The sequence below is a fragment of the Micromonospora sp. NPDC048040 genome (assembly GCF_055587185.1).
In genome coordinates this window covers 1-55,176 of record NZ_JBVJGT010000043.1, presented here as the reverse complement: position 1 = coordinate 55,176, position 55,176 = coordinate 1, and the positions used below count along the sequence as shown (strand labels likewise).

Here is a 55,176-nt window from a genome sequence, read left to right as displayed (position 1 = left end):
CCCTGGCTGTTGCCGCCGTTCCCCTGTATTTCGCCCCACCGCTGGCCGCTGCGGTCGTGGCCGCGCTCGTGCTGCTCGCCGTCGCCCTCACCGATGCCCGCCACGCCGCCGGCCGTCCCCCCGAGGCGCCCTCCCCGGCGCACTAGGTCGACCTACGTCATACGGCGGCCTCGCTCTGGCCGGATGCCGGCGTCCCGCCGACGGAGGTTGCCCGGCGTCCGGGCCACGGCGTCGCCGTGCTGCTTCGGGTCTACGTCAACCGCATCGACGGGGAGCCGACGCACATCCGGACGGCCGGCGAGGCCCGTGCGGCGCCGGACGGGAGGCGTCCGCTCCCGCAGCCCCGATCGTGACCGGATTATCCGGATCCGCCGCTCCGGCCGCATTGCCCTCCACCGATCGGACGCATGGTGTCTCGACACTGGTGCGATGGCGCAGACCGGGTATGGTGGTCGATGCCCGGGCGCGTGTCCGGATGGGTGGTGCGGCTTCCCGGGCGACTGATGGGTGGTAGCCGTACGATCGGCCGACCCCTGCCAGCCCGGTCGCCGAGCGGTATGCGTCGAAGGTCGTATTCGGCACTGTACGAAGTGGGTGGTGGCCGTCGCAGGCTCGTGATCTGGTCTGCTGCGACGAGGGTGGTGGTCCGAACGGCGGAACGTCACCGACGCTCGGGCCGCCAGCAGGCGCACGGCTTTTCTGGGTACCTGCCTTGTGGCACGATCGTGGAACCTCCACCATCCCCGTGACACTTCCCTGACAGGAGCAAACATGTCTGGTCGAAGGCTGGGCCGGCTGCTTGGCTCGTTTTTCGTACTCGCCGCCGTGGCTGGTGGCGTCTTCGTCGGTGACGCCTCGAACGTCGGCGACGCCCAGTTGTTGGATTTCGTCTGGAACATGCCCAAGCTCTGACGAAACACGACGTCGATGATGTGAGCCGGCGCGGCCGGTGAGGGGAGCGGCATGGCGGGTCGAGGCCGCACCGGTCCCCGCTCGACGGAGTACGCCTGGCTGATCACCGGGCCGCTGGCGATGCTCGCCGTCGTCTGCGCCACGGTCGTCGGCCTGGTCGCCCCGGAGCCGTTCGGCGAATGGCCACTGGCAGTGCTGCTGCTGGTGGCCATGGTGGCTGCCGGCATGCCGGTGCTGAACTTCACGGTCCGGCGGCAGTCCATCGGGATGACGCTCAACGAGATCCCGCTCGTCCTGGCGTTCTTCCTCGTCCGGCCGCTCACGGTCGTCGCCATCTACACACTCTCGGCGATCATCACCCACCTGCGGCACCCCTCCACCGCCACGAAGTTCTGGTTCAACGTGGCCCGGGCCGCCGCCGGCTCCTCGCTGGCGGTCCTGGTGCTCCAGGCGTTCCCACCGGTGCAGGGCGTGGGTCCGGCCACCTGGCTGACCCTGTTCGTCGCGGCGAGCATGGTGAACCTGGTGAGCCTCACCGCGATCGCCGGGGTGCACACGCTGCTCCAGGGCTGGCAGGCCGGGCGCGAGGTCTTCCGGAAGTCCCCGCCGGGACTGCTGGCCGCGGCGATCAACATCGCCTGCGGGATGATCGTCCTGATCCTCATCGCCGCCACCTGGTGGTCGTTGCTGCTGCTGGCGGTCCTGGTCGCCGCGCTGGCGCTCGTCTACCGGGCGTACGCCCAGTTCTTCCGGCAGCACCGCACGCTCGCCGACATGTACGAACTGAGCCGCGCGGTGAGCGAGAGCGGTCAGTACGGGACCCTGCCCGACGCCCTCCTCGGGCGGGTGCGGGCCCTGATGCAGGCCGAGTACGCCACCCTCTGGTTGCCCGCCCAGGGGCGGCACCCGGAGGTGCTGCTCACGGCGCGCAACGACGACCCGGGCCTGCTCGACTTCGCCAAGACGCCGGCCGCGCTGCGCGAACGCGCTCGCGACGAGGGCCGTACGGTGGCCGTCGGGCGGGGCCTGATGACCGACGCAGACCTGCGCGCGGCGCTGTCGGCGGAGCGCGTCAAGGACGTGATCGTCATCCCGTTGCGGTCCGGCCAGGCGGTCATCGGGACGCTGGAGGTCGCCAACCGCCTCGGTGACAGTAATCACTTCGTCCGCACCGACGTGCCCCTGTTCGAGACGGTGGCGGCGCACGCGGCGGTGGCGTTGGAGAATTCCCGGCTGGTCGACCGGCTACGGCACGACGCGTACCACGACGCGTTGACCAAGCTGCCCAACCGGCGGCGGATCACCGGCGCCCTGGACGAGGCGGTCAAGATCCGGGCACCCGGCGAGGTGGTGGCGCTGCTGCTGTTCGACGTTGACCGGCTGAGACAGGTCAACGAGTCCCTGGGGCACGCGGCCGGCGACAAGGTCCTCGCCGAGGTCGCCGACCGGCTGCGCGCCTGCGCCCCGTCGTCGGCCCTGGTCGGCCGGGCCGGCGGGGACGAGTTCCTGGTCACGCTGCGGCTGGAGAGCGCCGAGGCGGCGGTGGAGCTGGCCGCGCAGTTGCGCGAGCAGATCCGCGACGAGATGGTCTTCGACGCGCTCACCCTGGACGTGGACACGGCGGTCGGCGTCGCCGTACACCCGGATCACGGCAGCGACGCCGCCTCCCTGCTGCAACGGGTGGACCTGGCGGCGACGGCGGCCAAGTCCGTGCCGGGCAGCGTGCAGCTGTTCAGTCCGGCGCTGGAGTCCCGGTCGCTGCGGCGGCTGGGGCTCGCCGGCGACCTGCGGCGGGCGCTGGACGACGGCGAGCTGAAGGTCTACTTCCAGCCGAAGGTGACGCTGCGGGACCGCCGGCTGGTCGGCGTGGAGTGCCTGGCGCGGTGGGAGCACCCGGCCCACGGGTCGGTCGCCCCGGAGGACTTCGTCGCGGTGGCCGAGCACACCGGCCAGCTCGGCCGGTTCACCGAGTTCGTGCTCCGCGAGGGGCTGCGGCGCAGCCGGGACTGGTCGCACGCCGGCCAGCCGCTCTCCGTCGCGGTCAACCTCTCCGCCCGTACGCTCACCGACCAGCACTTCCCGGCCCGCGTGCAGGAGTTGCTCGACGAGTACGACGTACCGCCGCAACGGCTCACGCTGGAGATCAAGGAGGCCGGGGTGCTGGACGGCACCGACCGGCCCATCCCGACCCTGCGGCGGCTGCGGGACCTCGGCGTACGGCTGTCGGTGGACGACTTCGGCACGGGGGATTCGTCCCTGGCGCACCTGCGCCGGCTGCCCGTGCACGAGGTGAAGGTCGACCGCTCCTTCGTGCAGGGCATGGCGACGGATCCGGGCGACCTGGCGATCGTGAACGCCGTGGTCACCCTCTCCCAGCAGTTCGGCCTGGCCGTGGTCGCCGAGGGGGTGGAGAGCGAGCTGACCCTGGAGCTGCTCCAGGACATCGGCTGCGAGATCGGCCAGGGCTTCCTGTTCAGCCGGCCGCTGCCGTACGAGCGGCTGGAGGCCTGGTTCGGCGCCCAGGTGGATCCGGAGACGATCTCCGCCGGGGAGCTGCCCCGGCTGCGCGTCGTGCCCTGAGCTGTGGAAACGCGGCTCTGGGGGATCCGATTTCATCTCCGCCGCACGGCCGTGTAATGTATCCCCTGCGCGTCACCCCCGGGGAGATCGCGCAGGCCCCCTTAGCTCAGTCGGCAGAGCGTCTCCATGGTAAGGAGAAGGTCTACGGTTCGATTCCGTAAGGGGGCTCAGAGGGTCCGGCTGGACCCGCCACGGCGGTGTAGCTCAGATGGCAGAGCAAGCGGCTCATAATCGCTGTGTCGCCGGTTCAAGTCCGGCCACCGCTACTCTCGTTCACCGGGCTAGCTCCCGGTGGCCGGTGGGATGGGCGCCACAGGCGCCCACTTTGCATGTCCGCGTGGTCAGCGCGTAGGCTGATGCGCCGTAGTTGTTACCCGTAGCGAGGAAGGCACTCCGCCGTGGCGAAGGCGACCGATGTCCGGCCGAAGATCACTTTGGCGTGTGTGGAGTGCAAGGAGCGCAACTACATCACGCGCAAGAACCGTCGTAACGACCCGGACCGCATCGAGCTGAAGAAGTTCTGCCCGCGGGACGGCAAGCACACGGTCCACCGCGAGACCCGCTGACCCGCGGCCGGCTCCGCCGGCCCGGTCCCCGCACTTCCCGATCGCCGGTCCGTCAGGACGGCGCGGCTCCGGCCGCCGTCGCCCCGTACGGATCGGCGATCTTGTTTTGCGTGTAGGTTCGCGGCATGTCCCTGGACCCGTCCTTCGTCGGCCGGACGTACCCGCCGACCGCCCCCTACCAGGTGGGCCGAGAAAAGATCCGTGAGTTCGCGACGGCGATCGGCGCCGCCGACCCAGCCCACCACGACCCGGAGGCCGCCCGCGCGCTCGGCCACCCGGACGTGGTCGCCCCGCCGACCTTCCCCGTGGTGGTCAGCATGGCCGCCAGCCAGCAGATCATCGACGACCCGGCCCTCGGCGTGGACTACAGCCGGGTCGTCCACGGCGACCAGCGCTTCGCCTACACCCGTCCGGTGGTGGCGGGGGACGAGCTGGTCTGCGTCTGCGTCGTCGAGGACGTCAGCAGCCGCGGCGGGCACGACTTCCTGACCACCCGCACCGAGGTCGGCACGTCGACCGGGGAGCCGGTGGTGACCGTCTGGTCGAAGCTCGTCGTACGCGGGGAGGGCTGAGATGGAGCTGCCAGTTAAGACGTTCCGGGTGACGCGCGCGGACCTGGTCCGCTACGCCGGCGCCTCGGGGGACTTCAACCCGATCCACTGGAGCGACCGGTTCGCCACCAAGGTGGGTCTGCCCGGCGTGATCGCCCACGGCATGTTCACCATGGCGCTGGTCGGCCGCGCGCTGACGGAGTGGGCCGGCAGGCCGGACGCGGTGGTCGACTACAACGTCCGCTTCACCCGGCCGGTGGTCGTCCCCGACGACGACGAGGGCACCGAGATCGAGGTCACGGCGGTCGTCCGGGAGGTCACCGAGGAGGGCCTGACCAGGCTCGACGTGACCGCGACCTGCCGGGGGGAGAAGGTGCTCTCGCAGGCCCGGGCGACCGTCCGGACGGCCCGCTGACCAGGCGCGCGACGCGCGATGGGCAGACCGGTTGGGAAAGTCGTGCGACTACCCGTACACTGGTCCGCCGTGGGGCAAGTGACCCCTGCACGGTCCTTTGACCGGGCGGGGTGAGCGTTGCCGCACAGGGGTGTAGCTCAATTGGCAGAGCAGCGGTCTCCAAAACCGCAGGCTGCAGGTTCAAGTCCTGTCACCCCTGCGCCTCAGGCCTGACCGTTCCCGTGGGTCGCGCCGCCGCAGGGCGGCGTCCGGCCCGTGGTGGTGGCATCGGCGGGGTGGTTCCGAGGCATTCGGGTCCGTCCGGCCGGTCCACCGGCCGCGGCCCGTCGCGGGACGGTTGGTCCGGCCGGCGTGACCAAGCGCTGCGCACGCCCACCGCGTGCGACCCGACATCCCGCGACGGAGGGCGAAGTGGCCGACAAGAAGCGGCGCGGCGAGGACGCCGGCGACGACCGTCTGCACGACGAGGTCGTCGACGACGTGGCCGACGACGACGCCACCGACGCCGAGGAGCCGGTCTCCCGGGGCGGCACCGCGACGCGGTCGCGGGCGAAGGCCGAGTCGGCCGACAGCCGGCCCAAGACCAAGACGGACACCGATCGCGTCGGTCTGTTCGGTCGCATCGCCCGATTCATCCGCGAGGTCGTGGCCGAGCTGCGTAAGGTCATCTGGCCGACCCGCAAGGAGCTGCTGACCTACACGGCCGTGGTGGTCGCCTTCGTCACGGTGATGCTGACGATCGTGGCCGGCCTGGACTTCGCCTTCGCGAAGGGCGTGCTGTGGGTCTTCGGCAACCCCAGCTGACCGGCCGACTGAGCCGATAGTGACGGAAGTGAGCGAGCGTGCCTGAGTACGACGAGACCGCCGAGACCACGGACGAGCAGTCCACGGTGGCGACGGCGGCTGGTGACGAGTCGGTCGAGGCCGCCAGCGAGCCGGAGTTCCCCACCACCGAGCCCGCCCCGGACGAGAACTACGACCCGGTCGCCGAGCTGCGGCAGAAGCTGCGTTACGCGCCGGGCGACTGGTACGTGGTGCACTCGTACGCCGGCTACGAGAACAAGGTCAAGACCAACCTCGAGACCCGGATCACGAGCCTCGACATGGAGGACTACATCTACCAGGTCGAGGTGCCGACCCGGGAAGAGGTCGAGGTCAAGAACGGGAAGCGGTCGCAGGTGCAGGCCAAGGTCTTCCCGGGCTACATCCTGGTCCGGATGGAGCTGACCGCGGAGTCCTACTCCTGCGTGCGCAACACGCCGGGCGTGACCGGCTTCGTGGGCGCGACGGACCGGGCCGACCGCCCGGCCCCGCTCTCCCTCGACGAGGTGCTGAAGTGGCTGGCGCCGGCCGTCGAGACCGAGCAGAAGAAGGCCAAGCCCGAGATCAAGGTCCTCGACTTCGAGGTCGGCGACTCGGTCACCGTCACCGACGGTGCCTTCGCCTCGCTGCCGGCGACGATCAGCGAGATCAACGCCGACCAGCAGAAGCTCAAGGTGCTCGTGTCGATCTTCGGCCGCGAGACGCCGGTGGAGCTCAACTTCAACCAGGTCGCCAAGATCTGAGGTCCCGGTCGCCGGCGGTGGGCAGCAGCCCGCCGCCGGCGTACTCGTTCCACCCGCCCGTGCGACCTCGGCGGGAGGGGCGGCGGGACGCTGCGCTACCCTAGAACGTCGCCGCTGTCGCATCGCGCTGACCGTGCGCGCCCGCGGCCGGCACCTTTCCCAGTTTCAAGCCCCAGGAAGAGACATGCCTCCGAAGAAGAAGCTCGTCAAGACTTTCACGCTTCAGCTGCCGGCGGGCCAGGCCACCCCGGCGCCGCCGGTCGGCCCCGCGCTCGGCCAGCACGGCGTGAACATCATGGAGTTCTGCAAGTCCTACAACGCGCAGACCGAGTCCCAGCGGGGCGACATCGTCCCCGCCGAGATCAGCGTCTACGAGGACCGCAGCTTCACGTTCGTGCTGAAGACCCCGCCCGCCGCCCGGCTGCTGATCAAGGCCGCTGGCGTGCAGAAGGGCTCGGGCGTCCCGCACAAGGAGAAGGTCGGCTCGGTCACCCGCGCCCAGGTACGCGAGATCGCCGAGAAGAAGATGGCCGACCTCAACGCCAACGACGTCGACCAGGCTGAGAAGATCATCGCCGGCACCGCCCGGTCGATGGGCCTCAACGTCACCGACTGACCCCGGTCACCGCCAGATCCAGTTCGTGGGAGGGCGCGCGGACGCCGCGGCCCGCCATAGACCACAGGAGTTACCAGAACATGCAGCGCAGCAAGAGCTACCGCAAGGCCGCCGAGGTCGTCGACCGGTCCAAGCTCTACACCCCCGCCGAGGCCGTGAAGCTGGCCAAGGAGACCACCAACGTCAAGTTCGACGCCACGGTCGAGGTCGCGATGCGCCTCGGCGTCGACCCCCGCAAGGCGGACCAGATGGTCCGCGGCACGGTCAACCTGCCGCACGGCACCGGTAAGACCGCCCGCGTGATCGTCTTCGCCGCCGGCGCGAAGGCCGAGGAGGCCGCCGCCGCCGGTGCGGACGAGGTGGGCACCGACGAGCTGGTCGCCCGGATCCAGGGTGGTTGGCTCGACTTCGACGCGGCGATCGCCACGCCGGACCAGATGGCCAAGATCGGCCGGATCGCGCGGATCCTGGGCCCGCGCGGTCTCATGCCGAACCCGAAGACCGGCACGGTGACCATGGACGTCACCAAGGCCGTCGCGGACATCAAGGGCGGCAAGATCACCTTCCGGGTGGACAAGCACTCGAACCTGCACCTGATCATCGGCAAGGCCTCGTTCTCCGAGACCCAGCTGATCGACAACTACGCGGCGGTCCTCGACGAGGTCCTGCGGGCCAAGCCGTCCGCCGCGAAGGGCAAGTACCTCAAGAAGGTCACCCTCACCACCACCATGGGCCCGGGCGTCCCGGTCGACCCGAACCTGGTGAAGAACCTGCAGGAGGCCCCGGCCGAGGGCTGAGCACCCGCAGCACCCGTGACGGGGCGTCGCCACATCGTGGCGGCGCCCCGTTCCCTTTCCGCTGTGGCATGCTCGGCCGGGTGCGACTGGAGAACGTCTGGCTGCGGTACCGGCGGCGCGGGCCGTGGGTGCTGCGGGAGACGGATGTGCGGGTCGGTTCCGGTGAGGTCGTGGTCGTGCTCGGCCGCAACGGCGTGGGCAAGTCGACCCTGCTCCAGGTGGCGGCCGGGGTGCTGCGGCCGAGCCGGGGGCGCGTGGTCGACCGGCCCCGACACGTCGGGTGGGTCCCGGAGCGTTTCCCGGCCGACCAGCCCTTCACCGTCGAGCGCTACCTGACCGCCATGGGTCGGGTCGCCGGCCTCGATCCGGCGGCGACGGGCCGGGCGGTCGACCACTGGACCGACCGGCTGGGCCTGGCCCGGTTCCGCCGGGTCCGGCTGCCGGAGCTGTCCAAGGGCACCGCCCAGAAGGTCGGCCTGGCCCAGGCGATGCTGCGTACCCCCGACCTGCTGGTGCTCGACGAGCCGTGGGAGGGCCTGGACGCCGCCACCCGGGAACTGGTGCCCGCGGTGATCGCCGAGGTGTTGGCAACGGGCGGGTCGGTGCTGGTCAGCGACCACCGCGGCGAGATCGCCCGACTGCCTGGCGCCCGCCGCTGGACGGTGGCCGACGGCACGGTCACCGAGGGCGCGCCGCCGGCCGACGCGGCGATGGCGGTGGTCGAGGTCGCGGTGCCGGCCGCGCGGGTCGCCGGCACCGTCGCCCGGTTGCGCGCCGAGGGCCATCACGTCCTGCGCGTACGCCCCGGGGCGCCGACCCCCTCCGGCACGCCGGACGGGGTCGCGATCGCCGAGGGGGCGGCGGAGGCCGGCGTGGCGGAGCCGACCGGTCCGGCCACCGGGGGAGCGGGGTGACCGCCCTGCTCCGGCTGCGGCTGGCCGGCTTCCTGCGGACGGGGCGGGCGTTGGCGCCGCTGCTCGCGGGCCTGGTGGCCCTCGGCGTCCTCTACGGCGGCGGCCGGGCCCAGCCGGGGGAGGCGTACGGCGTCTCGGCGGTGGTGCTCTTCCCGGTGCTGGCCTGGCAGACCAAGGTGCTGCTGGACGTGGAGCCCGACGTGCAGCGCCGGTTGGCCCAGGCGCTGGTCGGGGTGCGCCGGGAGCGGCTGGCCGGCCTGCTCGCCGCCGGCGTGGCCGGGCTCGGCACGGTGGTCGTCGCGCTGGTCTTCCCCTGGCTGGTCGGCGGAGTCGCCGGCCCCGTGGGGCCGGACGACCGCTCGGTGCCCCTCGGCCTCGCCGTCGGCCTGTGGGCGCACCTGCTGGCCGTACCCGCCGCCGTGGCGCTCGGGGCGCTGGCCAGCCGCGCCTGCGCGGGCAGCGCCGGCTACGGCGTCGCCGTGCTCGCGCTCGGCGGGGTCGGCGCGGTGGCCCTCGGCCTGAGCGGCTCGGTGGCGCCGTGGCTGGCGCCGCCGGTGATGGCGACCGCGCGGGCCGCCGCCGGCGACCTGGCCGCGTCGACCGTGGCTCTGCTGACCGGCTGGGCCGTGGCGTGGAGCGCGGTCGCCGGGGCGGCCTACCTGTGGCGGCGTCGCACCCGGCCCTGACCGGCGGCCCGCTCCCAGGGCCCACCGGAGGGGTGACGTGGTGCACCCGGGGGCGATTTGGTGGTCAGGGCACTCTTCGCGTAACCTTGGCGCGAAGTTCCACCCAGAGACCGCTGGTCACCGTGCCCCGGCACGGTCGAAGGTCCCGCGACGACGGGCGACCCGCGCAGGGCGGTAAGCGAAAATCGGTGCTGAGCACGGTCCGCCGACTGTGCCCGTGGCCCGGCCCTCGCCCCGTGCGCCCTGCGCCGGGGCTTTCTCGTTCTCGTGATGCCTCCGCTCCCGTCGAACGCTCCGGCCGACGACGGTGACCAGCCTCGAGCAACGAGAGAGGAGGGACATGGCGGACAAGCCGATCCGGGCCGACAAGGCCACGGCCGTCGCTGAGCTGACCGAGAGCTTCCGTAACGCGGGTGCCACGGTGCTGACCGAGTACCGCGGTCTGACGGTTTCCCAGCTCACCCAGCTGCGGCGCTCGCTCGGCAAGGAGACCAGCTACACGGTCGCGAAGAACACGCTCGCGAAGCGTGCCGCGTCCGACGCTGGCATCTCCGGCCTCGACGAGCTGTTCACCGGTCCTACCGCGCTGACTTTCGTTTCGGGCGACGTCGTCGAGGCGGCGAAGGGCCTTCGCGACTTCGCGAAGGCCAACCCGAAGCTCGTCATCAAGGGCGGTGTCTTCGAGGGCAAGGCCATTTCCGCGGCCGAGGTCACGAAGCTCGCCGACCTGGAGTCCCGTGAGGTGCTGCTGGCCAAGCTGGCCGGCGCGATGAAGGGCAACCTGAGCAAGGCCGCGGCCCTGTTCCAGGCCCCGCTCTCCAAGGCCGCCCGTGCGGCGGCCGCCCTGGCGGACAAGCGCGAGAAGGAGGGCGCCGAGGCGGCCTGAGGCCCCGCGGCGCACCCAGTTCTTACCTAACAGATTCAGGAAAGGACGCCAGACATGGCGAAGCTCAGCACCGACGAGCTGCTCGACGCGTTCAAGGAGATGACGCTGATCGAGCTCTCCGAGTTCGTGAAGCAGTTCGAGGAGACCTTCGAGGTCACCGCCGCGGCTCCGGTCGCCATCGCCGGCCCGGCCGGCCCGGCTGGCCCGGCTGCCCCGGCCGAGGAGGAGAAGGACGAGTTCGACGTCATCCTCGAGGCTGACGGCGGCAAGAAGATCCAGGTCATCAAGGTCGTGCGCGAGCTGACCGGCCTGGGCCTCAAGGAGGCCAAGGACCTGGTCGAGGCCGCTCCGAAGGCCGTCCTGGAGAAGGCCAACAAGGAGACCGCCGACAAGGCCAAGGCCAAGCTCGAGGGCGAGGGCGCCAAGGTCACCCTCAAGTGACCTGAGGTCGACCAGGCGCGCGTCCGGCTCACGTGAGCCGGGGCACACCGCGTCACGGCGGGCGGTGATCCGACAGTGGATCGCCGCCCGCCGTCTTGGTGGCCGGGTCGCAGCGCGGTGAGCAGGGCGTCCACGCCTGGCGTCGCTGCGTACGCGGTGTGTGGCGGTAGCCCGTGGGTGGGAAAGACGGGGCGACCCGGATGCCGGCCCTTGACGCGGCCCCGGGCTGACAGGCACGCTGACACCAGCAAGACCTTCCGCGCTTGCAACGGCCACCACTTGGGTAATGGCAGCGGCAGCACCATCGGCCGCGACACCCGAGCGGCCCGGCAGGAACGTCGCGTTCCGAGCGGCCCGGTGAGACCCGGTTCCAGGGGTCCCGAGGCACGTTCCGCGACGACCTGCGGGGTGGGCTGGACAGCGGTTAGCCTCTCGGCTACACTGCTAGTTTGCGCTGCCTTCCGACTTGACCCCTGCTCGGAAATGTCCGTTTACGGATAATTCTGGCGGGGTCATTGGAGTGCACGCGTACCAGCCGTTCTGCAGCACCGGTCCTCGGAAGGACGCATCTTGGCAGCTTCCCGCCCTGCGAAGACCAGTCGTACGTCGAGCGCATTCGCTCCCCGCCGAGTCTCATTCGGCAGGATCACCGAACACCTCGAGGTCCCCAACCTCCTCGCCATCCAGAACGAGTCCTTCGACTGGCTCGTCGGCAACGAGGCTTGGCAGGGCCGGTCGGCGGACGACCCGCACGCACGCTCGGGTCTCGCGGAGATCCTCGACGAGATCAGTCCCATTGAGGACTTCTCCGGCACCATGTCGCTCTCCTTCTCGGCTCCGCGCTTCGACGAGGTCAAGGCCTCGATCGAGGAGTGCAAGGAGAAGGACTTGACCTACTGCGCCCCGCTGTTCGTGACCGCGGAGTTCACCAACAACACCACCGGCGAGATCAAGAGCCAGACGGTGTTCATGGGTGACTTCCCGATGATGACGCCGAAGGGCACCTTCATCATCAACGGCACCGAGCGCGTCGTGGTCAGCCAGCTCGTCCGGTCCCCGGGCGTCTACTTCGACAAGCAGCCGGACAAGACCTCCGACCGCGACCTCTCCAGCGTCAAGGTCATCCCCAGCCGGGGTGCCTGGCTGGAGTTCGACATCGACAAGCGCGAGACGGTCGGCGTTCGCATCGACCGCAAGCGCCGGCAGGCCGTCACGGTTCTGCTCAAGGCCATCGGTTGGTCGGCCGAGCGGATCCGCGAGCGGTTCGGCTGGTCCGAGCTGATGATGACCACGCTCGAGAAGGACCACATCGCCGGCCAGGACGAGGCGCTCCTCGACATCTACCGGAAGCTCCGCCCTGGCGAGCCGCCGACCCGCGAGAACGCCCAGACCCTGCTCGACAACCTCTTCTTCAACCCGAAGCGGTACGACGTCGCCAAGGTCGGTCGTTACAAGTTCAACAAGAAGCTCGAGCTGGACGTGCCGATCACCACCGGCACGCTGACCGAGGACGACATCGTCGCCACCGTGGAGTACCTCTGCCGGCTGCACGCCGGTGAGGAGGGCTACGAGGCCGACGACATCGACCACTTCGGCAACCGACGCCTGCGTACGGTGGGCGAGCTGATCCAGAACCAGGTCCGGGTCGGGCTGTCCCGGATGGAGCGGGTCGTCCGCGAGCGGATGACCACCCAGGACGTCGAGGCGATCACGCCGCAGACCCTGATCAACATCCGTCCGGTCGTGGCGGCGATCAAGGAGTTCTTCGGCACCTCGCAGCTGTCCCAGTTCATGGACCAGACGAACCCGCTGGCGGGCCTGACCCACCGGCGCCGGCTGAGCGCGCTCGGCCCGGGTGGTCTGTCCCGGGAGCGGGCCGGCTTCGAGGTCCGCGACGTGCACCCGTCCCACTACGGCCGGATGTGCCCGATCGAGACGCCGGAAGGCCCGAACATCGGCCTCATCGGCGCGCTGTCCACCTTCGCCCGGGTCAACCCGTTCGGCTTCATCGAGACGCCGTACCGGAAGGTCGTCGACGGTCGGGTCACCGACCAGATCGACTACCTGACCGCGGACGAGGAGGACCGGTTCGTCAAGGCGCAGGCCAACGCGCCGCTGACGGCCGACGGGGCGTTCGCCGAGGACCGCGTCCTGGTCCGCCGTAAGGGCGGCGAGACCGAGGACGTCCCGCCGGCGGCCGTGGACTACATGGACGTGTCGCCGCGGCAGATGACCTCGGTCGCGACCGCGATGATCCCGTTCCTCGAGCACGACGACGCCAACCGGGCGCTCATGGGCGCGAACATGCAGCGCCAAGCGGTGCCGCTGGTCAAGGCCGAGTCGCCGCTGGTCGGCACCGGCATGGAATACCGTGCCGCGGTCGACGCCGGTGACGTGGTGGTCGCCGAGGTCGGTGGCGTCATCGAGGACCTCTGCGCCGACTACATCACCATCCACCAGGACGACGGCCACCGCCGCACGTACCTGCTGCACAAGTTCCGCCGCTCCAACGCCGGCTCCTGCGTCAACCAGAAGCCGGTGGTCTTCGAGGGCGACCGCGTCGAGGCCGGCCAGGTCATCGCCGACGGTCCGTGCACCGACGAGGGCGAGATGGCGCTCGGGCGCAACCTGCTCGTGGCGTTCATGACCTGGGAGGGGCACAACTACGAGGACGCGATCATCCTGTCGCAGCGCCTCGTGCAGCAGGACGTGCTCACCTCGATCCACATCGAGGAGCACGAGGTCGACGCCCGGGACACCAAGCTGGGCCCGGAGGAGATCACCCGCGACATCCCGAACGTCAGCGAGGAGATGCTCGCCGACCTCGACGAGCGCGGCATCATCCGGATCGGCGCCGAGGTCGTCCCCGGCGACATCCTGGTCGGCAAGGTCACGCCCAAGGGTGAGACCGAGCTGACCCCGGAGGAGCGGCTGCTCCGCGCGATCTTCGGTGAGAAGGCGCGCGAGGTCCGCGACACCTCGCTGAAGGTGCCGCACGGCGAGACCGGCACGGTCATCGGCGTGCGGACCTTCTCCCGCGAGGACGGCGACGAGCTGCCGCCGGGCGTCAACGAGCTGGTCCGGGTCTACGTCGCCCAGAAGCGGAAGATCCAGGACGGTGACAAGCTCGCCGGCCGCCACGGCAACAAGGGCGTCATCTCCAAGATCCTGCCGATCGAGGACATGCCGTTCCTGGAGGACGGCACGCCGGTCGACATCGTGCTCAACCCGCTGGGTGTGCCGAGCCGGATGAACATCGGCCAGGTGCTGGAGACCCACCTCGGCTGGGTGGCCAAGACCGGTTGGAAGGTCGAGGGCGACGACGCCGAGTGGAAGCGCCAGCTCCGCTCGATCGAGGCCCACGAGTCCGAGGCGGACACGAACGTGGCCACCCCGGTCTTCGACGGCGCCCGCGAGGAGGAGATCTCCGGTCTGCTCGCGTCGACCCTGCCCAACCGGGACGGCAAGCAGCTGATCGGCTCCAGCGGCAAGGCACGGCTGTTCGACGGCCGCTCCGGCGAGCCGCTGCCGGACCCGATCGCGGTCGGCTACATCTACATCCTGAAGCTCAACCACCTGGTCGACGACAAGATCCACGCCCGGTCGACCGGCCCGTACTCGATGATCACGCAGCAGCCGCTGGGTGGTAAGGCGCAGTTCGGTGGCCAGCGCTTCGGTGAGATGGAGTGCTGGGCGATGCAGGCGTACGGCGCCGCGTACGCCCTGCAGGAGCTGCTGACGATCAAGTCCGACGACGTCCTCGGCCGGGTCAAGGTCTACGAGGCGATCGTCAAGGGCGAGAACATCCCCGAGCCGGGCATCCCCGAGTCGTTCAAGGTGCTGCTCAAGGAGCTGCAGTCGCTGTGCCTCAACGTCGAGGTGCTCTCCAGCGACGGTGTGGCCCTCGAGATGCGCGAGACCGACGACGAGGTGTTCCGGGCCGCGGAGGAGCTGGGCATCGACCTGTCCCGGCGCGAGCCGAGCTCGGTCGAAGAGGTCTGAGGTGAGCGGTCGGGGGCCGGCTCGCCGGCTCCCGACCCCACCCACTAGCTAGCAGTACAGACGACGACATAGGGGACATAGTGCTCGACGTCAACTTCTTCGACGAGCTGCGCATTGGCCTCGCCACCGCCGACGACATCCGTCAGTGGTCACACGGCGAGGTCAAGAAGCCTGAAACGATCAACTACCGCACCCTGAAGCCGGAAAAGGACGGGCTCTTCTGCGAGAAGATCTTCGGTCCGCAGCGGGACTGGGAGTGCTACTGCGGTAAGTACAAGCGGGTCCGCTTCAAGGGCATCATCTGCGAGCGCTGCGGCGTCGAGGTGACCCGGTCGAAGGTCCGCCGTGAGCGCATGGGCCACATCGAGCTCGCCGCTCCGGTGACCCACATCTGGTACTTCAAGGGCGTGCCGAGCCGGCTGGGCTACCTGCTGGACCTCGCCCCCAAGGACCTCGAGAAGATCATCTACTTCGCCTCGTACGTCGTGACGAGCGTGGACGCCGAGGCGCGTCACCGCGACCTCTCGACGATCGAGAACGAGATCCTGGCCGAGAAGCGGCAGGCCGAGAACAGCCGCGACTCGGAGATCGAGAAGCGGGCCGCCAAGCTCGAGGCCGACCTGGCCGAGCTGGAGGCCGAGGGTGCCAAGGCGGACGTCCGGCGCAAGGTCAAGGAGGGCGGAGAGCGCGAGATGCGCCAGATCCGCGACCGGGCCCAGCGCGAGATCGACCGACTGGACGAGGTGCTCGACACCTTCCGCAAGCTGGAGCCGAAGCAGCTGGTCACCGACGAGCTGCTCTACCGCGAGCTGCGGGACCGGTTCGGCGAGTACTTCACCGGCGGCATGGGCGCCGAGGCCATCAAGGCGCTGGTCCAGAACATGGACCTCGACGCCGAGGCCGAGAGCCTGCGCGAGACCATCCGCTCCGGCAAGGGCCAGCGGAAGATCCGGGCGCTCAAGCGGCTCAAGGTCGTCGCGGCGTTCCTGAACACCCGCAACTCGCCGCTCGGCATGGTGCTGGACTGCGTTCCGGTCATCCCGCCGGACCTGCGCCCGATGGTGCAGCTCGACGGTGGCCGCTTCGCGACCTCCGACCTGAACGACCTGTACCGCCGCGTGATCAACCGGAACAACCGCCTCAAGCGGCTGATCGACCTCGGCGCGCCCGAGATCATCGTCAACAACGAGAAGCGGATGCTCCAGGAGGCCGTCGACGCGCTGTTCGACAACGGCCGTCGCGGCCGGCCGGTCACCGGCCCGGGCAACCGCCCGCTCAAGTCGCTGTCCGACATGCTCAAGGGCAAGCAGGGCCGGTTCCGCCAGAACCTGCTGGGCAAGCGCGTCGACTACTCCGGCCGTTCGGTCATCGTGGTCGGCCCGAAGCTCAAGCTGCACCAGTGCGGCCTGCCCAAGCAGATGGCGCTGGAGCTGTTCAAGCCGTTCGTGATGAAGCGGCTGGTGGACCTCAACCACGCGCAGAACATCAAGTCCGCCAAGCGGATGGTCGAGCGGCAGCGGCCGGTCGTGTGGGACGTGCTGGAAGAGGTCATCGGCGAGCACCCCGTCCTGCTGAACCGGGCGCCGACCCTGCACCGGCTGGGCATCCAGGCCTTCGAGCCGCAGCTGGTCGAGGGCAAGGCCATCCAGATCCACCCGCTGGTCTGCACCGCGTTCAACGCCGACTTCGACGGTGACCAGATGGCGGTGCACGTGCCGCTGTCCGCCGAGGCCCAGGCCGAGGCGCGGATCCTGATGCTGTCGTCGAACAACATCCTCAAGCCGGCCGACGGCAAGCCGGTCACCATGCCCACCCAGGACATGGTCATCGGCCTCTACCACCTCACCCACCTCACCGCCGGTGAGCGGGGCGAGGGCCGGGCGTTCAGCTCGGACGCCGAGGCCCGGATGGCCTTCGACAACGGCGAGCTGCACCTGCAGGCTCCGGTGAAGATCCGGCTGCGCGGCGTGGTCGGGGTCGACAACGGCGCCGGCGCCGAGCCGTGGACCGCCCCGGAGGGCTGGGTCGAGGGCGACCCGCTGACCGTGGAGACCACCCTCGGCCGGGTGCTGTTCAACGAGACGCTGCCGCAGGGCTACCGCTTCGTGAACTACGAGATCCGCAAGGGTCAGCTCTCCGCGATCGTCAACGACCTCGCCGAGCGCTTTCCCAAGGTGGCGCTGGCCGCCACCCTGGACGGGCTCAAGGAGGCCGGTTTCCACTGGGCCACCTGGTCTGGCGTGACGATCGGCATGGAGGACGTCATCGCTCCGCCGCGCAAGCGGGAGATCCTGGAGCGGTACGAGAAGGAAGCCGACCGGATCGACAAGCAGTACCAGCGTGGTCTGATGACCGCCGAGGAGCGCCGCGGCGAGCTCATCGAGATCTGGACCAAGGCGACCAACGAAGTCGCCAAGGAGATGGACACCGCGCTGCCGCAGGAGAACCCGCTGTGGAAGATGATCAACTCGGGTGCCCGCGGTAACCTCCTCCAGCTCCGGCAGATCGCGGCGATCCGTGGTCTGGTGGCCAACCCGAAGGGTGAGATCATCCCGCGGCCCATCAAGGCCAGCTACCGGGAGGGTCTCTCCGTGCTGGAGTACTTCATCTCCACGCACGGTGCCCGGAAGGGTCTCGCGGACACCGCCCTGCGTACCGCCGACTCGGGTTACCTGACCCGTCGTCTGGTGGACGTCTCGCAGGACGTGATCATCCGCGAGGAGGACTGCGGCACCGACCGCGCCATCCCGATGCAGATCGGCGAGCGGATCGACGGCAAGCTGGTCGTGCACGAGCACGCCGAGACCAGCGTGCACGCCCGGACGCTGGCCGACGACATCAAGGGGCCGGACGGCACCGTCGTCGCCGAGCGGGGCCAGGACATCAACTCGATCCTGGTCGACAAGATCGTCGCCGCCGGGGTGGAGACGGTCCGGGTGCGCAGCGTGCTCACCTGCGAGTCGAAGCTGGGCGTCTGCGGTGCGTGCTACGGCCGCTCGCTGCCGACCGGCAAGACCGTGGACGTCGGCGAGGCGGTCGGCATCATCGCCGCCCAGTCGATCGGTGAGCCGGGTACGCAGCTGACGATGCGTACCTTCCACACCGGTGGTGTCGCGGGTGAGGACATCACCCAGGGTCTGCCCCGTGTCCAGGAGATCTTCGAGGCCCGGGTCCCGAAGGGCAAGGCGCCCATCGCCGACACCCCGGGTCGGATCCGGATCGAGGACGGCGAGCGGTCGCGGAAGATCATCGTGGTGCCGGACGACGGCAGCGACGAGATCGTCTACGACAAGATCTCCAAGCGGGTCCGGCTGCGGACCCACGACGGCGACCACGTCGAGGTCGGCGAGAAGCTCACCGAGGGCACCATCGACCCGCACGAGCTGCTGCGCATCCTCGGCCCGCGCGCGGTCCAGGTCCACCTGACCCAGGAGGTCCAGGAGGTCTACCGCTCGCAGGGTGTGCTCATCCACGACAAGCACATCGAGATCATCATCCGCCAGATGCTCAAGCGGGTGACGGTCATCGACTCCGGCTCGACCGAGTTCCTGCCGGGCGTGCTGGTCGACCGGGCGCTGTTCGAGTCGGAGAACCGCCGACTCGTCTCCGAGGGCGGCGAGCCCGCCGCCGGTCGCCCGGTGCTGATGGGTATCACCAAGGCCTCGCTGGCCACCGACTCCTGGCTCTCGGCGGCCTCCTTCCAGGAGACCACCCGGGTGCTGACCGACGCGGCGATCAACTCGCGCAGCGACTCGCTCGTCGGCCTCAAGGAGAACGTGATCATCGGTAAGCTCATCCCGGCCGGTACGGGCATCAGCAAGTACCGCAACGTCCGGGTCGAGCCGACCGAGGAGGCGAAGGCCAAGGTCTACTCGATGACCGGCTACCCCGAGACCGACTACGGCTTCGGGCCGGCCAGCGGCCAGGCGGTTCCGCTGGACGACTTCGACTTCGGGTCGTACCGCTAAACAGCACGGACGACGAGGCCCCCGGCAGCCGCCGGGGGCCTCGTCGCGTCCCGGGGATCGGCCGGCCCGATCCGGCGGGGCCGGGGCATGATGGAGGGCATGACGACCGCACCCGGGCAGGCGCCCGTCGCCCCGCCGGTGCCGCCGCGCCACCCGCTCGATCCGGACCCGGCCCGGGCCACCAAGGCGAAGGCGGTCTTCGCGCTGGGCCTGATCGGCGCGCTGACCGGCCTGTTCGTCGGCGGCGTGGTGCCCGCCACGGTGGCGCTCCAGCTCGCCCGGCAGGCGCGTCGCGAGGCGTACGCGTCGGGGGGCTTCCTGACCGGCGCGGCCTGGCTGCGCCAGGGGGAGCGGCTGGCCTGGACGGGCCTGATCCTGGTCGCGGTCACCGTGGTGGCCGCGGTGGTGGTCGGGGTGGTCCGTCTCGCCGACGCGCCCTACGGGCAGGATTTCGCGCCGAACGTGGACTGACCGCCCGGGGGAACGGGTCCCGCCGGGAGTGGGCGGTCCGCCCGTCGGCGGTAGCCTGGCCCGGTGTCCGTCGCGCGGGCGGTGGACGCCGAGACGTCGACAGGAGGACCCGTGACGGAACCGGCGCGCTTCCCGGGCAGCGACCCCGCGGCGCCCCCCGCCACGCACCCGGACGCCGCCCCGTCCGACGCGGGGCAGTGGGCGCGGCCCGACGCGGCTGCCCCGCCCGCCCCGACGGGATACACGCCACCGCCCGCGGCCGGCGGCTGGGGCACGCCTCCGGCCCCGGGTCCCGGCACGCCTCAGGGCTCGGGTCCCGGCACGGGCCCCGGCTGGGGTGGCGGCTCCGCCTTCCCGGCCCGGACGCCTCCGCCGCCGCGGGAGCCGGGCCGGCCGCCGAAGCGGGTCGAGGCGGTCGCCGGCACGCCGTTCGGCGTGGTGCACCTGGACGTGCCCCCGGTCACCTCCGGCCTCGCCGTCGGTTCGCTGGTGGCCGGGATCGTCTCGATCCTCGTCGCGCTGCTGGTGGTCTGCCTCGGCGCGGTCGCCGGCATGGGTGGCGCCTGGGCAGCCGGGGCCTTCACCGTGCTGGGCGTGCTGGCGGGGGCGGGCGCGGTCGTCGCCGGCCTGATCGGGCTGCGGCAGATCCGCCGTGCGGCGCCGCCGCCGGCCGTCCGGTTCACCGGGCGGGGGCTGGCGGTGGCCGGCGTGAGCTGCGGCGGGGCGGGCCTGCTGCTCAGCCTGCTCGGGCTGGGGCTGGCGTTGCTGGTGGCGCTGGCGTGACACGGAACCGCGACGGCCGGGCGTGAGCGGGGCCGCCCCGGGGTCGACGGGTCGGTTCCTGGGGAAGCCGGTACACTTGTGACCGTAGGTGCCCATCACGGGCGGGCAGGCGCGACGGGTTCGATCGGCGGGCGGGTGAGACGCTACGCCGGCCACTCCGTTTTGACCTGTGCGGTTGTGGTAGGTACTCTTTCCCCTTGTGCCCGGGCAAGCCCGGGCGACTCGTGCGTGCGCTGGATCCGGCGATCCGGAGATCGCGTGGGAGCACGACAAAGCCAAAGATCCGACGCGCGGCCTGCCGTGTGCCGGTGAAAGACCCCGGTCGACACGCGCGAGCGCCGACGCCGGGACCGTGAGCTGGGCGACACGCCCGACCGCGGGTGCCGGGACCTCCGCGAGGTGGCCCTGGTCGGAATGTAGGAGAGCCGGTCATCAGGTCGGCTACGGCAGAAGGCGCGGCCGCCACACAGCGGCCGAAGGGAGCGGAGAAGCCCGGTGCCCACCATTCAGCAGCTGGTCCGAAAGGGCCGTCAGGCCAAGACGACCAAGACCAAGACCCCGGCGCTCAAGGGGTCTCCCCAGCGTCGCGGTGTGTGCACCCGCGTGTACACCACCACCCCGAAGAAGCCGAACTCGGCGCTCCGCAAGGTCGCTCGTGTCAAGCTCAGCAGCCAGATCGAGGTGACCGCCTACATCCCGGGCGTCGGCCACAACCTGCAGGAGCACTCGATCGTGCTCGTCCGCGGCGGCCGTGTGAAGGACCTCCCGGGCGTGCGGTACAAGATCGTTCGCGGCTCGCTGGACACCCAGGGTGTCCGCAACCGCAAGCAGGCTCGCAGCCGTTACGGCGCGAAGAAGGAGAAGAGCTGAGATGCCGCGTAAGGGACCCGCTCCGCGGAAGCCGCTGGTCGCTGACCCGGTGTACAACTCGCCGCTGGTCACCCAGCTGGTGAACAAGATCCTGCTGCGCGGCAAGCGCCAGCTCGCCGAGCGCATCGTCTACGCGGCCCTCGAGGGCTGCCGCGAGAAGTCCGGCACCGACCCGGTCGTCACCCTCAAGCGGGCGATGGACAACGTCAAGCCGACCCTCGAGGTGCGCAGCCGCCGGGTCGGTGGCGCCACCTACCAGGTCCCGGTCGAGGTCCGCCCGGCCCGGGCGACCACCCTGGGCCTGCGCTGGCTGGTCACCTACTCCCGCGCCCGTCGCGAGAAGACCATGGTCGAGCGGCTGATGAACGAGCTGCTGGACGCGAGCAACGGCCTCGGTGCCGCCGTCAAGCGGCGCGAGGACACGCACAAGATGGCTGAGTCCAACAAGGCCTTCGCGCACTACCGCTGGTAACACCCTGGTTCCGGCGTCCGCGTGACGCCGGAACCGCCACCAGTTGTGTCGAGACGACGATAAGTAGGGATTGAAGTGGCCGCCGCAGACGCGCTCGCCAACGTACGCAACATCGGCATCATGGCCCACATCGATGCTGGTAAGACCACCACCACCGAGCGGATCCTGTTCTACACCGGTATCACGTACAAGATCGGCGAAACCCACGAGGGTGGCGCCGTGATGGACTGGATGGAACAGGAGCAGGAGCGCGGTATCACCATCACCTCCGCCGCCACCAAGTGCGAGTGGAAGGGCCACACGATCCAGATCATCGACACGCCCGGCCACGTCGACTTCACGGTCGAGGTCGAGCGGTCGCTGCGGGTGCTGGACGGTGCGGTCGCGGTCTACGACGGTGTCGCCGGCGTGGAGCCCCAGACGGAGAACGTCTGGCGGCAGGCGGACAAGTACAACGTCCCCCGGATGTGCTTCGTCAACAAGCTCGACCGGACCGGCGCCGACTTCTTCCGCTGCGTGCAGATGATGATCGACCGGCTCAACGCCACCCCGCTCGTGCTCCAGATCCCGATCGGCGCCGAGTCCGACTTCATCGGCGTGGTCGACCTTATCGAGATGCGGGCGCTCACCTGGCGCGGCGAGACCCAGAAGGGTGAGGACTACACGGTCGAGGACATCCCGGCCGACCTCGCCGACTCGGCCGCCGAGTGGCGCGAGAAGCTGATGGAGACCCTGGCCGACGTCGACGACGCGGTGATGGAGAAGTACCTGGAGGGCGAGGAGATCTCCGTCGAGGAGATCAAGGCCGCCATCCGTCGGGCCACCATCGGCGGCAAGGCCAACCCGGTCCTCACCGGCACCGCCTTCAAGAACAAGGGCATCCAGCCGATGCTCGACGCCGTCGTCGCGTACCTGCCGTCGCCGCTGGACATCCCGGCGATCGAGGGCACGGCCACCGACGGCGAGACGCCGATGCAGCGCAAGCCGTCCAAGTCGGAGCCGTTCTCGGGCCTCGCCTTCAAGATCCAGACGGACAAGCACCTCGGCAAGCTCACCTACGTCCGGCTCTACTCCGGCACGCTCGAGTCCGGCTCCCAGGTGGTCAACTCCACCAAGGACCGCAAGGAGCGGATCGGCAAGATCTACCAGATGCACGCCAACAAGCGGGAAGAGCGCAGCTCGGCCCAGGCCGGCGACATCATCGCGGTGCAGGGTCTCAAGCAGACCACCACCGGTGACACCCTGTGCGACCCGGCGAACCCGGTCATCCTGGAGTCGATGACCTTCCCGGAGCCGGTCATCGAGGTCGCCATCGAGCCGAAGACCAAGGCCGACCAGGAGAAGCTCAGCACCGCCATCCAGCGGCTGGCCGAGGAGGACCCGACCTTCCGCGTCAAGCTGGACGACCAGACCGGCCAGACGGTCATCTCCGGCATGGGCGAGCTGCACCTGGACATCCTGGTCGACCGGATGCGCCGCGAGTTCAACGTCGAGGCGAACATCGGTAAGCCGCAGGTGGCGTACCGCGAGACCATCCGCCGCAAGGTGGAGAAGGTCGAGTACACCCACAAGAAGCAGACCGGTGGTTCCGGCCAGTACGCCCGGGTGATCATCAGCCTGGAGCCGCTGCCGCTGGGCAACGACGCCCCGACCTACGAGTTCGCCAACGCCGTGACCGGTGGCCGCATCCCCCGGGAGTTCATCCCGTCGGTGGACGCGGGCGCGCAGGACGCCATGCAGTACGGCATCCTCGCCGGCTTCCCCCTGGTGGGCGTCAAGCTCACCCTGGTGGACGGCCAGTACCACGAGGTCGACTCGTCGGAAATGGCATTCAAGATCGCCGGCTCGATGGCGATGAAGGAGGCGGCCCGCAAGGCCGACCCCGCGCTGCTCGAGCCGATGATGGCCGTTGAGGTCACCACTCCCGAGGAGAACATGGGTGACGTCATCGGCGACCTCAACTCCCGCCGTGGCATCATCCAGGCGATGGAGGAGCGCAGCGGCGCCCGCGTCGTCCGGGCCCTGGTGCCGTTGTCGGAGATGTTCGGCTACGTCGGCGACCTGCGGTCGAAGACCCAGGGCCGGGCTAGCTACAGCATGCAGTTCGACTCCTACGCCGAGGTTCCGGCCTCGGTCGCGAAGGAGATCATCGCCAAGGCGACGGGTGAGTGACCTCACCTGACGTGCTCCGATGATCCGGGGCGGTCGCGGGAGGGTGCTCCCCGCCCGCGGCCACCTCGGTCGGGATGCGTGAGACCGGGCCTGTAGGCTTCATCGCCGCAGAACCCACCAAAGCTCTCCGGCCGCCAGGCCGGAAAGGCTGTCGACAGAGTCCTAAGCGCCGACCGGCGCGCCGGGGCGAACGAACCAAGAAGTCCACAGGAGGACACCAGTGGCGAAGGCGAAGTTCGAGCGGACTAAGCCGCACGTCAACATCGGCACCATTGGTCACATCGACCACGGTAAGACGACGCTGACGGCGGCCATCACCAAGGTCCTGCACGACCAGTTCCCGGACCTCAACCCGTACACGCCGTTCGACGCGATCGACAAGGCGCCGGAGGAGAAGGCCCGCGGCATCACGATCTCCATCTCGCACGTCGAGTACCAGACCGAGGCGCGGCACTACGCACACGTCGACTGCCCCGGTCACGCCGACTACATCAAGAACATGATCACCGGTGCCGCGCAGATGGACGGCGCGATCCTGGTGGTCGCGGCGACCGACGGCCCGATGCCGCAGACCCGTGAGCACGTGCTGCTGGCCCGCCAGGTCGGCGTGCCGTACATCGTCGTGGCGCTCAACAAGAGCGACATGGTCGACGACGAGGAGCTCCTGGAACTCGTCGAGCTCGAGGTCCGCGAGCTGCTCTCGTCGCAGGAGTACCCGGGTGACGACCTGCCGGTCGTCCGGGTCTCGGCGCTGAAGGCCCTCGAGGGTGACCCCGAGTGGACCGGCAAGCTGCTGGACCTGATGACGGCTGTCGACAACGCGATCCCGCAGCCGCAGCGCGAGACCGAGAAGCCGTTCCTGATGCCGATCGAGGACGTCTTCACGATCACCGGTCGCGGCACCGTCGTCACCGGTCGCGCGGAGCGCGGCGTGCTCAAGCCGAACGAGGAGGTGGAGATCGTCGGCATCCGCGAGAAGTCGATGAAGACCACCTGCACCGGCATCGAGATGTTCCGCAAGCTGCTCGACGAGGCCCGCGCGGGCGAGAACGTCGGTCTGCTGCTGCGTGGCATCAAGCGCGAGGACGTCGAGCGCGGCATGGTCGTCATCAAGCCGGGCACCACGACCCCGCACACGGAGTTCGAGGCGACGGTCTACATCCTCTCCAAGGAGGAGGGCGGCCGGCACACCCCGTTCTTCCAGAACTACCGTCCGCAGTTCTACTTCCGGACCACGGACGTCACCGGTGTCGTCACGCTCCCCGAGGGCACCGAGATGGTCATGCCGGGTGACAACACCACCATGACGGTGAAGCTGATCCAGCCCATCGCCATGGAGGAGAACCTCAAGTTCGCGATCCGCGAGGGTGGCCGCACCGTCGGCGCCGGGTTCGTCACCAAGATCATCAAGTGAGCTAGGTAACCCCGATTAGACCCGCCGCCGGTCGTGCGGCATACTAGTCAGGTTGCGTAACGACAGTTCGCTGCCCGTGTTCGGCTTTCGTCGAACCTCCGGGCTGCAGGACAGTCGGGCGTAGGGTGGTTGGCGGCCCGTCCGCCAACCACCCTCGCACGGCGTTCAGGTCGCGGTAGTGCGATCGACGCCTTGACCCACCGCGCGGTCAGAATCGCTCCGGAGTCCCGGGGCGGAGCCTGGCCCGAGGGCGCGACACGCCCGACCGCGGGGGTCGGCGAAGTGGGCCTGTACCAGCCGGTACAGGCGCCCGCAACACAGCGGCATCGAGAGAAGGAACAGAAGCCACCATGGCGGGACAGAAGATCCGCATCCGGCTCAAGGCCTATGACCACGAGGTCGTCGACTCCTCGGCTCGGAAGATCGTCGAGACGGTGACGCGTACCGGGGCGCAGGTCGCAGGCCCGGTGCCGCTGCCCACGGAGATCAACCGTTTCTGCGTTATCCGCTCGCCGCACAAGTACAAGGACTCGCGCGAGCACTTCGAGATGCGCACGCACAAGCGGCTGATCGACATCATCGACCCGACCCCGAAGACGGTCGACTCGCTCATGCGCCTCGACCTGCCGGCTGGCGTCGACATCGAGATCAAGCTGTAGGGACCGGACAAATGGACAGGCAAGTCAAGGGGATCCTGGGCGCAAAGCTCGGCATGACCCAGGTCTGGGACAACAACCGCGTTGTCCCGGTGACCGTGGTTCAGGCCGGCCCGTGCGTCATCAGCCAGGTTCGTAGCGCCGAGAAGGACGGTTACTCCGCGGTCCAGCTGGCGTACGGCACGATCGACCCGCGCAAGGTCAAGAAGCCGATCAGCGGGCACTACGCGAAGGCCGACGTCGCGCCGCGCCGGCACATCGTCGAGCTGCGCACCGCCGACGCGGCGGAGTACTCGCTCGGCCAGGAGATCACGGTCGAGGAGTTCCCGGCCGGTGTCTCGATCGACGTGACCGGCAAGACCAAGGGCAAGGGCTACGCCGGCCCGATGAAGCGTCACGGCTTCCACGGTCTGCGCGCCAGCCACGGTGTCGAGCGCAAGCACCGCTCGCCGGGCTCCATCGGCGCCTGCGCCACCCCGGGTCGTGTCTTCAAGGGCACCCGGATGGCCGGCCGGATGGGTGGCGTGCGCTACACCGTCCAGAACCTGACCGTCCAGGCGGTCGACACCGAGAACAACCTCCTGCTCGTCCGCGGCGCCATTCCCGGCCCCAAGGGCGCGCTGGTCCTGGTCCGCACCGCGGCCAAGACCAAGGTGAAGAAGGGCGGTGTGGCCAAGTGACCACCGTTGACGTCCTCTCCGTCGAAGGCAACAAGAGCGGCTCCGTCGAGCTGCCCGCCGACATCTTCGACGTCCAGGCCAACGTCGCGCTGATGCACCAGGTCGTGGTGGCCCAGCTCGCGGCGGCCCGGCAGGGCACGCACAAGGCCAAGACCCGCGGCGAGGTCGCCGGTGGCGGCAAGAAGCCGTACAAGCAGAAGGGCACCGGCCGTGCCCGGCAGGGCTCGATCCGCGCGCCGCAGTTCGCCGGCGGTGGCGTGGTGCACGGTCCCGTGCCGCGCGACTACAGCCAGCGCACCCCGAAGAAGATGAAGGCCGCCGCCCTGCGTGGCGCCCTGTCGGACCGGGCCCGCGCCGGGCAGGTGCACGTCGTCGAGGCGTTCGTCTCGGGCGAGAAGCCGTCGACCAAGGCCGCCCTGGCCACGCTGGCCAAGCTGACCGACGCCCGCCGGGTGCTGGTCGTGCTGAGCAGCACCGACGAGCTGAACTGGGTGTCGCTGCGCAACGAGCCGCGGGTGCACCTGATCGAAGCCGGCCAGCTCAACACGTACGACGTGCTGGTGGCCGACGACGTGGTCTTCACGAAGGACGCCCTGGACGAGTTCCTCGGTGTTCCCGCCGAGACCACCGAGGAGGGTGGCAAGTGAGCACGATCGCCGACCCGCGCGACATCATCGTGGCGCCGGTCGTCTCGGAGAAGAGCTACAGCGAGCTGAACCGCAACTGGTACACCTTCCTGGTGCACCCGGACGCGAACAAGACCGAGATCAAGATCGCTATCCAGCAGATCTTCAACGTCCGCGTCCTGACGGTCAACACGCTCAACCGCGAGGGCAAGCGCAAGCGGACCCGCACCGGGTTCGGCAAGCGCAAGGACACCAAGCGGGCGATGGTGAAGCTGGCTGACGGTGACCGTATCGAGGCCTTCGGCGGCCCGGTCAGCTGAGGGGTGTAGACAATGGCTATCCGTAAGTACAAGCCGACGACGCCGGGCCGGCGTGGCTCGAGCGTCGCCGACTTCGCCGAGATCACCCGGTCGACGCCCGAGAAGTCGCTGCTGGCTCCGCTGCCGAAGAAGGGCGGACGCAACGCCCACGGCCGGATCACCACGCGGCACCACGGTGGCGGTCACAAGCGCCAGTACCGTCTGATCGACTTCAAGCGGGTCGACAAGGACGGCGTGCCGGCGAAGGTCGCCCACATCGAGTACGACCCGAACCGCACCGCGCGCATCGCGCTGCTGCACTACGCCGACGGCGAGAAGCGCTACATCCTCGCGCCGAAGGACCTGAAGCAGGGCGACGCGGTCGAGTCCGGTCCGGGCGCCGACATCAAGCCGGGCAACAACCTGCCGCTGCGCAACATCCCGGTCGGTACCACCATCCACAACGTGGAGCTGCGCCCGGGCGGCGGCGCCAAGCTGGCCCGCTCGGCCGGCGTCGGCATCCAGCTGCTCGGCCGCGAGGGCGCGTACGCGACCCTGCGCATGCCGTCCGGTGAGATCCGGCGGGTCGACGTCCGCTGCCGCGCCAGCATCGGCGAGATCGGCAACGCCGACCAGTCGAACATCAACTGGGGCAAGGCCGGCCGTATGCGGTGGAAGGGCAAGCGCCCGACCGTCCGTGGTGTCGCGATGAACCCGGTCGACCACCCGCACGGTGGTGGTGAGGGTAAGACCTCCGGCGGTCGCCACCCGGTCAACCCGCAGGGTAAGCCCGAGGGCCGCACCCGTCGTAAGGGCCAGCCGAGTGACCGGCTGATCGTCCGCCGCCGCTACGCCACGCGTAAGCGCGGCTGAGGGAGATAAGACATGCCTCGCAGCCTGAAGAAGGGCCCGTTCGTCGACGACCACCTGCTCAAGAAGGTGGAGACGCAGAACGACAAGGGCTCGAAGAACGTCATCAAGACCTGGTCGCGGCGCTCGACGATCATCCCGGAGATGCTGGGTCACACGATCGCCGTGCACGACGGACGCAAGCACGTCCCGGTGTTCGTGACCGAGGCGATGGTCGGGCACAAGCTCGGCGAGTTCGCGCTGACCCGCACGTTCAAGGGTCACGAGAAGGACGACCGGAAGAGCCGTCGGCGCTGACGCCGCGGGCATACGGATAGAGGAACAAGGGGTTACAGCGATGCCAGGAAAGGGCGACGCTCCGGTGCTTCCGGGCGCGCGGGCGGTTGCGCGGCACGTGCGCATCTCGCCGATGAAGGCGCGCCGGGTGGTCAACCTCGTCCGCGGCCTGCCCGCGAAGGAGGCGCTCACGGTGCTGCAGTTCGCGCCGCAGGCTGCGAGCGAGCAGGTGTACAAGGTGCTCGCGAGCGCGATCGCCAACGCGGAGAACAACGAGCGGCTGGACCCCGACGCGCTGCTCGTCAGCGAGGCGTACGTGGACGAGGGCCCGACCATGAAGCGGTTCCAGCCGCGGGCGCAGGGCCGGGCGTACCGGATCCGCAAGCGCACCTGCCACATCACCGTCGCGGTCGAGGCCGTGGCGCCGGCCGCGCCGAAGAAGGCCGCGGCGAAGAAGGCGGCCCCGGCGAAGCAGGCGGAGCCGGCTGAGACGCAGAGCAAGACGGAGGGCGCCGAGTAATGGGTCAGAAGGTTCACCCGCACGGGTTCCGGCTCGGCATCTCGACCGACTGGAAGTCCCGCTGGTTCGCGGACAAGCTCTACAAGGACTACATCGGCGAGGACGTCAAGATCCGCCGCATGATGTCCAAGGGCCTCGAGCGTGCCGGCATCTCCAAGGTCGACATCGAGCGCACCCGGGACCGGGTCCGCGTCGACATCCACACCGCCCGGCCGGGCATCGTCATCGGCCGCAAGGGTGCGGAGGCCGACCGGATCCGTGGCGAGCTCGAGAAGCTGACCGGCAAGCAGGTCCAGCTGAACATCATCGAGGTGAAGAGCCCCGAGTCGGACGCGCAGCTCGTCGCCCAGGGCGTCGCCGAGCAGCTGTCCAGCCGGGTCAGCTTCCGTCGGGCGATGCGCAAGGCCATGCAGTCCGCGATGAAGAACCCGGTCTGCAAGGGCATCCGGGTCCAGGTCTCGGGCCGTCTCGGCGGCGCCGAGATGAGCCGGACCGAGTTCTACCGCGAGGGCCGGGTCCCGCTGCACACGCTGCGGGCCAACATCGAGTACGGCTTCTTCGAGGCCCGTACCACCTTCGGCCGGATCGGCGTGAAGGTCTGGATCTACAAGGGCGACGCGGTGCCGGGTCGGGAGACCCCGGCCGAGGCTCCGTCGCGCCCGCGCCGTGAGCGCGGCGACCGCCCCGAGCGGCCGCGCCGTGGTCGGTCCGGCTCGTCCGGCACGACCGCCGGCGGCACCGAGACCGGCCGGGCCGCCGCGACCACCATCGCGCAGCAGGCCGAGACGCCGAGTGGTGACGCGGTGGATCCCGCCGCCGTCTCCGCCGCGGCAGAAACGCAGCAGGAGGGCTGACAGATGCTGATGCCGCGCAAGCCCCCGAAGGGCTTCCGCAAGCCGCACCACCCGGACCGCCACGGCGCGTCCAAGGGTGGTAACCGGGTGGTGTTCGGCGAGTTCGGGATCCAGGCTCTCGAGCCGGCGTACGTGACCAACCGCCAGATCGAGTCGGCCCGTATCGCGATGACCCGCCACATCAAGCGTGGTGGCAAGGTCTGGATCACGATCTTCCCGGACCAGGCCCTCACCAAGAAGCCGGCCGAGACCCGGATGGGTTCCGGTAAGGGTTCGCCCGAGTGGTGGGTCGCCAACGTGAAGCCGGGGCGGGTCCTCTTCGAGATGTCCTTCCCCAACGAGCAGATCGCGCGAGAGGCGATGCGTCGCGCGATCCACAAGCTCCCGATGAAGTGCCGCATTGTTACGCGCGAAGTGGGTGAATCCTGATGGCAGCGGGCGTTAAGGCCTCCGAGCTGCGTGAGCTCTCCGAGGAGGAGCTGGTCACGAAGCTGCGCGAGGCCAAGGCGGAGCTGTTCAACCTCCGCGTGCAGGCCGCAACCGGGCAGCTGGACAACAACCGGCGGCTGCAGGTCATCCGTCGGGAGATCGCCCGGATCTACACGATCATGCGTGAGCGCGAGCTGGGTCTCTCGGCCGCGCCGACTGAGGTGACTGCATCATGAGCGAGAACACCACCGCCGCCGCGCGGGCCCGCCGCAAGGTGCGTGAGGGCCTCGTGGTCAGCGACAAGATGGAAAAGACCGTCGTCGTCGAGGTCGAGGACCGGGTCAAGCACGCGCTGTACGGCAAGATCATGCGCCGTACCAGCAAGCTGAAGGTGCACGACGAGCAGAACACCGCCGGCATCGGTGACCGGGTCCTGATCATGGAGACCCGGCCGCTGTCCGCCACCAAGCGGTGGCGGCTCGTGGAGATCCTGGAAAAGGCCAAGTAGCGAAGGCTCAAGCTCGCCCGGCGTCAGTCGGGCGCGGGTTCCGCCAGGCTCCGGCCGCCTCGCGCGGCCGGAGAACCGGCAGACATAGGAGATAGACGTGATTCAGCAGGAGTCGCGACTGCGCGTCGCCGACAACACGGGTGCTCGGGAGATCCTGTGCATCCGGGTTCTCGGTGGCTCCGGTCGGCGCTACGCGAGCATCGGCGACGTCATCGTGGCCACCGTCAAGGACGCGATCCCGGGTGCCGGTGTGAAGAAGGGCGATGTCGTCAAGGCTGTCGTCGTTCGCACCGCCAAGGAGAAGCGGCGGCCGGACGGTTCGTACATCCGCTTCGACGAGAACGCCGCCGTCATCATCAAGGACGGCGGGGACCCGCGCGGCACCCGTATCTTCGGCCCGGTGGGTCGGGAGCTGCGGGACAAGCGGTTCATGAAGATCATCTCTCTCGCGCCGGAGGTGTTGTGACCGTGAAGGTCAAGAAGGGCGACACGGTCGTCGTCATCGCCGGCAAGGACAAGGGTGCCAAGGGCAAGGTCATCGCGGCCTACCCGCGGCAGGACAAGGTCCTGGTCGAGGGCGTGAACCGGGTCAAGAAGCACACCCGCATCAGCACCACCCAGCGTGGCGCCAAGACCGGTGGCATCGTCACCCAGGAGGCCCCGATCCACGTCTCGAACGTGCAGGTCCTGGACTCCGACGGCAAGCCGACCCGCGTCGGTTACCGGATCGACGAAAACGGCCAGAAGGTCCGCATCGCGCGTAGCACCGGTAAGGACCTGTGATGACCACGGCTACCGAAACCAAGACCATGCCGCGCCTCAAGGAGCGGTACCGCAACGAGATCGTGGCCCAGCTGCAGGAGCAGCACAAGTACGGCAACCCGATGCAGGTGCCGCGGCTGGTCAAGATCGTCGTCAACATGGGTGTCGGCGAGGCCGCCCGGGACGCCAAGCTGATCGACGGCGCCGTCCGGGACCTGGCCACCATCACCGGCCAGAAGCCGCAGGTGCGGCGGGCGACCAAGTCCATCGCGCAGTTCAAGCTCCGCGAGGGCATGCCGATCGGCGCGAAGGTGACCCTCCGCGGCGACCGGATGTGGGAGTTCCTGGACCGGCTGCTGTCGATCGCGCTGCCGCGTATCCGCGACTTCCGCGGTCTCGACGGGCGCAAGCTCGACGGGCACGGCAACTACACGTTCGGTCTGACCGAGCAGTCGGTGTTCCACGAGATCGACCAGGACAAGATCGATCGGCAGCGGGGCATGGACATCACGGTGGTCACCACCGCCACGACCGACGACGAGGGCCGGGCGCTGCTCAAGCTCCTGGGCTTCCCGTTCAAGGAGAACTGAGATGGCCAAGAAGGCGCTGATCCTCAAGGCGGCCGCGAAGCCGAAGTTCTCGGTTCGCGCGTACACCCGCTGCCAGCGGTGCGGGCGTCCCAAGGCGGTCTACCGCAAGTTCGGTCTCTGCCGGGTGTGCATCCGGGAGATGGCCCACCGCGGTGAGCTGCCCGGCGTGTCCAAGGCTTCCTGGTAATAGCTATTGCTCTTCGCCGTAGGCCCGGGGCTCACCGCCCCGGGAACCCCGGCGAGAAAGGCTGACGAATTCCATGACGATGACCGACCCGATCGCAGACATGCTCACGCGTCTGCGTAACGCCAACCAGGCGTACCACGACCGGGTGACGATGCCCTACTCGAAGATCAAGGCGAACATCGCCGAGGTCCTCAAGGCCGAGGGTTACATCGCCACCTGGTCGGTCGAGGAGCCCGAGGAGGGCGCCGTCGGCAAGCGACTGGTCGTCGAGCTGAAGTACGGCCAGAACCGGGAGCGGAGCCTGGCCGGCATCAAGCGCGTGTCCAAGCCCGGTCTGCGGGTTTACGCCAAGTCGGACGGGCTCCCGCGGGTGCTCGGCGGGCTGGGCGTGGCGATCATTTCGACGTCCCAGGGGCTGCTCACCGACCGGCAGGCCCGCAAGCGGAGCGTTGGCGGGGAAGTCCTCGCCTTCGTCTGGTAACGGGAGACAGGTAGAAATGTCGCGTATTGGACGTAAGTCGATCCCGGTGCCAGCCGGCGTCGACATCACGATCGACGGGCAGACCGTCAAGGTCAAGGGCCCGAAGGGCGAGCTCTCGCACACCCTGGCCGAGCCGATCACGATCGACCGGGCCGAGGACGGGCAGCTGAACGTCAACCGCCCGAACGACGAGCGCAAGGCCAAGGAACTGCACGGCCTCAGCCGTACCCTGGTCGCCAACATGATCGTCGGCGTCACCGAGGGCTACCGCAAGAGCCTGGAGATCGCCGGCACCGGTTACCGCGTGACCGCCAAGGGCAAGGACCTGGAGTTCGCGCTCGGGTTCTCGCACCCCGTGCTGGTTCCGGCGCCGGACGGCATCACCTTCACGGTGGAGAAGCCGACGCTGTTCCACGTGGCCGGCATCGACAAGCAGCTCGTCGGTGAGGTTGCCGCCAACATCCGGAAGATCCGCCCGCCGGAGCCCTACAAGGGCAAGGGCGTGAAGTACCAGGGCGAGGTCATCCGCCGCAAGGCTGGAAAGGCAGGTAAGAAGTGAGCGCCACGCTGCTCAAGCGCCGCCGCGGCGTCGCCGCCAAGCGTGCCGTCGGGCGTGCGCGCCGGCACTTCCGGGTCCGCAAGAACATCAGCGGCACCGCCGAGCGTCCCCGCCTCGTGGTCACCCGCTCCCTGCGGCACATCGTCGCCCAGATCGTGGACGACACCAAGGGTCACACCCTGGCGTCGGCCTCGACCCTGGACGCCTCGCTGCGCGGCTCGGAGGGCGACAAGAGCGCCCTGGCCGGCAAGGTCGGCGCCCTGCTCGCCGAGCGGGCCAAGGCCGCCGGCATCTCCAAGGTCGTCTTCGACCGCGGTGGCAACCGGTACGCGGGGCGGGTCGCCGCGCTTGCCGACGCCGCCCGCGAAGCCGGGCTCGAGTTCTAGAAACCCCGTCACGAGAGAGAAGGAAGGCTGCTGATGCCAGGTCAACAGCGCCGTGGCGGCGGGTCCGGTGGCAACGAGGGTGGTCGCCGCGACAACCGCCGTGAGGGCGGCCGCGGAAACGCGCCCGTCGAGAAGACCCCGCACCTCGAGCGGGTCGTCGCGATCAACCGCGTCGCCAAGGTCGTGAAGGGTGGTCGTCGCTTCAGCTTCACCGCCCTGGTGATCGTGGGCGACGGCGACGGCACCGTCGGTGTGGGCTACGGAAAGGCCAAGGAGGTGCCCGCGGCGATCGCCAAGGGTGTCGAGGAGGCCAAGAAGCACTTCTTCAAGGTGCCGCGGATCGGCGCCTCGATCCCGCACCCGGTGCAGGGCGAGGACGCCGCCGGCGTGGTGCTGCTCAAGCCGGCCTCGGCCGGTACGGGTGTCATCGCCGGTGGTCCGGTGCGTGCCGTGCTGGAGTGCGCGGGTATCCACGACGTGCTCTCCAAGAGCCTCGGCTCGTCGAACCCGATCAACATCGTGCACGCCACGGTGGCGGCGCTGAAGGGGCTCGAGTCCCCCGAGGCCGTCGCCGCCCGTCGTGGCCTGCCGGTCGAGGACGTCGCGCCGGCCGCCATGCTGGCGTCGCGGGCGGGGGTGGCTTCCTGATGGCTCGCCTGAAGGTCACCCAGGTCCGGTCCGAGATCGGGACCAAGCAGAACCAGCGTGACTCGCTGCGCTCGCTCGGTCTCAAGCGGATCAACGACGTGGTGGTCAAGGAGGACCGTCCGGAGATCCGCGGCATGATCTTCGCGGTCAACCACCTCGTGAAGGTCGAGGAGGTCGAGTAATGACGATCAAGGTCCACCACCTGCGCCCGGCGCCCGGTGCCAAGACCGCGAAGACCCGCGTGGGTCGCGGTGAGGGCTCGAAGGGCAAGACCGCCGGTCGCGGTACCAAGGGTTCCAAGGCCCGCAAGAACATCTCGGCGGCGTTCGAGGGTGGGCAGATGCCCATCCACATGCGCCTGCCGAAGATGAAGGGCTTCAAGAACAAGTTCAAGGTGGTCTTCCAGGTGGTCAACCTGGACCGGCTCGCCGAGCTGTTCCCGAACGGCGGCCAGGTCGGCCCGCTGGAGCTCGTCGAGGCCGGCGCGGTCCGCAAGGGCCAGCCGGTCAAGGTCCTCGGCACCGGGGACCTCGGCGGGGTCGCCCTCCAGGTGTCGGCGCACGCGTTCAGCGCGTCGGCCAAGGAGAAGATCGCCGCCGCCGGTGGCACCGTCACCGAGCTGTAAGAGCTGTACGACACATGGCGCCCGCTCAGTTGTCCCAACTGGGCGGGCGCCATGGTCTCCCCGGCACGTGTGCGCCGGGTAACATCGGATTCGGTTTATGTAGCCGGGCACATCTGCCCGGACGGGGATCGGGCTGTTAGAGTCCCTTCCCAGCTATGGATATCGGGCACTCGCCCGGCACCCACCCCGACCCGCCCGGGTTCACCGGCGGCCCGCCGCGCGCAGGAGGAAGAAGTTGCTGTCCGCCTTTCTCAGTGCGTTCCGTACGCCTGACCTGCGCAAGAAGCTGCTGTTCACAGTAGGCATCATCGCGGTCTACCGGCTCGGGGCTACGCTGCCCAGCCCGGGTGTCTCGTACGGCAACGTGCAGAAGTGCCTCGACACCCTGGAGAACGGCTCCACCGGGGTCCTCAACCTGCTCAACCTCTTCTCCGGCGGCGCGCTGCTGCAGCTCTCGGTCTTCGCGCTGGGCATCATGCCCTACATCACCGCGTCGATCATCCTGCAGCTGCTGACCGTGGTCATCCCGCGGCTCGAGCAGCTCCGCAAGGAGGGCCAGGCCGGCCAGGCGAAGATCACCCAGTACACCCGCTACCTGACGCTGGGCCTGGGCGTCCTCCAGGCGTCGGCGTTCGTGGCGCTGGCCCGCTCCGGGCAGCTGTTCCAGAACCAGTGCGACCAGTTCCCGATCATCCCCGAGGGCACCGGGATCCCGGACTGGCTGACGCTGTCCCTCCTCGTCATGACGATGACCGCCGGCACCGGCGTGGTGATGTGGCTCGGTGAGCTGATCACCGACCGGGGCGTCGGCAACGGCATGTCCGTCCTGATCTTCACCTCGATCGCGGCTCGGCTCCCCAGCGAGGGCTGGCAGATCAAGCAGACCGGCGGCTGGGGCAAGTTCATCCTCGTCATCGCGCTGGTCCTGGTGGTCATCACCGCGGTCACCTTCATCGAGCAGGCGCAGCGCCGGATCCCGGTGCAGTACGCCAAGCGGATGATCGGCCGGCGCATGTACGGCGGCACCTCGACCTACATCCCGCTGAAGGTCAACCAGGCGGGTGTCATCCCGGTCATCTTCGGCTCGTCGCTGCTCTACCTGCCCCAGCTGGCGCTGCAGTTCTTCGACCAGACCAACCCGGGCAAGACCCAGGCGTGGATCCAGAACAACCTGGTCGACCCGACCAGCCCGATCTACATCTCGGTCTACTTCCTGCTGATCATCTTCTTCACGTACTTCTACGTCTCGATCACGTTCAACCCGACCGAGGTCGCGGACAACATGAAGAAGTACGGCGGCTTCGTGCCGGGCATCCGCCCCGGCAAGCCGACCGCCGACTACCTCGACTTCATCCTCAGCCGGATCACCCTGCCGGGCGCCCTCTACCTGGGCATCATCTCGATCCTGCCGAACTTCTTCTTCATCTGGCTGGACAAGCAGCAGTACCTGAACTTCCCGTTCGGCGGCACCGCTGTCCTGATCATGGTCGGCGTCGGTCTGGAGACCACCAAGCAGATCGAGAGCCAACTCATGCAGCGGAACTACGAAGGGTTCCTGCGGTAGATGAGACTCGTTCTGGTTGGCCCGCCGGGTGCGGGCAAAGGTACGCAGGCCGAGTTCATCGCCGCGCACCTCTCGGTCCCGAAGATCTCGACCGGTGACATCTTCCGGTCGAACGTCTCCCAGGGCACGCCCCTGGGGATCGAGGCGAAGCGCTACATGGACGCCGGCGAGCTGGTGCCCGACGAGGTCACGATCAACATGGTGCGGGACCGGCTCGCCGAGCCGGACGCCGCCGAGGGCTTCCTGCTCGACGGCTTCCCGCGCACCACGCCGCAGGCCGCCGCGCTGGACAAGCTCCTCGCCGACCTGGGCACCGCGCTCGACCTGGTGCTGGAACTCGTCGTCGACGACGACGAGGTGATCCGGCGGCTCTCCGGCCGGCGTACGTGCCGGGGCTGCGGCAAGATCTGGCACGTCGAGTTCGACGCGACCACCCGCGAGGGCATCTGCGACCGGTGCGGCGCCGAGCTGTTCCAGCGCGACGACGACAAGCCGGAGACCATCGCCACCCGCCTGCGGGAGTACGCGGACAAGACCGCGCCGCTGGTCGACTACTACGGCGCCCAGGGCAAGCTGGTGGGCATCGACGCCACCGGCCCGGTGGAGGACGTCACGCTCCGCGCCATCGACGCCCTGCGGTCGTACGGCGGCTGACGTCCCGCCGGGCTCCGGCGGATAGAGTGCGAGGAGCGGGGTACGTCCGACGTGCCCCGCTCTTCGGCTTCGGCAACGAAAGGTAACGGCTCCATGCGTCGTCCCCAGCTGGACATCCAGCTGAAGACCCCTGACCAGATCGAGAAGATGCGGGCCGCCGGGCTGGTGGTCGCCGAGGCGCTGCGTCGGATGCGGGAGGCGGTCGCCCCCGGGGTCAGCACCGCCGACCTGGACGCCATCGCCGAGTCGACCATCCGCGAGGCCGGTGCCGTCCCCTCGTTCAAGGGCTACCACGGCTTCCCGGCATCGATCTGCTCGTCGGTGAACGAGCAGGTCGTGCACGCCATCCCGGCGCCGCAGCAGGTGCTCCGCGACGGGGACCTGATCTCGATCGACTGCGGCGCGGTGCTCGACGGCTGGCACGGCGACGCCGCGATCACGGTCGGCGTGGGCGAGGTCGACCCGGCGCTGCTCAAGATGGCCGAGGTGGCCGAGGACGCCATGTGGGCGGGCATCGCCGCCGCCGCCCGCGGGGCGGCCAGCGGCAAGGGCCGGCTCACCGACATCTCGCACGCCGTCGAGAACGCCGTCCGCAAGGGTGGCCGGTACGGCATCGTCGACGGCTACGGCGGCCACGGCATCGGCACCGAGATGCACCAGGACCCGCACGTGCTCAACCACGGACGCCCGGGCAAGGGCCCCCGCCTGGTGCCGGGCATGGCGCTGGCGATCGAGCCGATGATCACGATGGGCTCGCCCCGGACGGTGGAGCTCTCCGACGGCTGGACCGTGGTCACCCGGGACCGGTCGATGGCGGTGCACGTCGAGCACACCATGGCGCTGCTCCCGGACGGCGTGTGGGTGCTGACCGCGCCGGACGGCGGTCGGGCCCGGCTCGGCGAACTCGTCACCTCCCGCCAGCCCGCCGACTCGCCGGCCGTCTGACCCGAGGAGGGGCGGCCGGAGCCGCCCCCGCGGACGAGTGGTCGCTGAGGGCGTACGGGAAGCGGACGGCCCCCGTCCACCGACCCGCCGGCGCCCGCCGTCCCGCGGCGCGGGAGGTCGCGACGCCGGCGGGCCCTGTCCCGTTCCTGGTCGAGGCGCCCGCCCGACCGGAACGCCGGGCGGGTGACCTGGACGCCCGATTGTCGCCTTTCGGGTGGTCCGACGCTCCCGAGGGTGGCCGGTTTGGCGACGGCCCGCAGGCGGGCGTACACTTTCTGATCGGCGCACAGCGTCCACTCCGGCATGCCCACCCCGCGCTTCGGTGGGAGTCGGAGCCGCGGCTGGCGCGGGCATCCTGATCTTGATCAGTCGCCCGTGTAAGACGTTGTGGGCCGTCCGGAGCAACCGACGTCAGGACAGCGGAGGACATGCCGAAAAAAGACGGAGCCATCGAGATCGAGGGTCGGGTCATCGAGCCCCTGCCGAACGCAATGTTCCGCGTGGAGCTCGCGAACGGCCACAAGGTGCTGGCTCACATCAGCGGCAAGATGCGGCAGCACTACATCCGCATCCTGCCGGAGGACCGGGTCGTCGTCGAACTCTCGCCGTACGACCTGACCCGCGGGCGCATCGTCTACCGCTACAAGTAAGCCTGACGACGGCCGGGACGTCCCCGTGTCCGTCTTCGACGTCCGGTGTCGCGCCTCGGCGCGTCGTCGGGCCAGATGGGAAGTAAGGCAACCGTGAAGGTCAAGCCGAGCGTCAAGAGGATCTGCAACAAGTGCCGGGTCATCCGCCGGCACGGCCGGGTCATGGTCATCTGCACCGACCCGCGCCACAAGCAGCGCCAGGGCTGAACCAGTTCCGACCGGCCGTGTGACAACGGTCGGTCGTAATCGGTCCGGGCCGCGGATCCAGACAACGAATCAATTGCTCGTCCCAGCCGCGGGCGGTGCGCGTCGCGTATCTCTTCGTGGTTGACCCCCGGTCGGAGGCCGGGGCCCGCTCGGGCAGCGACCGTTTCCGGTCGCCGGCGCACGACGCCGGAGGAGGAACGGTCGGTAGCGGGATGGGACGGGTCCACACCTCCGCCAGAACACCACGAGGAGCACGCCCGCACATGGCACGTCTAGTCGGCGTCGACCTCCCCCGCGAGAAGCGGATGGAGATCGCGCTCACCTACATCTTCGGCGTGGGTCGGACCCGCGCCCTGGAGACGCTCGCCGCCACCGGCATCTCGCCGGACAAGCGCGCCCGGGACCTCACGGACGAGGAGCTGGTCCAGCTCCGCGACCACATCGAGGCCAACTACAAGGTTGAAGGCGACCTGCGCCGCGAGGTCGCCGCTGACATCCGCCGCAAGGTCGAGATCGGCTGCTACGCCGGCATCCGGCACCGCCGGGGTCTGCCCGTGCGTGGCCAGCGGACCCGGACCAACGCGCGGACCCGCAAGGGCCCGAAGCGGACCGTGGCCGGCAAGAAGAAGCCCGGCAAGAAGTAAATAGGAGCGCACAGACTTATGCCACCGAAGGCTCGTGCCGGAGCCGCTGTCAAGAAGGTCCGGCGCAAGGAACGCAAGAACGTCGCCCACGGGCAGGCGCACATCAAGAGCACCTTCAACAACACCATCGTGTCCATCACGGACCCGACCGGTGCGGTCATCTCCTGGGCCTCCGCGGGCCAGGTGGGCTTCAAGGGCTCCCGCAAGTCGACCCCGTTCGCCGCGCAGCTCGCCGCCGAGGCCGCCGCGCGCCGGGCGATGGAGCACGGCATGCGCAAGGTCGACGTGTTCGTCAAGGGCCCCGGCTCCGGCCGGGAGACCGCCATCCGTTCGCTGCAGGCCGTGGGCCTGGAGGTCGGTCAGATCTCCGACGTGACCCCGCAGCCGCACAACGGGTGCCGTCCGCCGAAGCGTCGCCGGGTCTGAGAGGTTAGAGAGAGATGGCTCGTTACACCGGTGCTGACTGCCGCCGTTGCCGGCGGGAGAAGATGAAGCTGTTCCTCAAGGGCAGCAAGTGCGATGGCCCGAAGTGCCCGTTCGAGTCCCGGCCGTTCCCGCCCGGGCAGCACGGCCGCGGCCGCACGAAGGAGACGGAGTACCTGCTCCAGCTCCGTGAGAAGCAGAAGGCCCGCCGTGTCTACGGCGTGCTGGAGAAGCAGTTCCGCGGTTACTACGAGGAGGCCGTGGCCAAGCAGGCCAAGACCGGTGAGGTCCTCCTGCAGATCCTCGAGTCGCGGCTGGACAACGTGGTCTACCGGGCCGGCTACGCCAAGTCCCGGGACATGGCCCGTCAGCTGGTCAAGCACGGTCACTTCACGGTGAACGGCAAGAAGGTCGACATCCCGTCGTACCGCGTCAAGGAGCACGACATCATCGAGGTCCGGGGCAAGAGCAAGGAGCTCACCCCGTTCATCGTGGCGCAGGCCGAGGCCGGCTCGCGGTCGGTTCCGGCGTGGCTCGAGGCGATCCCCAGCCAGATGAAGATCCTCGTGCACTCGCTCCCGGCCCGCCAGGTCATCGACACGCAGGTCCAGGAGCAGCTGATCGTCGAGCTCTACTCCAAGTAGTCGGAGCTCGTTGCGGTGGCCCGCCCGACACGGGCGGGCCACCGGAACAGTTTGTCGTGGGCGTCATATGGCGGGCGCCCCGGAAGAGAAGAGAAGACATGCTCATCAGCCAGCGACCGACCCTCTCCGAGGAGTCGATCAACGAGACCCGGTCCCGGTTCACCATCGAGCCGCTGGAGCCGGGCTTCGGCTACACCCTGGGCAACTCGCTGCGGCGTACGCTGCTGTCGTCGATCCCGGGTGCGGCGGTCACCTCGATCAAGATCGACGGTGTGCTGCACGAGTTCACCACGATCCCCGGTGTCAAGGAGGACGTGGTCGAGCTCGTCATGAACATCAAGGAGCTCTGCGTCAGCTCCGAGCACGACGAGCCGGTCAGCATGTACCTGCGCAAGCAGGGCCCGGGCGACGTGACCGCGGGTGACATCCAGCCGCCGGCCGGCGTTTCGGTGCACAACCCCGACCTGAAGCTCGCCACCCTCAACGGCAAGGGCCGGCTCGACATGGAGCTGACCGTCGAGCGGGGTCGCGGCTACGTCACGGCGGCGCAGAACAAGCAGGCCGGCGCCGAGATCGGCCGGATCCCGGTCGACTCGATCTACTCGCCCGTGCTCAAGGTGACCTACCGCGTCGAGGCGACCCGTGTCGAGCAGCGGACGGACTTCGACCGGCTGATCATCGACGTCGAGACCAAGCCGTCGATGGGCCCGCGTACCGCGCTGGCGTCGGCCGGCTCGACGCTGGTGGAGCTGTTCGGTCTGGCCCGGGAGCTGGACGAGACCGCCGAGGGCATCGACATCGGGCCGTCCCCGCAGGACGCCCAGCTCGCGGCGGACCTGGCGCTGCCGATCGAGGAGCTGGACCTGACCGTCCGCTCCTACAACTGCCTCAAGCGCGAGGGCATCAACTCCGTTGGTGAGCTCATCGGGCGTACCGAGGCCGACCTCCTCGACATCCGCAACTTCGGTCAGAAGTCGATCGACGAGGTCAAGATGAAGCTCGCCGGGATGGGTCTGGGGCTGAAGGACTCGGCCCCGAACTTCGACCCGGCGCACGTCGTGGACACCTTCGGCGAGGCCGACTACGACACCGACGACTACCGCGAGACCGAGCAGCTCTAGTCCGCGCTGCCGCCACACCTGAGGAGCACCAAGCATGCCCACGCCCACCAAGGGCCCCCGCCTCGGCGGCAGCCCCGCGCACGAACGGCTGATGCTGGCCAACCTGGCCACCGCGCTGTTCCAGCACGGCAAGATCCAGACCACCGAGACGAAGGCCCGGCGGCTGCGTCCGCTGGCCGAGCAGCTCATCACCAAGGCCAAGCGCGGCGACCTGGCGTCCCGCCGGCGGGTGCTGGGCGTCGTCAAGGACAAGGACGTGGTCTACGCCCTGTTCGACCAGATCGCGCCCCGGTACGCCAACCGCAACGGCGGCTACACCCGGATCGTGAAGACCGGTCCGCGCAAGGGTGACGCCGCGCCGATGGCGATCATCGAGCTGGTCGAGGAGCTTCAGGTCGCCGAGCCGAAGGCGAACAAGAAGACCGCCGCCCGCAAGGCCGCGCAGCAGGACAAGGTCGAGGCGCTCGCCCCGGCCGAGGAGGCCCCGAAGTCGAACACGGGCGACCAGGACGCCGAGGCGCCCGTGTCGGCGTCCGGCGACACCGCCGCCGCCCGCGAGGACAGCGACGAGGCCGGCGAGAACGACAAGGCCTGATCCAGGCCACCGTCGGGCCCGGCACCCCACGTGGGGTGCCGGGCCCGACCCCGTGAGGCGGAGGTACGAGTGGACGAGCGCACCCGGCTGCGGCTGGACGTCGCGTACGACGGCACCGGCTTCTCCGGCTGGGCCGCCCAGCCGACGCGACGTACGGTCTCCGGGGTGCTCGTGGAGACCCTCGACCTGGTGCTCGGCGCGGGGACGGCGACGGGGCTGACCGTGGCGGGCCGCACCGACGCCGGGGTGCACGCCACCGGGCAGGTCTGCCACGTCGACCTGCCCACCGCCGTGTGGCGGGAACACGAGGGGCGGCTGCTGCGCCGGCTGGCCCGGCTGCTCCCCACCGACGTGCGGGTGCGGGCGATGACCGAGGTGCCCGCCGACTTCGACGCCCGGTTCTCGGCCACCTTCCGTCGCTACGAGTACCGGGTCACCGACGCGCCGTGGGGCGCCGAGCCGCTGCGCCGGCACGAGGTGCTGGCCTGGCCGAAGCCGCTCGACCTGGACGCGCTGAACGCCGCCGCGGCGGGGCTGGTGGGGGAGCACGACTTCGCCGCGTACTGCCGGCGCAAGGAGAACGCCACCACGCTGCGCGAGGTGACGCGGCTGGACTGGCGGCGGGACGCCGACGGGCTCCTCGTGGCCACCGTGCAGGCCGACGCGTTCTGCCAGGCGATGGTGCGCAGCCTGGTCGGCGCGATGCTGGTCGCGGGGGACGGGCGCCGTCCGGTCGGGTGGCCGGGCAGCCTGCTCACCCGCCGGGAACGTTCCAGCGAGGTGACCGTGGCCCCGGCGCACGGGCTGACCCTGGTCGCCGTGGGCTACCCCGACGACCCGGCCGAGTACGCCCGCCGCGCCGAGGCGACCCGCCGGCTGCGCGTCCCCGTGGAGGGCTGACCGCAGCGCTGCCGCGGACGCACCGGGTCGACCTGGGCGGGTGACCCCGCCGGGGTGCCGAAGTCAACGGGTGCGCGGCCCGGTGGCCCGCGCACCCGTCCACACCCGGGGCTCGTCACTCGCCCGGCAGCTCGCTCCCGTCCTGTGTGCCGGTGCGGTCCGCGCCCTCGTCGGTCGGCTGGCCGGCCGTCCCACCGGCCGCCCGGCGCTCCAGCACACCCTGGTTGAGGTGCAGCTCGATCATGTCGAAGAGGATCTCTCTGGCCTTCGTGTCGCCCGACCTGATCGCCGCGCCGTTGACGCGGACGACCACCGCGTACGCGAGGTAGTGGCCGCGCACCTGCCAGCCGACCCGCGCCGGCGCGGTGGCGATCGCCTCGGTGCCGTTGTCGGCCGGCATGCCCCGGAATCGGCCCTGCCGCTCGTCGAGCATCTGCCGGATCCGGTCGCGGGCGCGTTCGGCGCTGGCATGGTCGGTCAGGTTGAACAGGCCGGCGGTCACCAGGTGGTCGCCGTCGGGCGTGCGCAGGGTGGCCCGGACCACCTGGTTGCAGCCGAGCCGGACCAGCAGGTCGGCGACCTCCCCGGTGGCCGCGACCGCGCAGCTCGCGCTGGAGTGGGTCTTCAGCACCCGGTACGCGGGCTGCCCGTCGGCGACGACGAGCTGCGTGCCGGGGAACAGCTCCTTGGCCGTCAGCGGTGCCTGGTCGGTGTCCCGGGAGTCGAGGTCGTGCGCCCCGGCCTCGGCCGACTCGGCCACCTGGGGCTGGCCGGTGGGCGTGGCCTGCGGCGTCCGGTCGCGCTCGACCAGCAGGGCGGCGGCGCCGAGGCCACAGAGCGCGAGCAGCACGAGCACGGCCGCGCCGCCGACCAGCACCTGCCACAGCCGGCCGCCGCCCCGCTGCGGCACGGGCCGCTCGGCCGCCACGGGTGCCTCGACCGCCACGAATGCCTCGGTGGCCACGGGTGCCTCGGCCGCTACGGCCGGCTCGGCCGGTGCCGGCGACACCTGCACGTCCGGCGGGGCCTGCGGGGCCTGCCCGTCCGGCGGCGCCTGCGGGACCTGCGCGCCCGGCGGGGCCTGTGGCTCCGGTGAGGCCGGCGGGGCTGGCGAGGCCGGCGGGGCCGGTGGGGCCGGTGGGGCCGGTGGGGCCTGCGGGTCGGGCGGTACCTCTGCCTGGGGCGCTGGCGGTGCCTGTGGCGCTGGCGGCGTCTGTGGCGCTGGCGGCGTCTGTGGCGCTGGCGGCGGCGCCTGTGGTGCTGGTGCGTGCTGCGCGGGGGACACCGGGACCGAGGCGCGGACCGGCTCCGGCTCGGCGGGGGGCAGCGTGACCCGGTTGGGCCGGGGCAGCGACGGCGTCGGGAAGCGGGACGGGGAGGGGCCGGCCGGCGGACCGGCACCGAGCACCGAGCGGCCGGACCGGGGCTCTGGGTACTCCATGAATGCTTCCTCATCGGACTCGTACCGATACACCATGTCGCCCAGGGTAGGAGGGCATTGCCCCTTTAGGGGGTAATAACGGGAAATTGGGTGCCTGACTGTTTCGTGTCGTGCTGTGGCCGCTCCTCGGCCCCGGACCGGCCGGTGGCGAGGGCGGTGCGAGAATTGCCGGCGTGACCGGCGACCACTACTTCACCGCTGAACCCGCGACTGCCGCCCACCCGCGTGAGGTCGAGTTCGCCGCCGCCGGCCGCGACTACACCCTGACCTCCTCCGGCGGGGTCTTCTCCGCCGCCCGCCTCGACCCCGGCACGGCGGTGCTGCTGCGCAAGGCGGAGCTGCCGTCCGCCGACACGGCCGGCGCCCTGCTCGACCTCGGCTGTGGCTTCGGGCCGATCACCTGCGTGCTGGCCAACTCGGCGCCGTCGGCGACCGTCTGGGCCGTCGACGTCAACGAGCGGGCCCGGGAGCTGACCGCCACCAACGCGGCGCGGGTCGGCGCGGCCGACCGGGTACGCGTCGCCGCGCCGGACGACGTGCCCGCCGACGTGACGTTCGCCCAGCTCTGGTCCAACCCGCCGATCCGGGTCGGCAAGGACGAGCTGCACCGGATGCTGCTGCGCTGGCTGCCCCGGCTCGCCCCGGACGGCGTCGCCTGGCTGGTGGTCGCCCGCCACCTCGGCGGCGACTCGCTGCACCGCTGGCTGGCCGACCAGGGCTGGCAGGTCGAGCGGCACGCCAGCCAGAAGGGCTACCGGGTGCTGCGCGTCACCCGATAATTGGTTGGGCCGCCCGGCGGGTGCTCGGGCAGGATGCCGGCGTGGGATACGTGGACGTGGCAGCCGTCGGGCATCTCCTCCCCGACGGGCGGGAACTCTTCACCGACGTCTCGTTCCGGGTCGGGGAGGGCGCCAAGGTGGCCCTGGTCGGGCCGAACGGCGCCGGCAAGACGACGCTGCTGCGGATGGTCGCCGGCGACCTGCCGGTGAAGACCGGCGCGATCGCGCGGGCCGGCGGGCTGGGCGTGATGCGCCAGTTCATCGGCATGATCGGCGACGAGTCCACACTGGCCGACCTGGCGCTGTCGCTCGCCCCGCCGGCGCTGCGCGACGCCGGCCGCCGGCTCGCCGAGACCGAGGCGGCCATGCGGGCGGCCGAGGTCCGCGGCAAGTACAGCACCGCCGCCGGCAAGGCCCAGCTGGCGTACGCGGACGCGCTCGCGGCCTGGGGCGAGGCCGGTGGGTACGACGCCGAGGTGCTCTTCGACACCGTCGCCACCATCGTGCTCGGCCTGCCGTGGGACGGCGCCCGGGAGCGACCCGTCCGGACCCTCTCCGGCGGCCAGCAGAAGCGCTTCGCCCTCGAACTGCTGCTGCGCGGCCCCGACGAGGTGCTGCTCCTCGACGAGCCGGACAACTTCCTCGACGTGCCGGGCAAGCGCTGGCTGGAGGGGCGGCTGCGCGAGTCGGCCAAGTCGGTGCTCTACGTCTCGCACGACCGGGAGTTGCTGGCGCACACCGCCGACCGGGTCGTCGCCGTGGAGGGCGGCAGCGCCTGGGTGCACCCCGGCGGCTTCGCGAGCTGGCACTCCGCCCGCGTGGCCCGGCACGCCCGCCTCGACGAGCTGCGCAAACGCTGGGACGAGGAACACCAGAAGCTGCGCGAGCTGATGCTGATGTACAAGCAGAAGGCCGCGTACAACGACGGGATGGCCTCGCGCTACCAGGCCGCGCAGACCCGGTTGCGCAAGTTCGAGGAGGCCGGGCCGCCGCCCGTACCGCCGAAGGACCAGGACATCCGGATGCGCCTGACCGGCGGGCGGACCGGCAAGCGCGCGGTGGTCTGCGAGCAGCTGGAACTCGACGGCCTGACCTACCCGTTCGACCTGGAGATCTGGTATGGCGACCGGGTCGCGGTGCTCGGCGCCAACGGCACGGGGAAGTCGCACTTCCTCCGGCTGCTCGCCCGCGGCGGCAGCGACCCCGACCCGGCCAACGGCCCGGTCGACGGCGCGGCGGCGCTCGCGCCGGTCGCGCACGACGGGGTGGCCCGGCTCGGCGCGCGGGTGCGCCCCGGACACTTCTCGCAGACCCACGACCGGCCGGAGTTGATGGCGAAGACCCTCGTGGAGATCCTCTGGCGGGGGGACGACCACCGGGCCGGCATGGACCGGCACGCGGCGATGGCGGCGCTGTCCCGGTACGAGCTGGCGGGGCAGGGCGACCAGCGCTTCGGCACCCTCTCCGGCGGGCAGCAGGCGCGCTTCCTGGTGCTGCTGCTGGAGCTGTCCGGCGCGACGCTGCTGCTGCTCGACGAGCCCACCGACAACCTCGACCTGGCGTCGGCGGAGGCGCTGGAGGCCGGCCTGACCGCGTTCGAGGGGACCGTCGTGGCGGTGACCCACGACCGCTGGTTCACCCGCTCGTTCGACCGGTTCGTGCTGTTCCGGGGCGACAACGAGGTGGTGGAGACCCCGGAGCCGGTCTGGGACGTTGGCTGAGGCATCCTCGGGCGGCGGGCCGGCCGGCATAGGGTGGATCTCGTGACTGAGATGACCTACCGCCGGTTGGGCGACTCCGGGCTCGTGGTGTCCGTCGTCGGCATCGGCTGCAACAACTTCGGCCGCAAGCTCGACCTCGACGGGACCCGGGCGGTGGTCGACGCCGCGCTGGACGCCGGGATCAATTTCTTCGACACCGCCGACATCTACGGTGAGCCGCAGGGCGCCTCCGAGGAGATGCTGGGCCAGGCGCTCAAGGGCCGCCGCGACGACGTGGTGGTGGCCACCAAGTTCGGCATGGACATGCACGGCCTCAACGGCCCCGACTTCGGCGCCCGGGGCGCGCGGCGCTACATCGCCCGCGCGGTCGAGGCTTCGCTGCGCAGGCTCGGCACCGACCACATCGACCTGTACCAGATGCACGAGCCCGACCCGGGCACCCCGATCGACGAGACGCTCGCCGCGCTCGACGATCTCGTCCGCGCCGGCAAGGTACGCTACCTGGGCAACTCCAACTTCGCCGGCTGGCAGATCGCCGACGCGGACTGGGTGGCCTCGTCCAACGGCCGGGCCCGGTTCATCAGCGCGCAGAACCAGTACAGCCTCCTGGCGCGCGGCGTCGAGGCCGAGGTGGTGCCGGCGTGCGAGCGGTTCGGCCTCGGGCTGCTGCCGTTCTTCCCGCTGGCCAACGGGCTGCTCACCGGCAAGTACAAGCGGAACGAGGCCCCGCCGGCCGACAGCCGCCTCGCCGGTGGCGGCCGGTACGCCGAGCGCCTCGCCGCCGCCGACTGGGACACCATCGAGGCGATCGAGGCGTACGCGAACGAGCGGGGACTGTCGATGCTCCAGGTGGCCATCGGCGGGCTGGCCGCCCTACCGGCGGTGACCTCGGTGATCGCCGGCGCCACCACGCCCGATCAGGTGCGCTCCAATGCGGCGGCGGGCGCCTGGCAGCCCACCGACGAGGACCTCGACGCCCTCCGCGCCATCCTCTGACCCGCCCGCGCGCCGACCCGCGCGCGCGGGCGGGTCGCCCCCCGCCCGGCCCCTGACCGGGCCGGGCGGGGGGCGATGCTTCCACGGGTGGAACACCACGGACCTCTCCCACCCCGGGAGACAGCCCTGGTGTTCCACCCGTCCCCATTGCTCGGCGCATGGCCGTTCCAGCTTGGCCGTTTTGGGGTGTGCGCTGCGGCGCCCCGCCGGTGTGGACGTTCGTCGGCGGGTGGAACGCCAGGGCTGTCACCGTGGGTGGTTGACCGACCTGGCGTTCCGCCCGTCGACGCGTTCGCGGAGGGCGGCGGCGACGAGGCGTACCGTCAGGTTCCGGTGCCGGAGCACGTCGTCGGCGGTGAGAGCCATAACTGGGTCTCCATCGGAGACTCACTCAGGGGCTCGGCCAGCGCGAGCACCTCCCGCAGCAGCGGCAGCCCGGGCCAACGACGACGAGTGTCGGCGTACGTCGACAGCGCCGGCAGCTTGACCACCCGGCGATGCAGCAGCGCGTCGACGGCCACCAGAGCCTCGTCGCGCGGCGCCTGTCGACCGAGGTCGAACGGGTCAGCAGGCCGTCGGCGACGGCGGCGCTCCGCCCGGAACGGCAGGAAGGCCAGGCGCGGCGGTACCCGGGCGGGGGAGGGCATCCGCACAGCATCGCGTGACGGGTCGGTCACGTGCCGCCCCGATCGTCGGCTTCGGACGGTCGGTGTGAAATCCGCGTCTCGCCCTTGGCGGATCCGGCGATCCGTCGTACGGTGACACGCGCAAGTGACCCACGGGAGCCCGGTGCACCGGGCTGAGAGGGGGGCTGAGAGCCCCCGACCGTCGAACCTGATCCGGGTAATGCCGGCGCAGGGAGGAGTGTTGCCGTGCCGTCCCTTGGGCGACTGCATCTGATCACCGACACCCGACCCGGGCGGGATCCGCTGGCCGTGCTGCGGGCCGCCCTCCCGGTGGCCCGCGCCGAACTGGTCGTGCAGGTCCGCGTCACCGACGACGCCACCGACCGGGAGGCGTACGACCTGGCCCGCCGGGTGGTCGCGCTCTGCGCGCCGTACGACGTCCCCTGCCTCGTCAACGACCGGCTGCACGTGGCGCTGGCGGTGGGTGCCGCCGGCGGGCACGTCGGCGCGGCGGACCTGCCGGTCGGAGCGGCCCGCCGGGTGCTCGGCGCGACCGCCGTGCTCGGGGCCACCGCCCGCGAGCCGGGGACGGCCGCCGAGGCGGTCGCCGCCGGGGCCAGCTACCTGGGCGTGGGTCCCTGCCACGCCACGAGCACCAAGACCGGCCTGCCGGCGCCGATCGGCCCGGCCGGGGTGCGCGCCGTCACCGCCGCCGTGGACGTGCCGGTGGTCGCGATCGGCGGGGTGACCGCCGCGAACGCGCCCGCGCTGCTGGCCGCCGGGGCGTACGGGGTGGCGGTGGTGGGGGCGCTCTCCGGGGCGGCCGATCCGGCCCGGGCGACGGCGGAGCTGCTGGGAGCGCTGGGGTGCTGAGCCGGCCGGACGTCGCCGTGGTGGGGGCGGGACCGGTCGGGCTGGCGATCGCCTGGCGCTGCGCGGCGCGCGGCCTCCGGGTCGCCGTGCACGACCCCGCCCCCGGGTCCGGCGCGTCGCACGTCGCCGCCGGGATGCTCGCCCCGGTCGCCGAGGCGTACTTCGGCGAGCACGAGCTGACCGGGCTGCTGACCGCCTCCGCCGCCCGCTGGCCGGCCTTCGCCGCCGAGCTGACCGCCGCCACCGGCACGGACGTCGGCTACCGCACCGAGGGCACGCTGATGGTCGGGCTCACCGCCGACGACCTGGCCGAGGCGCGCCGGCTGTGGGCGTACCAGCAGGGTCTCGGGCTGCCGGTGACGCCGCTGCGCCCCTCGGCGCTGCGCGACCGCGAGCCGGCGTTGGCGCCCCGGGTGCGCGGCGGCGCGCTCGCCGCCACCGACCACCAGGTCGACCCGCGCCGGCTGGTGCCGGCGCTGCGCACGGCCGCCGAGCGGGCCGGCGCCACGCTGGTGCCCGCCGCCGTGCGCCGGCTGTCCGACGTGGACGCGCGCGTCACGGTGGTGGCGGCCGGCTGCGGGGCGGCGGCCCTGACCGGGCTGCCGGTGCGGCCGGTGAAGGGCCAGGTGCTACGGCTCCGCGCGCCCGGCGGCGGCGCGCCGGGCTTCCGGCACGTCATCCGGGGGTACGCCGACGGCGAGCACGTCTATCTCGTGCCCCGCGACAGCGGGGAGGTGGTGGTGGGCGCCACCGTCGAGGAGCGCGCCGACACCGACGTCTCCGCCGGGGCGGTGCTGCGCCTGCTCCGCGCCGCCGTCGACCTGCTGCCGGAGCTGGCCGAGTACGACCTCGTCGAGACCCTCGCCGGCCTGCGCCCCGGCACCCCGGACAACGCCCCCGTCCTCGGCCCGCTGCCCGGTCGGCCGGGCGTGCTCGCCGCGACCGGTCACCACCGGCACGGCATCGTGCTCACCCCCCTCACCGCCGACCTGATCGCCGACCTGGTCGTCACCGGTACGGCGGACCCGCTGCTCGCCCCCTTCACCCCGGACCGGTTCGCGCCGACCGCCACCGCCGATCCGGCCGGCACCGCCGGACAGGCCGGCACCGCCGGACAGGCCGGCAGCGCCGGGCCGGTGGTCCGGGCCGCCGCCGACGGCCGCTCCGGCGCCTTCGCACCCGAGGAGGAACACCCGTGGAACTGACGGTGAACGGCGCCGGGCGCAGCCTGCCCGGCGGCTCGACCGTGGCGGACCTGGTCCGCGCGGTCACCGACCAGCAGCGCGGCCTCGCCGTCGCGGTCAACGGGGAGGTCGTGCCGCGTACCGGCTGGCCGGCGACTGTGCTGCGCGACGGCGACCGGGTCGAGGTGCTCAGCGCCGCCCAGGGCGGGTGAAGCGGTGAGCCTCGACCTGGGCGGCGTGCGCCTCACGTCCCGGCTGATCCTCGGCACCGGCGGCGCGGCCAACCTGCGCGTGCTGGAGGACGCGATCCGCGCCTCCGGCACCGAACTGGTCACCCTGGCCCTGCGCCGCGTCGACACCGCCCCCGGCACCGCCGGCGGGCTGCTGGACCTGCTCGACCGGTGCGGGGTGCGGCTGCTGCCGAACACCGCCGGCTGCTACACGGCGGGCGAGGCGGTCAAGGTGGCCCACCTGGCCCGGGAGGCGTTCGGCACCGACTGGGTGAAGCTGGAGGTGATCGGCGACGAGCGCACGCTGCTGCCCGACGGGGTGGAGCTGCTGCGCGCCGCCGAGGAACTCGTGGCGGACGGGTTCGTGGTGCTGCCGTACACGTCGGACGACCCGATTCTGGCGCGGCGGCTGGCCGACGTCGGCTGCGCCGCGGTGATGCCGGCGGGCGCGCCGATCGGCTCCGGCCTGGGCGTGTCGAACCCGCACCACATCCGGCTGATCCGGCAGAGCGTCGACGTGCCGGTGATCCTGGACGCCGGCATCGGCACCGCCTCCGACGCGGCGCTGGCGATGGAGCTGGGCTGCGACGCGGTGCTGCTGGCCAGCGCGGTCACCCGGGCCGCCGACCCGGTGGCGATGGCCACCGCGATGCGGTACGCGGTCGAGGCGGGGCGGCTCGCGTACGGGGCGGGCCGGATCGCCCGCCGCTTCCACGCCCTGGCCTCCACCCCCGACGACGGACGGCCGGACCTGTGACCCGCACCGGTGCCGTTCCGGCGGATCCTGGTACGCAAGCGCCCCCGACGGGGCCGTTTCCCACCAGGATCCCGCGTGGGCCGTCCGGCGTCGTCCTGCTGACCGACCGGTGGCAGGCGCGGCGGCCACTGGCCGAGGTCGTCGCGCGGGCCGTCGCCGGGGGAGTGCGGTGGGTGGTGCTGCGGGAGCGGGACCTGCCCCGGGCCGAGCGCGCCGCCCTCGCCGTCGAGCTGCGTGCGATCCTCGCCGAGGTCGGCGGCACGCTGGTGGTGGCCGGCCCGGACCCGCTCGACGGGGACGCGGTGCACCTGCCGTCGGCCGGCCCGTACCCGCCGCCGCGCCTCGGCCTGGTCGGCCGCTCCTGCCACGACGAGGCCGAGTTGCGCCGCGTCACCAGCGAGGACTACGCGACCCTGTCGCCGGTCTTCCCCAGCCGCAGCAAACCCGGCTACGGCCCACCTCTGCGCCCCGAGGGGCTCCGGGGGTTGATCGAGGCCAGCCCTGTGCCGGTCCTCGCGCTGGGCGGGGTGCAGACCCCGGAGCACCTGCACGCCTGCGTCGCCGCCGGAGCGGCGGGAGTGGCGCTGCTCGGCGCGATCATGCGCGCCGACGACCCGACCGGGGTCGCCGCCACGCTCACCGCCGCCTTCCGGTCGGCGGTCTCCCCGCCGCCTCGTCTGGGGGACCGATGACACCCACCACCGTGCTCACCATCGCCGGCTCGGATTCCGGCGGCGGCGCGGGCATCCAGGCCGACCTCAAGGTCTTCGCCGCCCTCGGCGCGTACGGCACCAGCGTGATCACCGCGGTCACCGCGCAGAACACGAGGGGCGTCGACGCCGTCCTGCCGCTGCCGCCGCGCACGGTCACCGAGCAACTCGACAGCGTGCTCGCCGACTTCGCCGTGCGGGCCGTCAAGACGGGCATGCTGGCCACCCCGGCCATCGCCGACGCGGTCGCCGGCGCCGCCCGGGACGGTCGGCTGCCGCACCTCGTCGTCGACCCGGTGCTCGTCGCCACCAGCGGGCACCGGCTGGGCGCGGTCGCCGCAGTCGAGCGGCTGCTGCCGTACGCCCGGGTGGCGACGCCGAACTGCGACGAGGCGGCGGTCCTCATCGGACGCCCGGTGACCACGGCCGAGGAGATGGTGGCCGCCGCCGAGGCGCTGGCCGCCGGCGGGCCGGAGCACGTGGTGGTGACCGGCGGCGACGTGGACTGCGACGGCGAGGCGGTCGACGTGCTGCACGGCGACGGGGTCACCACGGTGCTCCGCGCGCCCCGGGTCGTCACCCGGCACAACCACGGCACGGGGTGCTCGTTCTCGGCGGCGGTCGCGGTCCGGCTGGCGCTGGGCGACCCGGTGCCGACGGCGGTCGCCGCCGCCAAGGCCTACGTCTTCCGCGCGCTGACCGGCGGGCGGGACTGGGAGTTGGGCGCGGGACGCGGCCCGCTGGACCACTTCGGGTGGTCCGCATGAGCACAGGGGAGGCAGTCATGCAGACACGTCGCAAGGTCCACGTGGAGGGGTCCCGGCCGGATGTCCGGGTGCCCTTCGCCGAGGTGGAGCTGACCGGCGACAACGCGCCGGTCCGGCTCTACGACACCTCCGGGCCCGGGTCCGACCCGGAGGTCGGGCTGCCGCCGTTGCGCGGGCCGTGGATCGCCGAGCGCGGGGACGTGGCCCCGGTGCGCGGCGCGGGCACGCCGCTGGCCGGGGCGCACGGGAAGCGCCCGACGCAGCTCGCGTACGCCCGGGCGGGGGTCGTCACGCCGGAGATGGAGTTCGTGGCGATCCGGGAGGGCATGGCGCCGGAGTTCGTCCGGGACGAGATCGCCGCCGGGCGGGCGGTGCTGCCGCTCAACGTCAACCACCCCGAGTGCGAGCCGGCGATCATCGGCAAGGCGTTCCTGGTCAAGGTGAACGCCAACATCGGCACCTCGGCGGTCACCTCCTCGGTCGCCGAGGAGGTGGAGAAGCTGACCTGGGCGACCCGGTGGGGCGCGGACACGGTGATGGACCTGTCGACGGGCAAGCGGATCCACGAGACCCGTGAGGCGATCGTGCGGAACTCGCCGGTGCCGATCGGCACCGTGCCGATCTACCAGGCGCTGGAGAAGGTCGGCGGCGACCCGGTGAAGCTGAGCTGGGAGGTGTTCCGGGAGACCGTCGTCGAGCAGGCCGAGCAGGGCGTCGACTACATGACGGTGCACGCGGGGGTGCTGCTGCCGTACGTGCCGCTGGCGGTGGACCGGGTCACCGGGATCGTGTCGCGGGGCGGCTCGATCATGGCCGCCTGGTGCCTGGCCCACCACGAGGAGAACTTCCTCTACACGAACTTCGCCGAGCTGTGCGAGATCCTGGCCCGCTACGACGTGACGTTCTCGCTCGGCGACGGGCTGCGCCCCGGCTCGATCGCGGACGCCAACGACGAGGCGCAGTTCGCCGAGCTGCGCACCCTGGGCGAGCTGACGAAGGTGGCCTGGGAGCACGACGTACAGGTGATGATCGAGGGCCCGGGACACGTGCCCATGCACAAGATCAAGGAGAACGTGGACCTCCAGCAGGAGTGGTGCCACGAGGCGCCGTTCTACACGCTCGGCCCGCTGACCACGGACATCGCCCCGGCGTACGACCACATCACCTCGGCGATCGGCGCCGCCATGATCGGCATGTTCGGTACCGCGATGCTCTGCTACGTGACCCCGAAGGAGCACCTCGGGCTGCCGGACCGGGACGACGTGAAGGCCGGCGTGATCGCGTACAAGATCGCGGCGCACGCGGCCGATCTGGCCAAGGGGCACCCCGGCGCGCAGGCGTGGGACGACGCGCTCTCCAAGGCGCGGTTCGAGTTCCGGTGGGAGGACCAGTTCAACCTCTCGCTGGACCCGGAGACCGCGCGGTCGTACCACGACGCGACCCTGCCCGCCGAGCCGGCGAAGACGGCCCACTTCTGCTCGATGTGCGGGCCGAAGTTCTGCTCCATGAAGATCACCCAGGAGCTCAAGGAGTACGCGGCGCGCGGCATGAAGGACAAGTCGGAGGAGTTCGTCTCCTCGGGCGGCCGGGTCTACCTGCCGCTGGCCTGACCCGAAGCGGGGGGGGGGGGGGGGGGGGGGGGGGGGGGGGGGGGGGGGGGGGGGGGGGGGGGGGGGGGGGGGGGGGGGGGGGGGGGGGGGGGGGGGGG

Annotated in this window: 66 protein-coding genes, 3 tRNA genes and 1 riboswitch (1 of these 70 only partly in view); of the genes, 67 read left to right on the top strand and 2 right to left on the bottom strand. The window is 70.8% G+C overall.

The features are described 5' to 3' along the window. The 57 genes from ACZ6O2_RS28140 to truA form a co-directional block, all read left to right on the top strand. Positions 1-146, top strand: partial view of a low temperature requirement protein A gene (locus tag ACZ6O2_RS28140; protein WP_466024943.1) — the final stretch only. Its footprint begins 1,075 nt before the window's first position; only the last 146 of its 1,221 coding nucleotides appear in the window; its start codon lies beyond the left edge, outside the window; the stop codon is at positions 144-146. Between the two features lie 625 nt (positions 147-771). Continuing rightward, positions 772-912: a hypothetical protein gene (locus ACZ6O2_RS28135; protein ID WP_350711563.1), complete on the top strand. Its 141-nt coding sequence runs from the start codon at positions 772-774 to the stop codon at positions 910-912. 51 nt (positions 913-963) lie between these two features. After that, entirely contained in the window at positions 964-3,492 is a 2,529-nt protein-coding gene (locus ACZ6O2_RS28130; RefSeq protein WP_350711561.1) for a putative bifunctional diguanylate cyclase/phosphodiesterase, read from the top strand. Between the two features lie 95 nt (positions 3,493-3,587). Continuing rightward, positions 3,588-3,660, top strand: a tRNA-Thr gene (locus ACZ6O2_RS28125). Between the two features lie 25 nt (positions 3,661-3,685). Continuing rightward, positions 3,686-3,758 (top strand) — tRNA-Met (locus ACZ6O2_RS28120). Positions 3,759-3,890: 132 nt separating this feature from the next. Then, complete coding sequence (rpmG, locus tag ACZ6O2_RS28115) at positions 3,891-4,058, top strand: 50S ribosomal protein L33 (RefSeq protein WP_013288652.1); 168 nt, start codon at positions 3,891-3,893, stop codon at positions 4,056-4,058. A 125-nt stretch (positions 4,059-4,183) separates the two neighbouring features. Beyond that, positions 4,184-4,630 (top strand): MaoC family dehydratase N-terminal domain-containing protein, encoded by a 447-nt coding sequence (locus ACZ6O2_RS28110; protein WP_350711559.1) that lies wholly within the window; start codon positions 4,184-4,186, stop codon positions 4,628-4,630. A 1-nt stretch (position 4,631) separates the two neighbouring features. Continuing rightward, a complete protein-coding gene (locus ACZ6O2_RS28105; protein ID WP_466024942.1) occupies positions 4,632-5,024 on the top strand; it encodes a MaoC family dehydratase in 393 nt (130 codons plus the stop codon). A 126-nt stretch (positions 5,025-5,150) separates the two neighbouring features. After that, positions 5,151-5,223, top strand: a tRNA-Trp gene (locus ACZ6O2_RS28100). Positions 5,224-5,435: 212 nt separating this feature from the next. Next, positions 5,436-5,828, top strand: a complete 393-nt coding sequence (gene secE, locus ACZ6O2_RS28095; RefSeq protein WP_350681616.1) for a preprotein translocase subunit SecE — start codon at positions 5,436-5,438, stop codon at positions 5,826-5,828. A 38-nt stretch (positions 5,829-5,866) separates the two neighbouring features. Next, positions 5,867-6,589: a transcription termination/antitermination protein NusG gene (gene nusG / locus ACZ6O2_RS28090; protein ID WP_350711557.1), complete on the top strand. Its 723-nt coding sequence runs from the start codon at positions 5,867-5,869 to the stop codon at positions 6,587-6,589. A gap of 184 nt (positions 6,590-6,773) precedes the next feature. Continuing rightward, a complete protein-coding gene (gene rplK, locus ACZ6O2_RS28085; RefSeq protein ID WP_350711556.1) occupies positions 6,774-7,205 on the top strand; it encodes a 50S ribosomal protein L11 in 432 nt (143 codons plus the stop codon). Positions 7,206-7,285: 80 nt separating this feature from the next. After that, the gene (gene rplA / locus ACZ6O2_RS28080; protein ID WP_350711554.1) at positions 7,286-8,002 is read left to right on the top strand and encodes a 50S ribosomal protein L1; all 717 of its coding nucleotides are present in this window, start codon (positions 7,286-7,288) and stop codon (positions 8,000-8,002) included. Between the two features lie 80 nt (positions 8,003-8,082). Then, positions 8,083-8,916, top strand: a complete 834-nt coding sequence (locus ACZ6O2_RS28075) for an ABC transporter ATP-binding protein (protein ID WP_466024941.1) — start codon at positions 8,083-8,085, stop codon at positions 8,914-8,916. Continuing rightward, on the top strand, positions 8,913-9,602 hold the full coding sequence (locus ACZ6O2_RS28070; RefSeq protein ID WP_350711550.1) for a hypothetical protein: 690 nt from the start codon (positions 8,913-8,915) through the stop codon (positions 9,600-9,602). The genes ACZ6O2_RS28075 and ACZ6O2_RS28070 overlap by 4 nt, the downstream gene beginning before the upstream one ends. Positions 9,603-9,942: 340 nt before the next feature. Continuing rightward, on the top strand, positions 9,943-10,488 hold the full coding sequence (gene rplJ / locus ACZ6O2_RS28065; RefSeq protein WP_350682013.1) for a 50S ribosomal protein L10: 546 nt from the start codon (positions 9,943-9,945) through the stop codon (positions 10,486-10,488). 54 nt (positions 10,489-10,542) lie between these two features. Continuing rightward, positions 10,543-10,929, top strand: coding sequence for a 50S ribosomal protein L7/L12 (gene rplL, locus ACZ6O2_RS28060; protein ID WP_466024940.1), 387 nt, complete (start codon positions 10,543-10,545; stop codon positions 10,927-10,929). A 570-nt stretch (positions 10,930-11,499) separates the two neighbouring features. Then, on the top strand, positions 11,500-14,931 hold the full coding sequence (rpoB, locus tag ACZ6O2_RS28055) for a DNA-directed RNA polymerase subunit beta (protein ID WP_350711547.1): 3,432 nt from the start codon (positions 11,500-11,502) through the stop codon (positions 14,929-14,931). Positions 14,932-15,011: 80 nt separating this feature from the next. Beyond that, a complete protein-coding gene (locus ACZ6O2_RS28050) occupies positions 15,012-18,899 on the top strand; it encodes a DNA-directed RNA polymerase subunit beta' (RefSeq protein ID WP_350682017.1) in 3,888 nt (1,295 codons plus the stop codon). Between the two features lie 99 nt (positions 18,900-18,998). Next, positions 18,999-19,370 (top strand): hypothetical protein, encoded by a 372-nt coding sequence (locus tag ACZ6O2_RS28045; protein ID WP_350711545.1) that lies wholly within the window; start codon positions 18,999-19,001, stop codon positions 19,368-19,370. 435 nt (positions 19,371-19,805) lie between these two features. Further along, positions 19,806-20,153, top strand: coding sequence for a hypothetical protein (locus tag ACZ6O2_RS28040; RefSeq protein WP_350711544.1), 348 nt, complete (start codon positions 19,806-19,808; stop codon positions 20,151-20,153). A gap of 495 nt (positions 20,154-20,648) precedes the next feature. After that, positions 20,649-21,023, top strand: a complete 375-nt coding sequence (gene rpsL / locus ACZ6O2_RS28035) for a 30S ribosomal protein S12 (protein ID WP_007465318.1) — start codon at positions 20,649-20,651, stop codon at positions 21,021-21,023. 1 nt (position 21,024) lies between these two features. Further along, entirely contained in the window at positions 21,025-21,495 is a 471-nt protein-coding gene (gene rpsG / locus ACZ6O2_RS28030) for a 30S ribosomal protein S7 (RefSeq protein ID WP_013735957.1), read from the top strand. A gap of 75 nt (positions 21,496-21,570) precedes the next feature. Next, the gene (gene fusA, locus ACZ6O2_RS28025; protein WP_350711542.1) at positions 21,571-23,667 is read left to right on the top strand and encodes an elongation factor G; all 2,097 of its coding nucleotides are present in this window, start codon (positions 21,571-21,573) and stop codon (positions 23,665-23,667) included. 220 nt (positions 23,668-23,887) lie between these two features. Beyond that, positions 23,888-25,081: an elongation factor Tu gene (tuf, locus tag ACZ6O2_RS28020; protein ID WP_350711540.1), complete on the top strand. Its 1,194-nt coding sequence runs from the start codon at positions 23,888-23,890 to the stop codon at positions 25,079-25,081. A gap of 350 nt (positions 25,082-25,431) precedes the next feature. Then, positions 25,432-25,740: a 30S ribosomal protein S10 gene (rpsJ, locus tag ACZ6O2_RS28015; RefSeq protein ID WP_007073037.1), complete on the top strand. Its 309-nt coding sequence runs from the start codon at positions 25,432-25,434 to the stop codon at positions 25,738-25,740. 11 nt (positions 25,741-25,751) lie between these two features. Next, on the top strand, positions 25,752-26,417 hold the full coding sequence (gene rplC / locus ACZ6O2_RS28010) for a 50S ribosomal protein L3 (RefSeq protein WP_350711538.1): 666 nt from the start codon (positions 25,752-25,754) through the stop codon (positions 26,415-26,417). Then, positions 26,414-27,064, top strand: coding sequence for a 50S ribosomal protein L4 (rplD, locus tag ACZ6O2_RS28005; protein ID WP_350681998.1), 651 nt, complete (start codon positions 26,414-26,416; stop codon positions 27,062-27,064). The genes rplC and rplD overlap by 4 nt, the downstream gene beginning before the upstream one ends. Continuing rightward, on the top strand, positions 27,061-27,363 hold the full coding sequence (gene rplW / locus ACZ6O2_RS28000; RefSeq protein WP_076466668.1) for a 50S ribosomal protein L23: 303 nt from the start codon (positions 27,061-27,063) through the stop codon (positions 27,361-27,363). Before rplD ends, rplW begins: the two co-directional genes overlap by 4 nt. Before the next feature lie 12 nt (positions 27,364-27,375). Further along, positions 27,376-28,215: a 50S ribosomal protein L2 gene (gene rplB, locus ACZ6O2_RS27995; RefSeq protein ID WP_091570064.1), complete on the top strand. Its 840-nt coding sequence runs from the start codon at positions 27,376-27,378 to the stop codon at positions 28,213-28,215. A gap of 12 nt (positions 28,216-28,227) precedes the next feature. Next, complete coding sequence (rpsS, locus tag ACZ6O2_RS27990; protein WP_007073032.1) at positions 28,228-28,509, top strand: 30S ribosomal protein S19; 282 nt, start codon at positions 28,228-28,230, stop codon at positions 28,507-28,509. Between the two features lie 40 nt (positions 28,510-28,549). Continuing rightward, positions 28,550-29,008: a 50S ribosomal protein L22 gene (gene rplV / locus ACZ6O2_RS27985; RefSeq protein WP_091102565.1), complete on the top strand. Its 459-nt coding sequence runs from the start codon at positions 28,550-28,552 to the stop codon at positions 29,006-29,008. Next, on the top strand, positions 29,008-29,862 hold the full coding sequence (gene rpsC / locus ACZ6O2_RS27980) for a 30S ribosomal protein S3 (RefSeq protein WP_350711535.1): 855 nt from the start codon (positions 29,008-29,010) through the stop codon (positions 29,860-29,862). Before rplV ends, rpsC begins: the two co-directional genes overlap by 1 nt. 3 nt (positions 29,863-29,865) lie before the next feature. After that, positions 29,866-30,291: a 50S ribosomal protein L16 gene (gene rplP, locus ACZ6O2_RS27975; protein ID WP_073834927.1), complete on the top strand. Its 426-nt coding sequence runs from the start codon at positions 29,866-29,868 to the stop codon at positions 30,289-30,291. After that, the gene (gene rpmC, locus ACZ6O2_RS27970; protein WP_007073028.1) at positions 30,291-30,527 is read left to right on the top strand and encodes a 50S ribosomal protein L29; all 237 of its coding nucleotides are present in this window, start codon (positions 30,291-30,293) and stop codon (positions 30,525-30,527) included. The genes rplP and rpmC overlap by 1 nt, the downstream gene beginning before the upstream one ends. Further along, on the top strand, positions 30,524-30,799 hold the full coding sequence (gene rpsQ, locus ACZ6O2_RS27965; RefSeq protein WP_088998356.1) for a 30S ribosomal protein S17: 276 nt from the start codon (positions 30,524-30,526) through the stop codon (positions 30,797-30,799). Before rpmC ends, rpsQ begins: the two co-directional genes overlap by 4 nt. 97 nt (positions 30,800-30,896) lie before the next feature. Next, positions 30,897-31,265, top strand: coding sequence for a 50S ribosomal protein L14 (gene rplN / locus ACZ6O2_RS27960; RefSeq protein WP_007073026.1), 369 nt, complete (start codon positions 30,897-30,899; stop codon positions 31,263-31,265). Next, positions 31,262-31,582, top strand: coding sequence for a 50S ribosomal protein L24 (gene rplX / locus ACZ6O2_RS27955; protein ID WP_172896341.1), 321 nt, complete (start codon positions 31,262-31,264; stop codon positions 31,580-31,582). The genes rplN and rplX overlap by 4 nt, the downstream gene beginning before the upstream one ends. Next, the gene (rplE, locus tag ACZ6O2_RS27950) at positions 31,582-32,151 is read left to right on the top strand and encodes a 50S ribosomal protein L5 (RefSeq protein ID WP_350681992.1); all 570 of its coding nucleotides are present in this window, start codon (positions 31,582-31,584) and stop codon (positions 32,149-32,151) included. Before rplX ends, rplE begins: the two co-directional genes overlap by 1 nt. 1 nt (position 32,152) lies before the next feature. Further along, entirely contained in the window at positions 32,153-32,338 is a 186-nt protein-coding gene (locus ACZ6O2_RS27945) for a type Z 30S ribosomal protein S14 (RefSeq protein ID WP_007073023.1), read from the top strand. A 73-nt stretch (positions 32,339-32,411) separates the two neighbouring features. Further along, positions 32,412-32,819, top strand: a complete 408-nt coding sequence (gene rpsH / locus ACZ6O2_RS27940; RefSeq protein ID WP_013288624.1) for a 30S ribosomal protein S8 — start codon at positions 32,412-32,414, stop codon at positions 32,817-32,819. Between the two features lie 16 nt (positions 32,820-32,835). Further along, complete coding sequence (rplF, locus tag ACZ6O2_RS27935) at positions 32,836-33,378, top strand: 50S ribosomal protein L6 (protein WP_350711533.1); 543 nt, start codon at positions 32,836-32,838, stop codon at positions 33,376-33,378. After that, a complete protein-coding gene (rplR, locus tag ACZ6O2_RS27930; RefSeq protein WP_091102576.1) occupies positions 33,375-33,764 on the top strand; it encodes a 50S ribosomal protein L18 in 390 nt (129 codons plus the stop codon). Before rplF ends, rplR begins: the two co-directional genes overlap by 4 nt. Before the next feature lie 33 nt (positions 33,765-33,797). Then, complete coding sequence (gene rpsE, locus ACZ6O2_RS27925) at positions 33,798-34,412, top strand: 30S ribosomal protein S5 (RefSeq protein ID WP_067359624.1); 615 nt, start codon at positions 33,798-33,800, stop codon at positions 34,410-34,412. After that, on the top strand, positions 34,412-34,594 hold the full coding sequence (rpmD, locus tag ACZ6O2_RS27920; protein WP_007073018.1) for a 50S ribosomal protein L30: 183 nt from the start codon (positions 34,412-34,414) through the stop codon (positions 34,592-34,594). Before rpsE ends, rpmD begins: the two co-directional genes overlap by 1 nt. Continuing rightward, the gene (gene rplO / locus ACZ6O2_RS27915; protein WP_350711532.1) at positions 34,594-35,037 is read left to right on the top strand and encodes a 50S ribosomal protein L15; all 444 of its coding nucleotides are present in this window, start codon (positions 34,594-34,596) and stop codon (positions 35,035-35,037) included. The genes rpmD and rplO overlap by 1 nt, the downstream gene beginning before the upstream one ends. Positions 35,038-35,272: 235 nt before the next feature. After that, positions 35,273-36,601, top strand: a complete 1,329-nt coding sequence (gene secY / locus ACZ6O2_RS27910) for a preprotein translocase subunit SecY (RefSeq protein WP_350711530.1) — start codon at positions 35,273-35,275, stop codon at positions 36,599-36,601. After that, positions 36,602-37,255, top strand: coding sequence for an adenylate kinase (locus ACZ6O2_RS27905; RefSeq protein ID WP_350711529.1), 654 nt, complete (start codon positions 36,602-36,604; stop codon positions 37,253-37,255). Positions 37,256-37,348: 93 nt separating this feature from the next. Continuing rightward, positions 37,349-38,200: a type I methionyl aminopeptidase gene (gene map / locus ACZ6O2_RS27900; RefSeq protein ID WP_350711527.1), complete on the top strand. Its 852-nt coding sequence runs from the start codon at positions 37,349-37,351 to the stop codon at positions 38,198-38,200. A gap of 428 nt (positions 38,201-38,628) precedes the next feature. Then, on the top strand, positions 38,629-38,850 hold the full coding sequence (gene infA / locus ACZ6O2_RS27895; protein WP_007073013.1) for a translation initiation factor IF-1: 222 nt from the start codon (positions 38,629-38,631) through the stop codon (positions 38,848-38,850). A 93-nt stretch (positions 38,851-38,943) separates the two neighbouring features. Beyond that, on the top strand, positions 38,944-39,057 hold the full coding sequence (gene rpmJ / locus ACZ6O2_RS27890; protein WP_012184307.1) for a 50S ribosomal protein L36: 114 nt from the start codon (positions 38,944-38,946) through the stop codon (positions 39,055-39,057). A gap of 263 nt (positions 39,058-39,320) precedes the next feature. Further along, positions 39,321-39,701 (top strand): 30S ribosomal protein S13, encoded by a 381-nt coding sequence (gene rpsM, locus ACZ6O2_RS27885; protein WP_007073012.1) that lies wholly within the window; start codon positions 39,321-39,323, stop codon positions 39,699-39,701. A gap of 18 nt (positions 39,702-39,719) precedes the next feature. Next, positions 39,720-40,127 (top strand): 30S ribosomal protein S11, encoded by a 408-nt coding sequence (gene rpsK / locus ACZ6O2_RS27880; RefSeq protein WP_007073011.1) that lies wholly within the window; start codon positions 39,720-39,722, stop codon positions 40,125-40,127. A gap of 14 nt (positions 40,128-40,141) precedes the next feature. Further along, positions 40,142-40,768 (top strand): 30S ribosomal protein S4, encoded by a 627-nt coding sequence (gene rpsD, locus ACZ6O2_RS27875; RefSeq protein ID WP_350711525.1) that lies wholly within the window; start codon positions 40,142-40,144, stop codon positions 40,766-40,768. A gap of 98 nt (positions 40,769-40,866) precedes the next feature. Continuing rightward, a complete protein-coding gene (locus ACZ6O2_RS27870) occupies positions 40,867-41,889 on the top strand; it encodes a DNA-directed RNA polymerase subunit alpha (protein ID WP_091079335.1) in 1,023 nt (340 codons plus the stop codon). A gap of 34 nt (positions 41,890-41,923) precedes the next feature. Then, positions 41,924-42,484: a 50S ribosomal protein L17 gene (gene rplQ / locus ACZ6O2_RS27865; protein ID WP_466024939.1), complete on the top strand. Its 561-nt coding sequence runs from the start codon at positions 41,924-41,926 to the stop codon at positions 42,482-42,484. A gap of 69 nt (positions 42,485-42,553) precedes the next feature. Further along, entirely contained in the window at positions 42,554-43,384 is an 831-nt protein-coding gene (gene truA, locus ACZ6O2_RS27860) for a tRNA pseudouridine(38-40) synthase TruA (RefSeq protein ID WP_466024938.1), read from the top strand. 115 nt (positions 43,385-43,499) lie between these two features. Here truA and ACZ6O2_RS27855 read toward each other — a convergent pair whose 3' ends face one another. Further along, on the bottom strand, positions 43,500-44,348 hold the full coding sequence (locus ACZ6O2_RS27855) for a hypothetical protein (RefSeq protein ID WP_466024937.1): 849 nt from the start codon (positions 44,346-44,348) through the stop codon (positions 43,500-43,502). A gap of 650 nt (positions 44,349-44,998) precedes the next feature. Here ACZ6O2_RS27855 and ACZ6O2_RS27850 point away from each other — a divergent pair. From ACZ6O2_RS27850 to ACZ6O2_RS27840, 3 genes are read left to right on the top strand one after another with little or no spacing between them, the layout of a single operon-like run. Then, on the top strand, positions 44,999-45,604 hold the full coding sequence (locus ACZ6O2_RS27850) for a class I SAM-dependent methyltransferase (RefSeq protein ID WP_466024936.1): 606 nt from the start codon (positions 44,999-45,001) through the stop codon (positions 45,602-45,604). A gap of 41 nt (positions 45,605-45,645) precedes the next feature. Then, entirely contained in the window at positions 45,646-47,325 is a 1,680-nt protein-coding gene (locus ACZ6O2_RS27845; RefSeq protein ID WP_357460265.1) for an ABC-F family ATP-binding cassette domain-containing protein, read from the top strand. A gap of 33 nt (positions 47,326-47,358) precedes the next feature. Further along, positions 47,359-48,321, top strand: coding sequence for an aldo/keto reductase (locus tag ACZ6O2_RS27840; protein WP_466024935.1), 963 nt, complete (start codon positions 47,359-47,361; stop codon positions 48,319-48,321). Positions 48,322-48,644: 323 nt separating this feature from the next. Here ACZ6O2_RS27840 and ACZ6O2_RS27835 read toward each other — a convergent pair whose 3' ends face one another. Beyond that, positions 48,645-48,968 carry a hypothetical protein gene (locus tag ACZ6O2_RS27835; RefSeq protein WP_466024934.1) on the bottom strand — a complete coding sequence of 108 codons (324 nt, stop codon included), beginning with the start codon at positions 48,966-48,968 and terminating at the stop codon, positions 48,645-48,647. Positions 48,969-49,090: 122 nt separating this feature from the next. Then, a riboswitch (TPP riboswitch) is annotated at positions 49,091-49,199 on the top strand. Here ACZ6O2_RS27835 and thiE point away from each other — a divergent pair. The 7 genes from thiE to thiC all read left to right on the top strand — a co-directional run bounded on the left by thiE (position 49,194) and on the right by thiC (position 55,078). Further along, positions 49,194-49,820: a thiamine phosphate synthase gene (thiE, locus tag ACZ6O2_RS27830; RefSeq protein WP_350704132.1), complete on the top strand. Its 627-nt coding sequence runs from the start codon at positions 49,194-49,196 to the stop codon at positions 49,818-49,820. It overlaps the preceding riboswitch by 6 nt. Next, positions 49,814-51,025, top strand: coding sequence for a glycine oxidase ThiO (thiO, locus tag ACZ6O2_RS27825; protein WP_466024933.1), 1,212 nt, complete (start codon positions 49,814-49,816; stop codon positions 51,023-51,025). Before thiE ends, thiO begins: the two co-directional genes overlap by 7 nt. Further along, entirely contained in the window at positions 51,016-51,216 is a 201-nt protein-coding gene (gene thiS, locus ACZ6O2_RS27820) for a sulfur carrier protein ThiS (protein ID WP_132230919.1), read from the top strand. Before thiO ends, thiS begins: the two co-directional genes overlap by 10 nt. A 4-nt stretch (positions 51,217-51,220) precedes the next feature. Next, a complete protein-coding gene (locus ACZ6O2_RS27815; protein ID WP_357692509.1) occupies positions 51,221-51,991 on the top strand; it encodes a thiazole synthase in 771 nt (256 codons plus the stop codon). Between the two features lie 68 nt (positions 51,992-52,059). Then, positions 52,060-52,683: a thiamine phosphate synthase gene (locus ACZ6O2_RS27810; RefSeq protein WP_466024948.1), complete on the top strand. Its 624-nt coding sequence runs from the start codon at positions 52,060-52,062 to the stop codon at positions 52,681-52,683. Further along, positions 52,680-53,468, top strand: coding sequence for a bifunctional hydroxymethylpyrimidine kinase/phosphomethylpyrimidine kinase (gene thiD / locus ACZ6O2_RS27805; protein WP_466024932.1), 789 nt, complete (start codon positions 52,680-52,682; stop codon positions 53,466-53,468). Before ACZ6O2_RS27810 ends, thiD begins: the two co-directional genes overlap by 4 nt. 17 nt (positions 53,469-53,485) lie before the next feature. Then, positions 53,486-55,078, top strand: coding sequence for a phosphomethylpyrimidine synthase ThiC (gene thiC, locus ACZ6O2_RS27800; RefSeq protein WP_350704124.1), 1,593 nt, complete (start codon positions 53,486-53,488; stop codon positions 55,076-55,078). The last annotated feature ends 98 nt before the right edge of the window (positions 55,079-55,176 follow it).

What these genes read in the sequence shown, in the direction of transcription:
- rpsK (WP_007073011.1), top strand. Translation starts at nt 39,720, where the DNA reads ATGCCACCGAAGGCTCGTGCCGGAGCCGCTGTCAAGAAGGTCCGGCGC.
- ACZ6O2_RS28130 (WP_350711561.1), top strand. Translation starts at nt 964, where the DNA reads ATGGCGGGTCGAGGCCGCACCGGTCCCCGCTCGACGGAGTACGCCTGG.
- rpsC (WP_350711535.1), top strand. Translation starts at nt 29,008, where the DNA reads ATGGGTCAGAAGGTTCACCCGCACGGGTTCCGGCTCGGCATCTCGACC.
- rplO (WP_350711532.1), top strand. Translation starts at nt 34,594, where the DNA reads ATGACGATCAAGGTCCACCACCTGCGCCCGGCGCCCGGTGCCAAGACC.
- ACZ6O2_RS27905 (WP_350711529.1), top strand. Translation starts at nt 36,602, where the DNA reads ATGAGACTCGTTCTGGTTGGCCCGCCGGGTGCGGGCAAAGGTACGCAG.
- ACZ6O2_RS27945 (WP_007073023.1), top strand. Translation starts at nt 32,153, where the DNA reads ATGGCCAAGAAGGCGCTGATCCTCAAGGCGGCCGCGAAGCCGAAGTTC.
- rplC (WP_350711538.1), top strand. Translation starts at nt 25,752, where the DNA reads ATGGACAGGCAAGTCAAGGGGATCCTGGGCGCAAAGCTCGGCATGACC.
- rplK (WP_350711556.1), top strand. Translation starts at nt 6,774, where the DNA reads ATGCCTCCGAAGAAGAAGCTCGTCAAGACTTTCACGCTTCAGCTGCCG.
- rplF (WP_350711533.1), top strand. Translation starts at nt 32,836, where the DNA reads ATGTCGCGTATTGGACGTAAGTCGATCCCGGTGCCAGCCGGCGTCGAC.
- map (WP_350711527.1), top strand. Translation starts at nt 37,349, where the DNA reads ATGCGTCGTCCCCAGCTGGACATCCAGCTGAAGACCCCTGACCAGATC.
- rpmD (WP_007073018.1), top strand. Translation starts at nt 34,412, where the DNA reads ATGGCTCGCCTGAAGGTCACCCAGGTCCGGTCCGAGATCGGGACCAAG.
- rpsJ (WP_007073037.1), top strand. Translation starts at nt 25,432, where the DNA reads ATGGCGGGACAGAAGATCCGCATCCGGCTCAAGGCCTATGACCACGAG.
- rpsQ (WP_088998356.1), top strand. Translation starts at nt 30,524, where the DNA reads ATGAGCGAGAACACCACCGCCGCCGCGCGGGCCCGCCGCAAGGTGCGT.
- ACZ6O2_RS27835 (WP_466024934.1), bottom strand. Translation starts at nt 48,968, where the DNA reads ATGCCCTCCCCCGCCCGGGTACCGCCGCGCCTGGCCTTCCTGCCGTTC.
- rpsM (WP_007073012.1), top strand. Translation starts at nt 39,321, where the DNA reads ATGGCACGTCTAGTCGGCGTCGACCTCCCCCGCGAGAAGCGGATGGAG.
- thiD (WP_466024932.1), top strand. Translation starts at nt 52,680, where the DNA reads ATGACACCCACCACCGTGCTCACCATCGCCGGCTCGGATTCCGGCGGC.
- rplA (WP_350711554.1), top strand. Translation starts at nt 7,286, where the DNA reads ATGCAGCGCAGCAAGAGCTACCGCAAGGCCGCCGAGGTCGTCGACCGG.
- rpsD (WP_350711525.1), top strand. Translation starts at nt 40,142, where the DNA reads ATGGCTCGTTACACCGGTGCTGACTGCCGCCGTTGCCGGCGGGAGAAG.
- rplQ (WP_466024939.1), top strand. Translation starts at nt 41,924, where the DNA reads ATGCCCACGCCCACCAAGGGCCCCCGCCTCGGCGGCAGCCCCGCGCAC.
- ACZ6O2_RS28045 (WP_350711545.1), top strand. Translation starts at nt 18,999, where the DNA reads ATGACGACCGCACCCGGGCAGGCGCCCGTCGCCCCGCCGGTGCCGCCG.
- rpsG (WP_013735957.1), top strand. Translation starts at nt 21,025, where the DNA reads ATGCCGCGTAAGGGACCCGCTCCGCGGAAGCCGCTGGTCGCTGACCCG.
- infA (WP_007073013.1), top strand. Translation starts at nt 38,629, where the DNA reads ATGCCGAAAAAAGACGGAGCCATCGAGATCGAGGGTCGGGTCATCGAG.
- rplL (WP_466024940.1), top strand. Translation starts at nt 10,543, where the DNA reads ATGGCGAAGCTCAGCACCGACGAGCTGCTCGACGCGTTCAAGGAGATG.
- rpmC (WP_007073028.1), top strand. Translation starts at nt 30,291, where the DNA reads ATGGCAGCGGGCGTTAAGGCCTCCGAGCTGCGTGAGCTCTCCGAGGAG.
- rplE (WP_350681992.1), top strand. Translation starts at nt 31,582, where the DNA reads ATGACCACGGCTACCGAAACCAAGACCATGCCGCGCCTCAAGGAGCGG.
- thiC (WP_350704124.1), top strand. Translation starts at nt 53,486, where the DNA reads ATGCAGACACGTCGCAAGGTCCACGTGGAGGGGTCCCGGCCGGATGTC.
- rpsS (WP_007073032.1), top strand. Translation starts at nt 28,228, where the DNA reads ATGCCTCGCAGCCTGAAGAAGGGCCCGTTCGTCGACGACCACCTGCTC.
- rpsH (WP_013288624.1), top strand. Translation starts at nt 32,412, where the DNA reads ATGACGATGACCGACCCGATCGCAGACATGCTCACGCGTCTGCGTAAC.
- ACZ6O2_RS28105 (WP_466024942.1), top strand. Translation starts at nt 4,632, where the DNA reads ATGGAGCTGCCAGTTAAGACGTTCCGGGTGACGCGCGCGGACCTGGTC.
- rplP (WP_073834927.1), top strand. Translation starts at nt 29,866, where the DNA reads ATGCTGATGCCGCGCAAGCCCCCGAAGGGCTTCCGCAAGCCGCACCAC.
- rpsE (WP_067359624.1), top strand. Translation starts at nt 33,798, where the DNA reads ATGCCAGGTCAACAGCGCCGTGGCGGCGGGTCCGGTGGCAACGAGGGT.
- rplV (WP_091102565.1), top strand. Translation starts at nt 28,550, where the DNA reads ATGCCAGGAAAGGGCGACGCTCCGGTGCTTCCGGGCGCGCGGGCGGTT.
- ACZ6O2_RS28110 (WP_350711559.1), top strand. Translation starts at nt 4,184, where the DNA reads ATGTCCCTGGACCCGTCCTTCGTCGGCCGGACGTACCCGCCGACCGCC.
- ACZ6O2_RS27870 (WP_091079335.1), top strand. Translation starts at nt 40,867, where the DNA reads ATGCTCATCAGCCAGCGACCGACCCTCTCCGAGGAGTCGATCAACGAG.
- rplJ (WP_350682013.1), top strand. Translation starts at nt 9,943, where the DNA reads ATGGCGGACAAGCCGATCCGGGCCGACAAGGCCACGGCCGTCGCTGAG.
- rplB (WP_091570064.1), top strand. Translation starts at nt 27,376, where the DNA reads ATGGCTATCCGTAAGTACAAGCCGACGACGCCGGGCCGGCGTGGCTCG.
- ACZ6O2_RS28135 (WP_350711563.1), top strand. Translation starts at nt 772, where the DNA reads ATGTCTGGTCGAAGGCTGGGCCGGCTGCTTGGCTCGTTTTTCGTACTC.